General features: G+C 46.1%; 37 protein-coding genes and 2 pseudogenes (2 of these 39 cut by a window edge). 21 read left to right on the forward strand and 18 right to left on the reverse strand.

Annotation, left to right across the window (positions count from 1 at the left end):
* Positions 1 to 1,340, forward strand: partial view of an amidase gene (locus tag ACTUJZ_RS13295; protein WP_463636821.1) — the 3' portion only. Its footprint begins 292 nt before the window's first position; the window shows 1,340 of its 1,632 coding nt (coding positions 293-1,632); its start codon lies off the left edge, out of view; its stop codon occupies positions 1,338 to 1,340.
* A gap of 75 nt (positions 1,341 to 1,415) precedes the next feature.
* Here ACTUJZ_RS13295 and ACTUJZ_RS13300 read toward each other — a convergent pair whose 3' ends face one another.
* From ACTUJZ_RS13300 to ACTUJZ_RS13315, 4 genes are all read right to left on the reverse strand, one after another.
* Entirely contained in the window at positions 1,416 to 2,468 is a 1,053-nt protein-coding gene (locus ACTUJZ_RS13300; RefSeq protein ID WP_463636822.1) for an NAD(P)-dependent alcohol dehydrogenase, read from the reverse strand.
* A gap of 93 nt (positions 2,469 to 2,561) precedes the next feature.
* Complete coding sequence (locus ACTUJZ_RS13305) at positions 2,562 to 3,728, reverse strand: response regulator (RefSeq protein WP_463636823.1); 1,167 nt, start codon at positions 3,726 to 3,728, stop codon at positions 2,562 to 2,564.
* A complete protein-coding gene (locus ACTUJZ_RS13310) occupies positions 3,718 to 4,050 on the reverse strand; it encodes an Hpt domain-containing protein (RefSeq protein ID WP_463636824.1) in 333 nt (110 codons plus the stop codon). Before ACTUJZ_RS13310 ends, ACTUJZ_RS13305 begins: the two co-directional genes overlap by 11 nt.
* Positions 4,051 to 4,054: 4 nt before the next feature.
* A complete protein-coding gene (locus ACTUJZ_RS13315; protein ID WP_463636825.1) occupies positions 4,055 to 6,523 on the reverse strand; it encodes an ATP-binding protein in 2,469 nt (822 codons plus the stop codon).
* A gap of 445 nt (positions 6,524 to 6,968) precedes the next feature.
* Here ACTUJZ_RS13315 and ACTUJZ_RS13320 point away from each other — a divergent pair, with 445 nt between their 5' ends.
* The gene (locus ACTUJZ_RS13320) at positions 6,969 to 7,844 is read left to right on the forward strand and encodes an alpha/beta hydrolase (protein WP_463636826.1); all 876 of its coding nucleotides are present in this window, start codon (positions 6,969 to 6,971) and stop codon (positions 7,842 to 7,844) included.
* A 218-nt stretch (positions 7,845 to 8,062) separates the two neighbouring features.
* Positions 8,063 to 8,365, forward strand: a complete 303-nt coding sequence (locus ACTUJZ_RS13325; RefSeq protein WP_463636827.1) for an ATP-binding protein — start codon at positions 8,063 to 8,065, stop codon at positions 8,363 to 8,365.
* Positions 8,366 to 8,708: 343 nt separating this feature from the next.
* On the opposite strand, the gene ACTUJZ_RS13330 is transcribed toward ACTUJZ_RS13325, so the two are convergent.
* The gene (locus ACTUJZ_RS13330; RefSeq protein ID WP_463636828.1) at positions 8,709 to 9,515 is read right to left on the reverse strand and encodes an EAL domain-containing protein; all 807 of its coding nucleotides are present in this window, start codon (positions 9,513 to 9,515) and stop codon (positions 8,709 to 8,711) included.
* Between the two features lie 175 nt (positions 9,516 to 9,690).
* On the opposite strand from ACTUJZ_RS13330, the gene ACTUJZ_RS13335 reads away from it, so the two are divergent.
* Positions 9,691 to 10,566: an EamA family transporter gene (locus tag ACTUJZ_RS13335; RefSeq protein ID WP_463636829.1), complete on the forward strand. Its 876-nt coding sequence runs from the start codon at positions 9,691 to 9,693 to the stop codon at positions 10,564 to 10,566.
* Here the strand turns inward: ACTUJZ_RS13335 and ACTUJZ_RS13340 are convergent.
* Entirely contained in the window at positions 10,563 to 11,066 is a 504-nt protein-coding gene (locus ACTUJZ_RS13340; protein ID WP_463636830.1) for a DUF6314 family protein, read from the reverse strand. The genes ACTUJZ_RS13335 and ACTUJZ_RS13340 overlap by 4 nt on opposite strands.
* 29 nt (positions 11,067 to 11,095) lie before the next feature.
* The gene (locus ACTUJZ_RS13345; RefSeq protein ID WP_463636831.1) at positions 11,096 to 12,946 is read right to left on the reverse strand and encodes a TonB-dependent receptor plug domain-containing protein; all 1,851 of its coding nucleotides are present in this window, start codon (positions 12,944 to 12,946) and stop codon (positions 11,096 to 11,098) included.
* A 624-nt stretch (positions 12,947 to 13,570) separates the two neighbouring features.
* On the opposite strand from ACTUJZ_RS13345, the gene ACTUJZ_RS13350 reads away from it, so the two are divergent.
* From ACTUJZ_RS13350 to ACTUJZ_RS13375, 6 genes are all read left to right on the forward strand, one after another.
* Complete coding sequence (locus tag ACTUJZ_RS13350; RefSeq protein WP_463636832.1) at positions 13,571 to 15,745, forward strand: S8 family peptidase; 2,175 nt, start codon at positions 13,571 to 13,573, stop codon at positions 15,743 to 15,745.
* Between the two features lie 25 nt (positions 15,746 to 15,770).
* The gene (locus ACTUJZ_RS13355; protein ID WP_463636833.1) at positions 15,771 to 17,498 is read left to right on the forward strand and encodes a S8 family peptidase; all 1,728 of its coding nucleotides are present in this window, start codon (positions 15,771 to 15,773) and stop codon (positions 17,496 to 17,498) included.
* Between the two features lie 139 nt (positions 17,499 to 17,637).
* A complete protein-coding gene (locus tag ACTUJZ_RS13360) occupies positions 17,638 to 20,937 on the forward strand; it encodes a two-component regulator propeller domain-containing protein (protein ID WP_463636834.1) in 3,300 nt (1,099 codons plus the stop codon).
* Between the two features lie 95 nt (positions 20,938 to 21,032).
* Positions 21,033 to 25,622, forward strand: coding sequence for a two-component regulator propeller domain-containing protein (locus ACTUJZ_RS13365; RefSeq protein WP_463636835.1), 4,590 nt, complete (start codon positions 21,033 to 21,035; stop codon positions 25,620 to 25,622).
* Positions 25,615 to 27,396, forward strand: coding sequence for a two-component system response regulator (locus ACTUJZ_RS13370; RefSeq protein WP_463636836.1), 1,782 nt, complete (start codon positions 25,615 to 25,617; stop codon positions 27,394 to 27,396). Before ACTUJZ_RS13365 ends, ACTUJZ_RS13370 begins: the two co-directional genes overlap by 8 nt.
* Before the next feature lie 23 nt (positions 27,397 to 27,419).
* A complete protein-coding gene (locus ACTUJZ_RS13375) occupies positions 27,420 to 30,653 on the forward strand; it encodes a sigma 54-interacting transcriptional regulator (protein WP_463636837.1) in 3,234 nt (1,077 codons plus the stop codon).
* 346 nt (positions 30,654 to 30,999) lie between these two features.
* Here the strand turns inward: ACTUJZ_RS13375 and ACTUJZ_RS13380 are convergent, their stop codons facing one another.
* Positions 31,000 to 31,506, reverse strand: coding sequence for an NAD/FAD-utilizing enzyme (locus ACTUJZ_RS13380; RefSeq protein ID WP_463636838.1), 507 nt, complete (start codon positions 31,504 to 31,506; stop codon positions 31,000 to 31,002).
* Between the two features lie 273 nt (positions 31,507 to 31,779).
* On the opposite strand from ACTUJZ_RS13380, the gene ACTUJZ_RS13385 reads away from it, so the two are divergent.
* Positions 31,780 to 32,328 (forward strand): PepSY domain-containing protein, encoded by a 549-nt coding sequence (locus ACTUJZ_RS13385; RefSeq protein WP_463636839.1) that lies wholly within the window; start codon positions 31,780 to 31,782, stop codon positions 32,326 to 32,328.
* A gap of 26 nt (positions 32,329 to 32,354) precedes the next feature.
* Here the strand turns inward: ACTUJZ_RS13385 and ACTUJZ_RS13390 are convergent, their stop codons facing one another.
* Positions 32,355 to 34,271 carry a TonB-dependent receptor gene (locus tag ACTUJZ_RS13390; protein ID WP_463636840.1) on the reverse strand — a complete coding sequence of 639 codons (1,917 nt, stop codon included), beginning with the start codon at positions 34,269 to 34,271 and terminating at the stop codon, positions 32,355 to 32,357.
* Positions 34,272 to 34,410: 139 nt separating this feature from the next.
* Positions 34,411 to 37,680, reverse strand: coding sequence for a VPS10 domain-containing protein (locus ACTUJZ_RS13395; RefSeq protein WP_463636841.1), 3,270 nt, complete (start codon positions 37,678 to 37,680; stop codon positions 34,411 to 34,413).
* Between the two features lie 341 nt (positions 37,681 to 38,021).
* Between ACTUJZ_RS13395 and ACTUJZ_RS13400 the strand changes: the two are divergent.
* Positions 38,022 to 38,337: pseudogene (locus tag ACTUJZ_RS13400) on the forward strand (IS3-like element ISAma2 family transposase); the annotation flags it as partial.
* Positions 38,338 to 38,778: 441 nt separating this feature from the next.
* Here ACTUJZ_RS13400 and nhaA read toward each other — a convergent pair.
* Together nhaA and ACTUJZ_RS13410 are read right to left on the reverse strand one after the other, a co-directional pair.
* The gene (gene nhaA, locus ACTUJZ_RS13405) at positions 38,779 to 40,164 is read right to left on the reverse strand and encodes a Na+/H+ antiporter NhaA (protein ID WP_463636842.1); all 1,386 of its coding nucleotides are present in this window, start codon (positions 40,162 to 40,164) and stop codon (positions 38,779 to 38,781) included.
* 278 nt (positions 40,165 to 40,442) lie between these two features.
* Complete coding sequence (locus tag ACTUJZ_RS13410) at positions 40,443 to 41,150, reverse strand: Crp/Fnr family transcriptional regulator (protein WP_463636884.1); 708 nt, start codon at positions 41,148 to 41,150, stop codon at positions 40,443 to 40,445.
* A gap of 723 nt (positions 41,151 to 41,873) precedes the next feature.
* Here ACTUJZ_RS13410 and ACTUJZ_RS13415 point away from each other — a divergent pair.
* On the forward strand, positions 41,874 to 42,200 hold the full coding sequence (locus ACTUJZ_RS13415) for a PRC-barrel domain-containing protein (RefSeq protein ID WP_463636843.1): 327 nt from the start codon (positions 41,874 to 41,876) through the stop codon (positions 42,198 to 42,200).
* A 117-nt stretch (positions 42,201 to 42,317) separates the two neighbouring features.
* Here ACTUJZ_RS13415 and ACTUJZ_RS13420 read toward each other — a convergent pair whose 3' ends face one another.
* Together ACTUJZ_RS13420 and ACTUJZ_RS13425 are read right to left on the reverse strand one after the other, a co-directional pair.
* Complete coding sequence (locus tag ACTUJZ_RS13420) at positions 42,318 to 42,563, reverse strand: DUF4235 domain-containing protein (protein ID WP_463636844.1); 246 nt, start codon at positions 42,561 to 42,563, stop codon at positions 42,318 to 42,320.
* A gap of 596 nt (positions 42,564 to 43,159) precedes the next feature.
* Positions 43,160 to 44,301: pseudogene (locus tag ACTUJZ_RS13425) on the reverse strand (IS3 family transposase).
* A gap of 942 nt (positions 44,302 to 45,243) precedes the next feature.
* Here ACTUJZ_RS13425 and ACTUJZ_RS13430 point away from each other — a divergent pair.
* The 3 genes from ACTUJZ_RS13430 (at position 45,244) to ACTUJZ_RS13440 (ending at position 49,387) form a co-directional block, all read left to right on the forward strand.
* Positions 45,244 to 46,167 carry a HEAT repeat domain-containing protein gene (locus tag ACTUJZ_RS13430; RefSeq protein ID WP_463636845.1) on the forward strand — a complete coding sequence of 308 codons (924 nt, stop codon included), beginning with the start codon at positions 45,244 to 45,246 and terminating at the stop codon, positions 46,165 to 46,167.
* Position 46,168: 1 nt separating this feature from the next.
* The gene (locus tag ACTUJZ_RS13435) at positions 46,169 to 47,080 is read left to right on the forward strand and encodes a hypothetical protein (protein WP_463636846.1); all 912 of its coding nucleotides are present in this window, start codon (positions 46,169 to 46,171) and stop codon (positions 47,078 to 47,080) included.
* Positions 47,081 to 48,100: 1,020 nt separating this feature from the next.
* Complete coding sequence (locus ACTUJZ_RS13440; RefSeq protein ID WP_463636847.1) at positions 48,101 to 49,387, forward strand: tyrosine-type recombinase/integrase; 1,287 nt, start codon at positions 48,101 to 48,103, stop codon at positions 49,385 to 49,387.
* 152 nt (positions 49,388 to 49,539) lie between these two features.
* Here ACTUJZ_RS13440 and ACTUJZ_RS13445 read toward each other — a convergent pair whose 3' ends face one another.
* The 3 genes from ACTUJZ_RS13445 to ACTUJZ_RS13455 form a co-directional block, all read right to left on the reverse strand.
* The gene (locus tag ACTUJZ_RS13445; protein WP_463636848.1) at positions 49,540 to 50,298 is read right to left on the reverse strand and encodes a hypothetical protein; all 759 of its coding nucleotides are present in this window, start codon (positions 50,296 to 50,298) and stop codon (positions 49,540 to 49,542) included.
* Between the two features lie 335 nt (positions 50,299 to 50,633).
* On the reverse strand, positions 50,634 to 50,822 hold the full coding sequence (locus ACTUJZ_RS13450) for a hypothetical protein (RefSeq protein WP_463636849.1): 189 nt from the start codon (positions 50,820 to 50,822) through the stop codon (positions 50,634 to 50,636).
* Positions 50,823 to 50,950: 128 nt separating this feature from the next.
* A complete protein-coding gene (locus tag ACTUJZ_RS13455; RefSeq protein ID WP_463636850.1) occupies positions 50,951 to 52,006 on the reverse strand; it encodes a hypothetical protein in 1,056 nt (351 codons plus the stop codon).
* Positions 52,007 to 52,443: 437 nt separating this feature from the next.
* On the opposite strand from ACTUJZ_RS13455, the gene ACTUJZ_RS13460 reads away from it, so the two are divergent.
* On the forward strand, positions 52,444 to 53,001 hold the full coding sequence (locus ACTUJZ_RS13460) for a hypothetical protein (RefSeq protein ID WP_463636851.1): 558 nt from the start codon (positions 52,444 to 52,446) through the stop codon (positions 52,999 to 53,001).
* Positions 53,002 to 53,218: 217 nt separating this feature from the next.
* Here ACTUJZ_RS13460 and ACTUJZ_RS13465 read toward each other — a convergent pair whose 3' ends face one another.
* Positions 53,219 to 53,641: a hypothetical protein gene (locus tag ACTUJZ_RS13465; protein ID WP_463636852.1), complete on the reverse strand. Its 423-nt coding sequence runs from the start codon at positions 53,639 to 53,641 to the stop codon at positions 53,219 to 53,221.
* 194 nt (positions 53,642 to 53,835) lie between these two features.
* Here ACTUJZ_RS13465 and ACTUJZ_RS13470 point away from each other — a divergent pair, with 194 nt between their 5' ends.
* The 4 genes from ACTUJZ_RS13470 to ACTUJZ_RS13485 form a co-directional block, all read left to right on the forward strand.
* On the forward strand, positions 53,836 to 54,384 hold the full coding sequence (locus tag ACTUJZ_RS13470; RefSeq protein WP_463636853.1) for a hypothetical protein: 549 nt from the start codon (positions 53,836 to 53,838) through the stop codon (positions 54,382 to 54,384).
* A 151-nt stretch (positions 54,385 to 54,535) separates the two neighbouring features.
* Positions 54,536 to 55,453, forward strand: coding sequence for a tyrosine-type recombinase/integrase (locus tag ACTUJZ_RS13475; RefSeq protein WP_463636854.1), 918 nt, complete (start codon positions 54,536 to 54,538; stop codon positions 55,451 to 55,453).
* The gene (locus ACTUJZ_RS13480; RefSeq protein ID WP_463636855.1) at positions 55,446 to 57,470 is read left to right on the forward strand and encodes an AAA family ATPase; all 2,025 of its coding nucleotides are present in this window, start codon (positions 55,446 to 55,448) and stop codon (positions 57,468 to 57,470) included. Before ACTUJZ_RS13475 ends, ACTUJZ_RS13480 begins: the two co-directional genes overlap by 8 nt.
* A gap of 18 nt (positions 57,471 to 57,488) precedes the next feature.
* Positions 57,489 to 57,671: the 5' end (the start) of a DUF6641 family protein gene (locus tag ACTUJZ_RS13485; RefSeq protein ID WP_463636856.1), read on the forward strand. Its footprint extends 267 nt past the window's final position; only the first 183 of its 450 coding nucleotides appear in the window; its start codon is at positions 57,489 to 57,491; its stop codon lies off the right edge, out of view.

Raw genomic sequence — 57,671 nt, forward strand, 5'->3', positions numbered from 1 at the left:
GTGAGCTGGATGCGCTACGCGCTGCCGGTAACGTGTACGGACCGTTGCACGGTGTGCCGATTCTGCTCAAAGACAATATTGAATCCCGCGATGCGCTGCCTACTACCGCAGGCGCGCTGGCGCTGCAACATAATGTGACCGGCCGCGACAGCCCGCTGGTGGCCGGGCTGCGGGCACAAGGTGCCATCATTTTGGGTAAAACCAATTTGAGTCAGTGGGCCAATTTTCGTTCCGAGGGCTCGATGAGTGGCTGGAGCGCGCTGGGCGGCCAGGTGCGTAACCCTCACATGCTGGATCGCAACCCATGCGGTTCAAGCTCTGGTTCGGGCGCGGCCGCCGCAGCCTCGCTGGCGGCCGGTACCGTGGGTACCGAAACCAACGGGTCCATTATTTGCCCGTCTACCGTCAATGGCATTGTGGGGTTTAAACCCACCGTCGGCGTGGTGCCACAAGAGTATATTGTGCCTATCTCACATTCCCAGGATACCGCCGGGCCCATGACTAAAACGGTTAAAGGCGCGGCCATGTTGATGAATGGCATGGCTGTGGCCACCCCTGATGTGGATTACACAAAAAGCTTACATACCAACGCTTTGCAGGGCGTGCGCGTAGGGGTACTACGGTTTGCCAGCGGCAACAATCAGGCGGTCGGCAGCCTGTTCACACAAGCCTTGGAACAACTGGAAGCAGCCGGTGCGATCCTGGTAGATATTGACGAAAGACCCGCCAGTCCGCATGGCTATGGCGCCATGAGCTACGACCTGCTCAAGTTTGAGTTTAAAGCCGGTATTAATACTTATCTGGCTTCTACTGATGCACAGCAGGTTGAGCCGCGCTCGCTGGCTGAGCTTATCGCGTATAATCAGCAACATGCTGATACTGAGCTGGCCTTGTTTGATCAAAGTATCTTTGAAGCGTCAGAAGCGATGTCGGGGCTGGACAGCAAAGAATACCGCGAAAGTGTTGAGCTTGTGCAACAAACCAGCCGCGGCAATATCGACAAGCTGTTGGCAGAACATGATGTTGCGGTATTGGTAGCCCCATCCGGCGTGTTGGCGCCACGGGTTGATGCCATTAATGGTGATGTCTGGCCGGGCAGCTGGCCAGGCTATGGTTCGGCGGCGGCACATGCCGGCTATCCGCATATTACGGTGCCTATGGGTGCGGTGAATGCGTTGCCAGTGGGGCTGTCGTTTATTGCCAGTCAACATCAAGATGCCAGCTTGCTGGGCTTTGCTTATGCTTATGAGCAACGCGCCCAGCAGCGCCAGACCCCCGGTTATCTGCCCCACGCTGAAGCACTGCCACATGTGAAAAAAGCCATGAACCCTGCACGATAAGTAATGGGGATCAAAAAAAGCGGTATGGGCTATAGCCGATACCGCTTTTTCTTAACACTTATTCAAAGTTAAGTGTTAATCATCAACGCTTAGATGCGACATATCCATCACAAAGCGGTAGGCAATATCGCCTTTGGCCAGGTGCGCATAGGCATCATTGACTTCTTCCGGGCGGATCAGCTTACATTCGGGGTGAATGTTGTGCTTAGCACAAAAATCCAGCACTTCCTGGGTTTCTTTGATGCCACCAATCAATGAGCCGGCAACCCGGCGACGGCCGGTAACCAAAGGAATGGTGGAGGGCTCATCCAGTGGGCCAACCTGGCCGACAATGACCACAGTGCCATCTACATCCAGCAAGGGGGCATACTGGCTGACATCATGTTTTACCGGCACAGTGTCTAGGATAAGATCAAAGGCATTGGCCGAATCCTGCATGGCATCTTCATCGGTGGACACCAAAATGCCGGTAGCGCCCAGCGCCTTGGCTTCTTCCTGTTTCGCATCGGAACGGCTGATCACAGTGACCTCGGCACCCATTGCCACTGCCAGTTTAACTGCCATATGACCCAGCCCGCCCAGGCCAACTACACCAACCCGGCTGCCTTGCTGAATGTCCCAGGTACGCAGAGGCGAGTAGGTAGTGATACCGGCACACAAAATCGGCGCTGCCTTGGTAAGATCCAGTGCCTCAGGCACCCGCAGCACAAATTGCTCACGCACAATAATATGTTTGGAATAGCCACCCTGCGTGATGGTGCCATCAATGCGATCTGGCGATCCATAGGTGGGGGTCATACCGTTACGGCAATATTGTTCTTCGTGATTGTGACACTGATCGCAGTCCTGGCAGCTATCGACCATGCAGCCCACCGCCACATGCTGGCCCACTTCAAAGTCTTTAACATCCGGGCCCACTTCCAGCACTTTGCCGATAATTTCATGACCGGGCACCAGTGGATAGGATTGCGGGCCCCAGTCTCCGTTGACGGTATGCAGGTCAGAATGGCAGATGCCGCTGTATAAAATTTCGATGGCCACATCATTGTCGCGCAGCGCGCGGCGCTCAAAATGATAGGGCACCATGTGCGCATCGGAATCGTGCGCAGCATAACCAATTGTTTTCATGTAAATCCTTAATCAAAGTACAAAGCAGTAAGGTCTTTACGTAATGGGGCATAAAATGGCTTTCTCAAATGCCAGCGCCGATATTTGATACCATCAGGTGGCCGGTTCGACATCGCAGGTCACCTTCCGCACCGCCTGTAAGATATCTTTTTTGTTCGACGGTTTTACCAGATAAGCATCCAGGCCCAGTGATGCCCATTTACAGATGACTTCTTTTTTACGGTTACCAGTCAAGGCGATGATGGGTATTTTTTTGCCACCGCTAATCTTTTTGATTTGCTGTGTGGCGCTGACCCCATCCAGATTAGGCATAAATAAATCCATCATGATCGCATCATACTGTACCGTTTTGATGGCAGTAATTGCCTGTACCCCATCGCGGGCCTCGTCCACCTGGTAGCCTGCTTTTTGCAGCATTTTAACCAGCACATCGCGGTATACAGTATTGTCTTCCACAATCAAAATGCGTTTGGCCGGGGCTGGCTGAACTGACTTTTCATCTGCTTGTGGTCGTGCGCCCGACCCTTCACTGGCAGCTCCTTGAAGTGCAGCGCGCTGATTTAATAAGCGTTGCACAATGTCATCCAAATTAGAGCGGATTTCGGTTTCCAGTGAAGCCAGAATCGGCGTGACATGTTTGTCAGTGAGCATTTGTAACAGCTCGGCCTGGCTCTGCGGGGGCGCATCAGACGTCGCCGCCAGGGTGGTTGCGGCCTGTTTTAAGTCATCTCCACATGCGCTGATCTTGCCCAGTAAGGATTTTTTGCGCGCTACGCTATCTTCAATCAATTGCGCCAGTTCATTATCGATACTGTCAAACTGATCATCACCAATGCCGGTGTAGCTGGTGGTCAGTTGCTGATGCAGCAGAGCATTGTGGATGATCATCTTCAGACGAAATTTTTCGTATAGCGGCTGATACACAAAATAGTCATCAAACAGGCTTTTGATGGCGCTACGAAATGCCGCCCCGGATTCTTTGTTTTTGCACATCACGATACTGTAATGGGCAAACGCGATACTGTGTTCGTCCACCAGACTGGCATAATACTCAATATTTTTGGCTACCGAACTGAGTGCAAAAATCAGCACCGCCGGGCGGAACTGGCGCAACTGCGTGGCGGTATCATCGTCCACCTCCAGCGAGCGAAAATGCTCTACCTGGTCCTGGATGATGGTTACCGCACCGGCCACATCCTCTTCACATTCATACAGCAGCACCACATCCGGTGATTTGGTGGTTAATGCATCAGACTTCATTGGTAATCACTCCCTCGATATCAGCCAGAGCCTGGTAAAATTTGTCCATCAGCCGGGCCACCTGCTGCGGCTGCCCGGTCTCACAGGTTTGCTCTATTTGCTGCAGCAGCGACGCCATCTGTTCACCGCCAATGGCGGCGGCTGATGTTTTTAAAAAATGCGCGTGCTCCGCCAAGCCGGCATAATCCTGCCGGGCACAACAGGCACGCATGGTGTTGGCTTCTTGTTTGGCCTGGATTAAAAATTCAATATAAAAAGATTGAATAGTTTGTGGGTCGTCACCCAGCAACGCTGACAATGTTGTGGTATTTAGGGTCATCATGAGCTTACTTTTCCGTAACCAGCCACTTATCGAACACCGCCTGCAAGGCAGTAAGCACCACCGGTTTATTGATATAATCAGACATGCCTGCTTGCTCACACTTTTGCGCATCACTGTGCATGGCCGAGCCGGTGACTGCGACAATGGGGGTGGCGGGTGCCTGGCGAGATGCTTCGAGTGCGCGGATCTGGCGGGTCATCTCATAGCCATCCAGGTTGGGCATATGGCAATCGGTCAGGACCAGCCGATACGGCTGGCTTTTCCATTTTTCCAGCCCGCTTACGCCATCGCTGGCCACATCACACGCATAGCCGAGCCTGGCTATTTGCTGGGCGAGCAAGCGGCGATTTAACGGGTTATCCTCCACCAGCAAGATGCCTGTCTCAAGTGCTGTTACTGATTCGGTTTGCTGCTCTGTCTGCTCGGCACGATCCGCGGTATCTGCGCTGTCGGTGCGTGCCAGCGTTTTATCCGGAGAGGCCTGCAGCCGCGTGCGAAGAGACTGTAAAAAGCCGTGCCGGGAAAGCGGGTTAAATGCTGTGACGGGCAGAGCCGAAAAATACTCGTGGGTGGCACTGACCTGCTCGCGCTGGGCATACAGCCACACCTGGCAGGCAGCATACCGGCTGGCAATAAAATGCACTGCTTCGTGCTGCATAGCAGCCTGGCTGATGAGTACCAATATCAGGGTAGTCTTAGCCATATCCGGGGCTTCATCCATGGTATACAAGTTACACGCTACCGCCTCGCGGGCCAGATAACGCTGAAAGCGCTGCGCCAGGGTACGGTCGGTTAACGCCGGCTCGTAAAAAATCGCCACCGACTTGAATGGGAGGGGCACCGGCAAGCTGGTATCGCTTGGCGGCACGCTGTGCAACGGTAGCTGGACTGTGGCGACGGTACCCTGGCCGGGCGTACTGTCCAGCCTTATCTGGCCCCCCATCGCACTCACCAGCTTGTGGCAAATGCTTAAGCCCAGGCCGGAGCCGCCGAATTTGCGCGTGGTATGGCGTTCAGCCTGCGTAAAAGGGGAGAACAGCCTGTCCAGCGCCTGCGGTTCAATGCCAATGCCATTATCCCGGATCACCATATGCAAGCCCGGAATGTTAGCACCGGGCAGCGGTGCCTTATTCACCTCCAGGGTGACCCGGCCAGGACGGCCATCACAGGGCTGGGTAAACTTGATCGCATTGCTTAATAGGTTAAACAGAATTTGCCGTAGCCGGGTTTGGTCGGCGTAAATCTGCTGCGGCAAATCAGCAGATTCACATACCGTAAACACAATGTGTTTTTTGTCGGTCTCGGCCACAAGAATGTTGGCCACATCGCTGAGGATTGATGACAAACTCACCGGCGTCGGCTCCAGCTCCAGCTTGCCCGCCTCAATCTTGCTCAAATCGAGAATGTCATTGAGGATATCCACCAGTGTGATCGCCGAGGTTTTGGCAGTGCCGATCAGCGTAAGCGCTTCGCCGTCCAATACCGATTGTTGCAGTAAATCCAGTGAGGCAATTACGCCGTGCATCGGCGTACGCAATTCGTGGCTCATCATCGATAAAAAATCGGATTTGGCCTGGCTGGCCTGCTCAGCCTGCTCTTTGGCCTGCTGCAGCTCTGTGGTGCGCTGGGCAACCCGCTGCTCTAACTCATTATTGAGCTGCTTAAGCGTATTTTGTGCTTCCTGCAAGGCAGTATTATCAATCACCACACCATCAATGCGCTCAAATTTTTGATCGTGGCCCTGGCTGACTTTGCCTTTGGCCAGTAAGAATCGCTGAGAACCATCTTCCATCACCAGCCGGTAATGTTGTTCAAAGTCCTCGCCGGTATTAAGGCTATGGGCCAGGGCCTGTTGCACCCGAGGGGCATCGTCGGGGCAGATGCGTTGCTTCCAGACTTGTAACGTCGGGGTAATTTCCGGTCCGATAGCATGAATATCAGCCGCCACACTGTCCCAGTGCCAGCGCCATTCACGGACGTTTTGTGCCACAGCCCCCCAACTGCCAATGTGGCCGGCCGACATGGCCAGCCGCTGTTTGGTCTCGGCATTATTAAGGGCCAGGATGGTTTGTTTTTGCTGAGTGCAATCGGTCAGCGTACCGGCAACGGTATTTCCCTGGCCGTGTTTTTGAATGGTTTCCCCTTTAAGTGCCAGCCATTTTGGCTGGCCATTCACCAGAATATTGATCTCCAGGGTAAGCGGTATCTGATCGGTCAGGTGACGAGAAAACTGGGTGGAAAAGTCAGCTTCCTGATCTTTGCCCAGCAATTGTACAAAGGTGCCCCATGCCAGTTTTGACCATTTGGGATACCCAATCATCGATTTTAGCAAAGGAGAAAAATAGGCGGTCTGGGTATGCGCGTTATATTCCCATATACCCACCCCGGTGCCATTTATGGCCGAGGTCAGCTTTTTCAATTTATCGCTCACCGGCTCAGGATTCGGGCGATTGGCTGTGACCAGGTTGACCATCCATACAGTGTCAGTCGCGTTTACTTGCGACGTCTGTATGCTGACCTCTTGCGATGGGCCACTTTCTGAGAGTAAGCGGGCAGGCCAAGAGGGGAGATCGGGCTCCCTCGGGTAGTCGTCAAATAAAGCCTCAGCAGCCACCGGTGAAGTGACATTCAAGTTGAAGGTGCGGGCAAAAGCCGGATTGGTTTTAATGATTCGGTTGCCCTCAGCACACCAGCAAAGAGCGAAGGGAGATTGAGTGAACCAGACGGGAAAGCGCTGGCGCGACGAGCCTTGCATTGTGCATACATCCTTGTATTTACTGCGCGTCACCTAACTATAGACAAAAGGATTAGGATCGCCAGCGCAGTTAGGTAAGGCGTTGTCACGGGAGAAACAAAGCCGCGCAACTCATAAAATTTTCCTATAGTTGAAGAGAAACCCTTTTATTTAGCAGAAACAAATGCGAAGACATGTCGCGCTATTGGTTGTGATGTTGCTGTTGTCTGGCTGTCAGTCATTGTTTTTCTGGCCGTCAAAGACCATGCAGGCGCCGCATGAGGAGTTTGGCTTTGTGCCGGAGTCGGTGAAGTTTCCAAACGAGCAGGGGCTGATGCTGCACGGCTGGTTTGTGCCAGCCCGCGCCACTAAAGCCGGAACGCAAATCCCGCCGCATGGCACGGTGTATGTGTTACATGGTAATGCGCTCAACTTAAGCTATCACATCGTTAATTTTTACTGGCTGATTGATCATGGCTGGAATGTGTTTATTCTGGATTATCAGGGATTTGGTCAGTCGCAGGGATCGCCGTCGTTTGCCGGCATCATCGAGGATGCACTGGCAGGCTATCGCTGGTTACAGCAGTACAAGCCCGACGACGGGCCAGTGGTGGTACTGGGTCAAAGTCTGGGCGGCGCGGCTGCTATCGGGCTGGTGGCACAGGCCAGCCAGCCGCCGGCCGGGCTGATCGTAGACAGCACCTTTTCGTCACACCGACAAATCTTTCAGGAAACCCTGGATAAATCCTGGCTGCTACGCTTGTTTCAGTGGCCGTTGTCTATTGCTATCAGCGATGACTATGCCCCTAAAATGCTTATCAGCCAGGGCACCCCCGTGCCAACCCTGATTGTACATAGCTTAAGTGACACATTGATCTCACCTAAACATGCGCACACCTTGTATGACCATGCTGCCGGGCCCAAAATGCTGTGGGTAGATGCTAACAGCAGCCATGGCCAAATCTGGAGCAACGATGAATGGAAAGCCAGGCTGGTGTGCCAGCTCCATCGCTGGCCACAACTGCAAAGCGCCGATAGGGTATGTGATAGCCCCTTATAGCACACCACAATTCAGCCTGGCTTGATGATTTTCCTCCTATCACGCCAGCTTTTTGCCGGCACGACCGCCTCACACCAGGAGCGAACAAAACTGTTCGATTTCGGGCAGCCCGTATTATCCGTTAATCGGAAGGTTTATATAACTCATTGTAAATATTGACTAAATTAAAGTGGCACAACTTTTTCATTAGTCAGGCAAATTCATGACTGATGATTTAGATGGATATAAAACTTGCGCCCAAACCGTCTGTGGCCAACTGGAATATAGCCATTTTGCTGTTTTTGGCGGTGCTGGTGGGTGTCACCATCAGCCAATATCTGACGGTGGCTGACTCCGGCCCGGGATTTTCTAATCTGGATAATGCACTAACGCCGTTGTTTACCACCAAGACCACCGGGGCGGGCATCGGGCTGGCGTTTGTGGAAGCGGTGATGAATAAACACGGCGGTAGGGTTAAGCTGGTCAACCAAAACGGAGCCGGTGCGAAGGTTAAACTTAGCTGGCCGCTGCATGCTGCTTAGCGCTCACACTGGTCTAGAGGGCAGTATTTTCGGCAAGCCAATCAGGCTATGCTTTGATTATTCAATAAAGCAGGACGTTTTGTGAAACTTATCACAGCCAGTGCACTGGGTTGTGGCGTGTTATTGCCACTGTTGTGGTGGTTGGAAACCTTGCCGTTTTTAGTGCTGTTAGTGATATAGCTCATCCCCATCAATCTAGCGCACGGCTTGCGCAGTTTACATGATATTCATCACGACACGACCAGGTATGCGGGTATCAAACTAATGAGCTACCCGCCGCTGATTTTCGGGGTGCTGTTTTTTTGTATCAGGGTGGTCTGTTGGCGTTTATGTAAAACGCGCCTTAGCAAAATTTTTCGGCGGCTACCTCAGGAAAGCATTCAAATTGGGGCGGGTAGAAAAAATAGCCTTGCTGTTTAGTAATGTGCAGCGCGGCCAGGGTGTCGCGTTCGGCTTTGGTTTCAACCCCTTCGGCCAGCACATCAATATTCAGCTGTGTACACAACTGAGCCAGTGAGGCAACGATGGCGCGTTTTTTCGGGTTAGCATTGATGTCTCTGACCAGTGTCATATCAAGTTTGATGCTATCGGGAGCCAGCACAGCCAGCCAGTCTAAATTGGCATGCCCGGACCCAAAATCATCAATGGCCACCTTAAAGCCGATCTCTTTGTAATAATCGATAATATTTTGCAGGTGGGCGGTATCGGTGATGTGTTCTGACTCTACCACTTCAAAGGTGATTTGTTCGCGGGGAAAGCCGTAACTATCGGCGGCGGCAAGGGTAGTGCGAATACAGATATCCGGTTTGTAGATTGCGCCCGGCAAAAAATTAATATTCAGCCGCTTGGTTAGCTGGGCTTCGGCAGCCAGGGCGATGGCTTTTACCCGACAAGTTTGGTCAAATTTGTAGACATTTTTTGCAGTTACTTGCTGAATGATGGAGTACGCTGACTCATTGTTCAGGCCGCGCACCAGGCCTTCATAGCCAAACACCTCTTTGGCCGCCAGATCGACCAATGGCTGAAATGCCATGGTAAAGTCAAAGTCCAGTTCTTCACCCCTGCGACAGCCAGAACAAGGCAGCTCTTTGGCGTTTTCTTCTACCACATATATAGGTAATTCACTGGTTGTTATGCTTTTAAAATTCATTACATGTACAAAAAATCATGAATTAAACTATTTTAATTCTTTAGTATGATTGGACCAATGCTATTGGTCGCATAATGTGGCGACAAGTATCTGAAAGCAGCCTGGTTCGCACAATTTGCTAATTGCTACATTATGCAATAGGTTAGCGTTTTTGATTTGAGCAGTAGCAAGCAACGTGATTTATCTGGTAGCGGTTACCCTGTTGTGGGCATTTTCATTTTCGTTTATTGGTGAGTATCTGGCCGGGCAGGTAGACAGTTACTTTTCTGTGCTCATGCGGGTGGTGCTGGCCGCGCTGGTGTTTGCGCCCTTATTGAAGTTCAGGCTACTTACCCTAAAGCAAAAGTTAACTTTGGCTGGCCTGGGGGGCTTGCAGTTAGGCCTGATGTACATCTTTTTTTATCATGCGTTTTTGTATCTGTCGGTCCCTGAAGTGCTGCTGTTTACCATTTTTACGCCCTTGTATGTGGCGATGCTCAACGATGCCTTATTCAAACGTTTCTCGCCGTTTTACTTGCTCTGCGCGCTGATTGCCACTGCCGGCGCGGCGGTGATCCGCTTTGAAGGGATCAGCGGCAACTTTTTAACCGGCTTTGCTATCGTTCAGGGTGCCAACCTCTGCTTTGCGTTGGGCCAGGTGGGCTACCGCAAACTGGCAGCCGGGTTTACGCAAGATGTGCCGTATCACAATATTTTTGGCTGGTTTTTTATCGGTGCAGTGATCATCGCGCTGCCGGCCTTTTTTCTGTTTGGCAACATCAGCCATCTGCCACAGACTGCGACGCAATGGGCCGTACTGATTTGGCTAGGTGTAGTGGCTTCCGGCGCCGGCTATTTTTTTTGGAATTCGGGTGCATTGAAGGTATCGGCGGGTACCCTGGCCACCATGAACAATGCGCTGGTACCAGCCGGACTGGTGGTAAACCTGCTCATCTGGGACCAGCAGGCTGACTTACTACGCTTGGCAGTGGGTGGGGCCATTATTGGCTTTGCGCTGTGGCTATCGCAGCAGCGCCTCGCCGACACAATGCCTTCAAGCAGGGCACGTTAGCCACGCTTATAGCAGCTCACCATGGTGTAGTCTTTACGCGGGCCGGTTACACGCCAGGTGGATTGCCACTGCGGCCAGCGGACAAACTCGTAATCCACTACATAGTGGTCATGACCACATAAGTGTTCGGCGTGGGGCTCACGGGCACAAAAGGTGTGAAAATAACGCTGATCATCAAATAACACATCAATGCGATTGCCCGGTGCAGGTTGCCAAACATACACCCGCTCGGCCTCCAGCACCTGCCCGTTTAGCGCGCGCATTTGCCCGTTTTCCTGATACACCACCTGGTTGTTACGCCAGGTAAAGGTAGCCTGGCCGCTAAATGTAAAAGACTCACCATTAAGCTGACTGATGTGGCGGTTTAACAGCCAGGTACCGATAAAATCATCCAGGCTGGCGGGCAGGCCGGCCTGATTATTTGATGAGGAAGAGTGTGCGGCCACGGTTATTTTATTGCCATCGAATTTGCCCAGACTATACGAGCAGGTGGTAGGCAAATCAATAGCGCGCCTGACTGGACCAGCACTCACCACACGTAGGTGAGGGTCGTGGAAAGCTGATCTGAGCGCCCGGGTGTACCGGGGATCTCTTCAAACGCTTCATCCCACAGGTTGTCTACTGCCAGCACCAGGCTCAGATTGGCCAGTTGAGGCGGGGTATAAGTCACGGCCAGATGGGTAAACAATGCGGTATCATCACCCCGTCTTAGCACATTGCCTTCCTGCCGGCGCCATTCATTGTCTAGCTTCACTGTCACCGCATCTGTCAGATACCAGGTGGCACCCAGCGTCAGCCTGTGGGGTGGATAGTTCAGCGCGTAAAAGCTGGCGTCGATACTGGCATCCCGATAATCTTCGGATTTATTCAAGTAAGTGTAGCTGGCCACCAGGTCGGCACTGTCTAAGCGCGCCACCGCAATCACTTCGACCCCGAGGGTGTCGATATCAACCGGGTTGGCTGCCCGGGCAGAAGTGGTATCGAAGGTGTAGGTCCAGTCAGTGAGAGATTGATCCCAGCGATAAAACAGGGCTGAGTCCAAGCGCCAGGCAGGCTGATCTAAGGATAAGGCCAGCTCCAGGTTTTTGCTGACCTCACGCTGCAGCATATTGTTACTTCTGAATAAACCGCTGTCGGTGCTACCACCAATGGCGGTGTAACCAGCAACCTGAGTGGCTTCGGCGTATGACAATAAGATTGTACGTGTGCCATTGTTGGCGGTTTCAGAAATAAGCGCCACATCGCCAAGCACCGAGAGGCGAGATGCATCCCGGTTGGTGTCATCAAACGCAGCCCCCAAGCGCAGTGCAAGCTGGTGCGTCGAAGTCAGGTCGGTTTGATATTCAGGTACCACACTAAGCTTGAAATAATCACGCTCGGTAAAGGTATTTTCCAAGGTGGTGGAGGTGATCGAGTCGGCCATCAACTGACCGGCGTAACTGACCGCCCACTGCGGATGCCATACATGGCGACCCGACCAGGCGGCCGCGTGTACTTCAGTTTCGTGAAACGCCTGAAAGACGTCAGGGTTTTCTCTGGAAAACACATAATGGTCGGTGTTATTCCGTGAATATGCAGTCAGCTCGAACTTGCTGCTTTGGCCATAGCGCTGCTGGTGGTTAAGCATAAATAGCCGGGTATCCAGCTCTTCGGTTTCATTGACGTTAAATGGCGTGTACATATTGGGCCAGCCAAAAAACTTGTTTTGCGCGCCATAAAATACGTCGGTTTGAGACGATTCCCCAGCCAGCTGCAGGCGGGCATTTACCCGTTCAAAATCATGATCGCCGTTTGCGATAGTGCCATCGCTTTGTGAATGGGCGAGCTCGCCTTCCAGACCAAGTTGCCAGTGGCCAGCATCATCCAGCTTTGTGGCATGTCCAGCATGCAGTCGCTGCAACAAAAAGTTGTTGGTGCCGGCGCCTAACGACACACTGCCGCCCGATTGAACCGGGCGCCAGCCATAGGTGATGGTGCCTACCGAACTGTTCATACCAAACAGGGCGTTATCGACCCCGGTGAAGACCGCGGATGCGGTTAACATCTCTGGTGCGATGGGGATCTCGGCAAAATAATGGCCGGTTTGCGGGTCGAACAGGGTCGCGGCACCTACCCGAAAGCCGGTGTTTTCAAAGATCCCGCCGCGAATGGTCACATCAGCCTGTGCTTCTGCCATATTGCGTGACTGCAGGTCGACGCGTGGATCATACTCTAAATTCGAGACAGGCGAATTAAAGGTACCCACCGGTTTGTCATTGGCAGTGGCGGCGCCTTCTATCACAATTTTTTCTACTTCCTCTTCTACCAGTGCAGTCGAGGCTTGAGTACTAAAGTGAATAAATATAAGGCTTAAAACAGAGATAAGTACAGCGCGAGGCATTATCTATTCCTTTACATCAATTTTCGTTTGATTGCTTATTGGGGGGTGAATATAAGCTTCGTCAGTGCATATCTGAAGGAGGGGTGCATCACTCTTGGCAAGACGAAATTTCAAGAGGATATTGTACAAAATTGTCTTCTAAATGCCTATGCGCAAATTAGGAGGCGCATAGAGAAGGCATTAAGAAGCTAATAGCTCTAAAAAATTAGCACCTACAGGGTGTTAATATCAGTCTACTTACACCCCACCTGTCGGATTTTATAGTAGGTATGGGGTGGTGGAATTATTGAGAAAACAAGAGTACTGCCTCTGAGCGTGGCTGGCTCGCCATTTTTTTCTCGAATTTGAAAAAAACCAGATGGCTATCGCCATTTTATTCTATTTTTAAATTCATTTCGCCAATATTTTCTGTTTCGTTGAATTTTTCGTCATATTTTTCGCATTCCGCGCGAAATTGGGTCTATCTAACAATGATTTTTTGCCCACACCTGGATATCACATTTAGAAAAATAAAAAGGTCTTATTTATCATTAACCTAAGTCCACGCAAAGCCGGTTTTTAAAAATGGCACGCTTAATGCTTCTAATGAAAAGGTGTTACTTTATCGGCAATTAAGGACGAAGTATGAACAAGTTTCATGTGAATAAGGCAATGAATATGAAAAAAGTGGCGATAGCTCTGTCTGCCATTCTGTGCACGGGTACTGCGATGGCGACCTTATCTCAAACAGTGGATTTTAGGCCTTCAGCTACAGTCGGCTCACCTGTGGTAACAACCACGGATGCTTATATCTTGCAAGGAGCGACAGCGTCACAGATTGCATATCTGCAGAAAAATTTAGGCGTAGAAATAATTCATCGCTTTTCTATTATTGAGGCCGTAACGGTAAAGGCCACACCAGCACAGATTAGCAAAGCAAATGCTGTATATCCTAACCTTTCCTTATTTAAAGACGTTGATGTTGCACTGAGTGGTAAAAAGCGCGATTGCCATCCTAAATGTGAGGCAGCTTCTTCAGAAGATAGCCCGTCGGAGTTTTCGGTGACTTCCCAACCTCAACTGGTCTGGAAAGGAGAAACAGAGTTTTACTGGCAGGTTAAGAATACCAGTAATAAGCCTATTACTATTGAAAAAGTTGTAATGAGCTGGCCAGAAGAGAATGGCAAATTGTTAGAGTTTAAGGTAGGGAGTCACCACCTTATCTCTGAGTCTCGTTTGCCTGGTATGACTACGATTGATGCCAGCGTAATGAAGGACCGCGGGATTAGCCAAAATCAATATGTAGACTTTAAAGTAACTTTTGCAGCCCCCATCCTTCAGAACTCAAATGCTTATGACATCACGGTGTTTTTTAAAGAAGGTATTTCGGAAAATTTAAACTCGACTAATTATAGTTTTGATGCAAGTAAAAAACGGGATACCTACTTTCCTTCTGTTATCAATGCTGCCGAACTTCACCATAACGGGGTAACGGGCGAAGGTGTAACCGTTGCTGTTATTGACAGCGGTGTATCGAGCCATTCTAATCTAAAAAAGAATACCTATGATGCTACGCGTATCCAAACCTATTTCGATGTATTTTCCGGCAAGGAATATACGCGGGAGGAATTAGAAACTGGCGAAGAATTGGCTACTGGCGATCCGATAGAGATCGAAGACCTTAACGGTCACGGTAGTCACATCACCAGTATCATTGCCGGAAGCAGTGAGTCGTACGACTTAAATAAAATGCCTCAGGGTTCTTATAATGGCATTGCTCCTGATGTAGATTTAGTAGTGGTAAAAGCTTTTGATGAACAAGGGTTTTCTACTTACCAGGATGTTATTGCAGCCATAGAATACGTAGTAAATAACAAAAACTCCTTAAACATCAAAGTTTTAAACTTGTCATTTAGCGCTGATGCGCAATCCCATTATTGGGATGATCCTCTCAACAAAGCTGTTATGGCGGCGTGGAACGCAGGCATCGTGGTAATTGCCTCTGCAGGTAACAAAGGGCCGGATGCAATGAGTATCGGCGTACCTGGCAACAACCCTTATATCATTACTGTGGGCGCCGTATCTGATAATTACACCCGGAACAGCACTACTGACGATTTCGTTACAAAGTTTTCTGCAGCAGGCCCGACCTATGAAGGCTTTCTTAAGCCGGAAGTGGTTGCTTATGGCGGTCATGTAAGTGGGAATATGAAGTCAGATTCTTACTTAGCTAAGAACTTCCCCCAGTTTCATGACGGGCATGACTTTTTCATGATGTCGGGAACTTCTCAGGCAACTGCAATGGCTTCTGGGGTCGTCGCGCTTATGTTGCAAATGGATCCCCACTTATCTCCTGATGATGTCAAATGCCGACTTGTCGACTCTGCCATCCCCGCCATGCTCGACAGTGGAAAGCTGGCCTACAGTGTTTTTCAACAAGGTGCCGGCATGATTGATGCGATGCGGGCGGTAAACAATAAAAAATCAGGTTGTGCTAACCAAGGCTTAAATGTCGCAAAAGATTTAAAAGGTCAAGCTCACTATATGGGGCCGGCCCGTCAGGACGATAAGGGTAATTTCTATATAAAAGGCTTTGAAGGCTTTGAGTGGAATGGTGTTTACCGCGATGCCAACCTTTGGTCCGACGCCAATTTGTGGAGCGACGCAAACCTTTGGAGCGATGCGAACCTTTGGTCAGATGCCAACTTATGGTCTGACGCTAACCTTTGGTCCGACGCTAACTTATGGAGTGATGCGAATTTATGGTCTGACGCCAATTTATGGTCAGACGTGAATATGGGTTGGGTGACGCAGGAATAACAAGCTAAGTATTCATGATTTTAGTTTGAATAAAATTCCACAAAAGGATGAAAGAATGAATTTATTAAAATTCGTCATGGCTGCCATCATTACCATTATTGTCAGTACAATATTTTGGCAAACTGATGAGCAGTCTTCTTCTCAGACTGCAGCTTATGTGGTGGAGGGAGATAGCCAGAAAGCTTTAACTGCCGCGATTCGTGAGGCGGGTGGCGAGGTAACTCACACTTTTAAAGTAATAAGTGCAGTAGGCGCGACGCTGACCTCATCCCAGGTACAAGCGTTAGAAGCAAAAGGTTTTGTAACTTTTGCCGACCAGAAAGTGACTGCCGAAGGTATTTTTGGTGATTACGCCATTCCAACTCACATCAGCCGGCAAACCGGTGCAAGTCGATTACATCAACATGGCATCACAGGCCGAGGGGTGACCATCGCGGTAATTGATACAGGGATTGGTTACTCCTCAATGCCGGGGAAGTACATTCGCGTTAACCCTAATAATCAAAAGCGGGTGTTAGCTCAATATAACGCAATTAATGACCATATGTATTGGTTCGACTCAGACACGGATAAGCACGGACATGGAAGCCATATTTCAGGAATTGCTATCAGCAGTGTTCAGGATGATAACGGCGACTTTAATGGCATGGCCCCTTTTGCTGATTTAGTGGTAGTGCGCGCGTTTGACGAAAACGGGCAAGGTTCTTACCTGGATGTTATCAGAGGTTTAGACTGGGTAGTCCAACACAAAGAGGAATACGATATCAAAGTCGTAAACCTCTCGTTTGGGGCTGTACCGCAATCAAATTATTGGCATGATCCCATCAACAAGGCCGTTATGGCTGCCTGGCAAGCAGGTATCGTAGTAGTAACTTCTGCGGGAAATACCGGCCCTGATCCAATGACAGTATCTGTACCTGGTAACGTGCCTTATATCATTACTGTTGGCGCGGTGACTGACCACTACACCCCCTATGATTACACCGATGACCGCCTTACGAGCTTCTCTGCGGTGGGGCCTACCCACGAAGGTTTCATAAAGCCCGATTTGGTGGCCTGGGGTGGCCATATGCTTGGGAAAATTCATGATTCGGGCTTTCTCACGCTACTAAACTTGCACCCAGAATCAGCCATCGGACGGAGTTATTACGAAATTTCTGGTACTTCTCAAGCTGCAGCGGTGGTCACAGGGACAGTTGCGTTGATGCTGGATCATGATCCCACGTTGTCACCTGACGATGTGAAGTGCCGCCTGATTAGCACGGCTAATGCAGCGGCGGTTAATGGAAAACTGGCATACAGCCCTTTTCATCAGGGATCAGGCTTGTTAAATAGCTACGCTGCAGTGACCAGTACCAAAACAGGGTGCGCAAATTCGGGTTTAGATATTGCGGCAGATTTAGCGGGTATTCAACATTTCCAAGGCCCAGCCAGAGTGGATGCGAATAACAAGCTATATATAGTGGCCCCCGATGGTACGAGCTGGAACGAAGGTACCAGCTGGAATGAAGGCACCAGCTGGAACGAAGGTACCAGCTGGAACGAAGGTACCAGTTGGAACGAAGGCACTAGTTGGAATGAGGGTACCAGTTGGAATGAAGGTACCAGCTGGAATGAAGGTACCAGCTGGAATGAAGGGACTAGCTGGAATGAAGGGACTAGCTGGAATGAAGGTACCAGCTGGAACGAAGGTACTAGCTGGAACGAAAGCGTTGCCTCTGCAGGGGTGAACGGCTGGGTTTCCCAGGAGTAAAACTACTGGATACTAATTACTAACAAAAAGCGCCCATTCGAGGCGCTTTTTTGTTCTATTCTTAATTAAACATTTTCTATGATGATTGGCTTATCGTCACACCTGAGGTAAGTTGTTATTAAGCGTCAGGTTTTACCTAATGGACTACATCTTGAAATTTTTCTACAGCGTTGCATTTTTAGCGGCAGTGTTTGTTTCTTCATCTAGCTCAGCACATGGTTATTTCGATGTTAATGTTCGATTTAAGCATCTTGGTATAGAGCAGGGCCTCTCCCAAGAGGTCGTACAAAGTATCTATCAAGATGAGGAAGGGTATCTTTGGTTTGGCACTCAGGAGGGTTTGAATAGATACGATGGTTACACCTTTACGGTGTTTAATCAGGAATATGCAAATGACGAGTCGTTACCTGAAGACTGGATCACAGATATTCAAGAAGATAGCGAAGGGAATCTCTGGGTAGCAACAGACGGCGGCGGCGTTGCTATGTTCGATGAGCCTGAACATAGTTTTATTGCTTACCAGCATCTTCCTCAAGTTCCAGGAACATTGAGCAGCAATACAGTACGAGTATTGTATTTAGACTCCAGCCACCGGTTTTGGGTTGGAACCGAGAACGGGTTGGATCAGTATTTACCCCGGAAAAAAAACTTCGAACGCGTCAATGTTGCCCCAACACCGGCATCAGAACTGGCGGGTCCATTGAAAGTACGCGCAATAACCGAAGATCGAAATGGCTTACTTTGGGTAGGAACTGATGGCGGGGGGTTGTACAATTTTAATCCGCAAACAGGTAACGTGACCCATTACTATGTAGCCCAAAATTCCAGTCTTATTCCATCTAATAGAATATCCTCCTTGCATGTGGATAGTACTAATCGCTTATGGGTGGGAAGTTATGACAAAGGAATAGCAATAATCGATCCTACCCGCCAAAAAGCAGACTTTTTCCACGCTTCTAACGGAGACCCCACGTCCTTAAGTCATAACCAGGTCAGAGATATTTTAGAGGACTCATATGGAACTATCTGGTTAGCTACCGATAATGGATTGGATCGTTGGCTGGAGCAGGAGAAGGCCTTCGCCCATTATCGTCACGCTGTAGAAAATCCATTTTCGCTTTCTTCAAACAAAGTTAACACTTTATTCCAAGACAAGGGAAACGTTCTTTGGATTGGCAGCCATAGCGGTATCAATAAGTGGAATATGGCTACTGCGTCCTTTAAGCATATTGCAAAGGTGGCAGATGGAAAACTCAGTTTATCAAACAACGGGGTAAATGCATTCGCCCAAACTCCTGATGGTACATTATGGGTTGGAACCTATGGTGGGTTAAATGCGCTTCACGCTTCCAATCGAGAAGTAACTCACTATCAACCAGACAAAACTGCTAAAGCAGAGAACGCGCTTCGAGAAGAGAGGGTAATGTCTCTATACAGCGATAACGCTGGCCATGTGTGGATCGGTACGCGCGGGGCGGGTTTAAGTAAATTGACAATTAAAACCGGCAAGTTTAAGCATTTTTCCACTCATACTAAGGGGCCAGCAAAGCTAAGTTCCGACGCTATTACTAAAATTGTCGCCACAGATAACGGGAATTTGGTAGTGGGTACATGGGGGGGGGGGCTTAATTTAATAAACCCGGTCACCAGCGAAGTCTCCCATTATCGCCAGACAGACGACGGTGAAAAGACCCTTAGCAGTGACAAAATTATGGACATATACATCACAGATGACAAAAGGCTATGGATTGGCACCTGGGGAGGCGGTATCACCGTTTTGAACCCTGACCTGTCAGTCTATAAAATTTTTAAAACAGGTATGGAAGCAGGTCTGTTGAGCGAAGATAAGGCATGGAGCATACTCGAAGATTCTAATCACAATATCTGGGTTGGAACACAAGGTGGTGGGATCAGTCTTTTACGTGCCGAAAATAGGGAGTTGGGTGACTACAGGTTCGAGCGTATTGGCCGCAGTCACGGGCTTCCCAGTACTGTTGTGTATGGGTTACTGGAAGGCGAAGATGGGTTTGTATGGGCCAGTTCAAACCGTGGATTATCCAAAATTTCCCCCCATGATTTGGCCATCGTAAATTACGACTCCGAGGATGGGTTGCAGTCAAATGATTTTGCTTCCGGCGCGTATTTTAAAGATGACAAAGGATGGCTGTACTTTGGGGGGAACAATGGTTTTACGGCCTTTGATCCTAAAAGAATTGAGCCTAATGTTCATGTGCCGCCAGTGGTAATTACCGAGTACGCTACAATAAATAAACGTTCTCCTTTATCTGATCGCCTTGACGAAATCGACCACATAGAAGTGGAGCACGAAGATTATCTTGTTTCATTTTCATTCGCTGCGCTTGACTATGCAGAGCCGCAGAATAATCAATATGCCTATAAACTAGAAGGTTTTGATCGTGAGTGGCTCTACACAAGTGATGTACGAAAGGCGACTTATACTAACCTCCCAGCGGGAGAATATACCTTCAGGGTCAAGGCTGCCAATAACGACGGGCTGTGGAATAACGAAGGGACTGCTGTAAAAGTAAAGGTGTTACCGCCAATATGGCAAACGTGGTGGGCCTATACAATTTATAGTGTGGTTGCAATAATTTTGCTGATGCTTTTGATTATGGCTTACCGGAAAAAGTTAAATCGGGCTCGGCTGTACCAACAGGAATTGGAAAATGAAGTTAGCAAAAGGACAAAAGAACTTACTGAACTTAATGAGCAACTATACACCGCTAACACTTCCGATGCGTTGTCGGGTCTTAAAAATAGAATTTATTTATTAAGTATATTAGAAAAAGAAGTTGCAGATATACAGCGCCAAATATTTAAGGCTTCTAAAAATGAAAATCATGACTTTTCAATAGGTCCTCGAATCTTTTTTCTCATGGTGGATTTAGATAAGTTCAGAGCATTTAATGAGCGAAACAATAAAGAAACCGGCGACAATATTATTCGAGAAATGGGCAAGATCTTGTCTAATTTTTTTCGTTCCTCGGACACCGTAGTTCGCTGGGGCGACGATCAATTTCTTGTAGTGGGTCAAGTTGATGATATTCGTGAAGTGAACCGCATTGCCGATAGATTACAGCAGCGGGTTAAAAGTCACCCGTTTAAAAATAAAAATGGAACCCTCTGTAATATCACTTGCTCAATCGGCTTTTCTTTGTATCCCTTCCATCCCTCCTACCCCGATAAAATGGATTGGCAGCATGTACAAAAAATTTCTGCCGAAGCCATGCGTATCTCAAAGCGCGTAGGCAAAGATACTTGGACTGGCATAAAAGAGGGAACAGAGATGTTGTCCGAACAAGACATACCATTGATTAGCAAGGACTATAAAGCATTTGCAAAAGCAAACAAATTAACAGTGGTAGAATTCCACAGTTATGCAAAAAGATTTTCTAGCAATTTGCAGAAGAGTGGTTAGAGATAACATGTTTCAGTGACTAAAGTTAAAGAACATAATAGCTGCCGCCGATAAAGCAGTGTATACACTATCCGAGCCCACCTGTAGGTATAGCAATGTCTGAATTTACCTTTAAAAACATCTTAGTAATCTTGGCGTTCTACTTATTATTAGCATTTCGCCCAGCCAGTGCTGATATCTATGGGTCTTCCGACCAGATCCTCCACTTCACCCAATTAGATGCTGAACGAACACTATCCAACTCTGTCATCAATGATATTGCGCAAGACCAATTGGGGTTTATATGGATAGCTACACAAGACGGCCTGAATCGTTTCGACGGCAAAAATGCAAAGTTCTATAACAATGAACCTGGCAATCCTTTTAGCCTAGCATTTAACTGGATATGGAATGTACACGTAGATAGTCAAGGGCACGTGTGGGTGGCTGGGGACGGCGGTGTTAGTCGCTATGTGCCTGAGACGGATAGCTTTATCAATTATACACCGGGATCGCCAGCATTCCCTAACCTCAAAGGAAGTAAATTTCGCAGTATAGCCGAAGCTCCCGATGGAACTTTATGGTTTGGCACGCAAACTAGTGGAATTTCAGTTTACACACCTCAATCGAATTCGTTTGAACATATTGAGTACGAAGAAAATACACCGGGATCCCTAAGTAGCAATAATATCCGAGATATATTAATTGATGGTCAAGGCGAGGTATGGGTGGCGACCCAGGGTGGGGGGCTCAATTTACTTCGTGCTCAGCATACACAATTTGTTAATTTCAGCACGACGTCAGAACTATCAATACCCAGCGATAATACTCGTAGTTTATATATGGATAACAGCGGTACACTGTGGGTGGGAACGAAGGATAATGGGGTGTTTACGTTCAACGCCCATAGCGGTGTGCAATCCCATCACATGTTTGTTGAAGGCCAGAGTGGTAGCTTTTGTGATAATTGGGTAAGAGATATTTTTCAAGACAGCAAGCAACGTATGTGGTTTGCCACTACCGGGGGGCTCTGTCAGCTGGACCAAAAAAACGACAGGTTTGTAGCCCATACTCATGTTAACACTCGCGTTGATAGCTTGCTGGATAACCGTGTCTTGTCCTTATTTCAGGATAACGGTGGAGTGATATGGGTAGGCACCTATCAGGGAATTAGCCGCTGGAACGCTGAAATTGAGCCATTTGAACTTGTTAACCGCTCCTTTGGGGTGGGAACAAAGATGGACAGTGAAGTGATAACCTCGTTTGCCATGGATAATGATGGGACGTTGTATGTGGGCACTTGGGGGGGCGGTTTAAATGTATTTGATACAAAGTCATCAAACCTCACTGTTATTCGAGCAGAGCCTGGGGTAGAAGGGAAGTTGCAGGGCGATAGAGTAATGAGCCTGCTGGTCGACAACCAGAACAACTTGTGGGTTGGTACCCAGCGTAATGGATTGCATCTGCAAAAAGCAGGCTCCTCTGAGTTTATAAACTTTCGGCACGATGAAAACGATAGTACAAGCCTGAGTGCCAATGCGGTAAGTAAAATTACTCAGTTGAATGATGGCACTATTGTAGTCGGTACTTATGGCGGAGGTATCAACTTTGCCAGGAGTAACTATTCTTTCGATACTTACCGATTCGATAGCGAAAATCCACAGTCTCTTTCAAGTGACCGCGTAATAGACATTATGCAAGCCAGTAATGAAGATATTTGGGTTGCAACCAATGGTGGGGGAGTTAACCGCTTTGTCATAGCACAACAAAAGTTCGAGCATTTTACATTTGACCCGAATGATCCAGCAAGCATTGAAAGTAATGATATTTACTCAATGCTTGAAACCGATGAGCACTATTGGTTTGCTACGCACAATGCCGGTGTCGCGCGTTTGACTAAAGCGAGTCTCGCAGCTGGAAAACCTAGTTTCGAACATTTTTCAAGACCGGATGTATTACCCAGCAATGTGGTGTATGGAATGCTGGAGGACCACCTGGGTTATATCTGGCTGAGCCATTCAAAAGGATTGTCGAGAGTTTCACCTTCTACTATGGAAGTGATGAACTTCAACACTACCCACGGCTTACAAGGTAGTGATTTTAATAATGGTGCTTACTATAAATCCAAGGATGGTAGGATCTTTTTCGGTGGCCCTGGGGGGTTCAACACTTTCATGCCCGGGGATGTCCCTATCAATACGAATAAGCCACCTATTCGCCTAACCAAATACACCCGCTTAAATGAGGAAGTTCCGCTCGCCGCTGCGCTTAATGAAGAAGGCAAATTGCAATTAAGCTATCACGATGCTTTTATCGGATTTGAATTTGCTTCTTTAGATTTCACTAAACCTGAAGATAATAACTATCAATATAAACTTGAAGGGTTTACCGATAGCTGGATTGACGCTGGGCACACCAACAGTATTACCTTCTCTAATTTACTGGACGGCAGCTACATTCTGCGTGTTCGGGGCACTAATAATAACGGCATTTGGAGCGAAAACGAATTAACCATACCCATTACGGTTTCCCCACCCGTCTGGCGAAGCTGGCAAGCCTTTTTAGCATACCTATTAGTATTAACGGCTTTGGGGCTATTTATATGGCGTCACCACAATGAAAAGCGTCTTCGGCAACGGAAATACCAGCAACAATTGGAGAAGGATGTTCAGCAGAGAACGGAACAGTTGCGGGCGGCTAATGAACAGCTAGGGCAGGCATTTCAGGAAACCAGCCAAGCCAGAGAAGCTGCGGAAAAAGCGGCGTCTGCAAAAGAAGATTTTCTGGCAATTATGAGTCACGAAATCAGAACGCCGCTAAACAGTATTCTGGGTATGAGTGAGCTATTACTCAACTCGCAATTAAGCTCTGTACAACAGCGTTATGCTGGTTCAGCGCATCGGGCAGGTAGTATGCTACTTGAACTGATAAATGATATTTTAGACTTTTCTAAAATGGAGGCAGGTAAAGTCGAATTAGAGCAAAATGAATTCGATCTGCATGCTTTGATTGAGGAAACCGCATTTTTATTTTCCAATCGGGCTCAAGAAAAGGGCGTAGAGCTTACCCTCGTAATCGACACTAACTGCCCCCGACACGTTGTTGGAGATGCCCTGCGGCTAAGGCAAGTGTTGTCCAATCTATTGTCGAACGCAATTAAATTTACAGAATCAGGTTCAGTTGAAATTACCATCTATAGTGACGGAAAGAGTGCATATCTTCGTGTAGCCGACACTGGCATTGGAATGAACGAAGAACAACGAACTAAGATATTTGAAGCATTTCAACAGGCGGACACTTCCACTACCCGAAAATTTGGCGGTACCGGCCTCGGTTTATCTATAACAAAGCAAATTATTGAACTAATGGGCGGTCATATCGGTGTCGACTCCGAACCCGGCAAGGGGACTATTTTCGCCATTGCGTTCCCAATAACGTCTGCAGATAGTCAGCCTGATGACTGTGATCTGACGCTGGTTAGCCAAATGAAAGTTAATATAATCGTGGCTAATCTCGCTGTTCGCCAGATGGTGATAAACGTGGTAGAAAGACTTAACATTCGATTCAAAGATCTAAGTGAAGAATACACAGACTCTACTCGAATATCTGCCGGAGACGACGATATTTATTTGATCGATTCCACTTTGGCTAAAACAGAGCGGTGGCAGGATTTCTGGCGTCAGCATCGCTTAAAAGTCATTGTGTTGACCAGCGCCTATGAAGAGTTTGAAAATTCCATAGCGTTGCCTAATTTACAACTTCTCAGTAAGCCTGTTCGCCGCACCGCTTTGTTTGAAGCGATGCAAGCCTCTAAAGAAGGTGAAACCTCAATAAGACAAATTGATAAACCTCAGGCTTTACAAGAGTCGAGTCGATTCAGAGCTAAGGTTCTTTTGGCCGAAGACGCCCAAACCAATATTGAAGTCGCTACAGCCATGTTGGCTATGTTTGGGTGCGAGGTTGATACCGCCCCCGATGGCCGCGCGGCGGTGGAGAAAGTCACTAAATACCACTATGATTTGGTGTTTATGGATTGTCAGATGCCGGTAATGGATGGTTTCGAAGCCACTCGCCAAATTAGACATCACGAAGAGACGGTATCAGCCCCACCAGTCACGATTGTGGCTTTAACAGCAGGGGTAGGGTTGGGGTATGAAGAAGCCGCGGTAGCTGCTGGTATGAACGATTATATGAATAAGCCGTTTACTTCACAGCAATTATTTAAAATGCTAAACCGCTATCTAAGTCAATGCCGATATGAACAAACACCTAACGCTATTTCGCCGATCGAAGGTGTCAGCCAACATCAACAGTTGAATGACATTGTGACAACGTCAGATTCACCCAAAGATTTGGTTGATCATAGTGCTATTGATGCAATCAAAGAGATAGAAAAAAGTACCGGAAGAAATATCTTTTGCCGAGTGCTAGCAACTTTCGAAAAAGAAATGGAACAAAAATTAACAGAATTAACTACTCTAGTAGATAAAAGTGATGCCATAGGGGTAAATCGTGTGGCTCATGCTATGAAATCGCTTTGTGCGAATGTAGGGGCTAAATTGCTTAGGGAACTATGTAGTAAAATGGAAACTGAAGCAAAAGATCAAAACACCGATAATTTCAAGAAGTGGCTAGATGAATTTGATGCAAATTACCCATCAACTGTGCGGGCGCTAAAATTAATCGAGAGTAATGCTAATGAATAATATTTCTGGCCACGCGTTTGAAAATGCCAAAGTACTTATTTGTGATGATGATCCCACGTACTTATTAGTGATGCGCGATACGCTCGAAAGTGAAAATTTTCAGGTCATTGATGCTTCAGATGGTGATACCGCTATTTCAAAGTATCTTACCTATCAGCCAGATATTGTGCTTTTGGATGTACAAATGCCGGGCATGTCGGGGCTAGAAGTGTGCAAGCAAATACGTCAGCATAAATCAGGCAGAGATGTGCCAATTCTGATGGTAACAGGGGCCGAAGATTATGCCTCTATTCAAAGTGCTTATGATATTGGTGCAACAGATTTTCTCCCTAAGCCTATAAAGTGGCCGATTGTGGGTCATCGGGTTCGCTATATGCTACGTACGCGCAATGCCCTACGTGACTTGCAGTCCAGTGAAGAACAACTTCGATACCTTGCTTATCATGATGATTTGACCGGCCTGGCTAACCGGCAAAGCTTTCGGGAGCATCTCCAACATTTTTTAACGTTTGCCAAACGCAATAACCACCACATTGCTGTTTTGTTTATTGATTTGGATCGGTTTAAAAGGATAAATGATACTTTAGGGCACGAATTTGGCGATAAATTATTGGCTAAAGTGGCCAAAATATTGGTGAATAATTTACGAGACTGCGATCTAATTGCACGAGACGCGGGTGATGATGAGGTCAGTGAAGTTGCTAGACTGGGGGGCGACGAATTTATTGTTATGCTCACCAAAGTTACCGATCCCAGCGATATAGCTCAAGTGGCGCAGCGAATAATCGATTCGGTATCTAAACCAATAAAAATAGGTCAATATGAAGTAGTAGTAACCCCGAGCCTGGGAATTTCGGTCTATCCACATGATGGAAATAGCGGTGAAGAATTAATGAAGAATGCTGATGTAGCCATGTATTATGCAAAAGAGCGTGGCCGCAGATGTTATAAATTTTATTCAGACTCTCTTAACGCCCGGGCTTTAGAGCGGTTACAGCTGGAAGAGTCTTTGCGTACAGCCTTGGTACGCGAAGAGTTTGAATTGTATTACCAGCCCCAGGTAGACTTGAAAACAGAACAAATTTCAAGTGTGGAAGCCCTTATTCGCTGGAATCATCCTACCCTGGGAATGGTTTCGCCCGGTGAGTTTATTCCCATCGCAGAAGAAACAGGCCTGATCATCGATATTGGCGAATGGGTTATGAAAACTGCCTGCGTGCAAGCAAAAAACTGGATCGATCAAGGCTTGCCTCCTTGTCGCATGTCTATAAATCTATCGAGTGTACAGTTTAAACGCTCAGCGTTAACCGAAACTATAAAAGACATCATAGAGGAAACTGGTTTACCCCCTCAGTACCTCGAACTTGAGTTGACCGAAAGCTCTGTAATGACGGACGTAGAGCAAAATATTTTGCGCTTACGACAGCTCAAGCAAATGGGTATTAAAATAGCAATTGATGACTTTGGTACAGGCTATTCTTCTTTAAGCTATCTTAAAAAATTTCCTATTGATACTTTGAAAATAGATCGTTCATTTGTGGCTGATCTAGCTGACAACAAAGAGGACGAAGCCATTGTAAAAGCGATAATGGCATTGGCAAATACCATGAATTTAGGGGTTATAGCAGAGGGTGTAGAATCACAAAAACAGTTGGCTATACTAAAACAATATGAGTGTGAACTAATTCAGGGCTATCTGTTCAGCCGGCCTTTGAATAAAGAGGATATCAGCGTGTTGTTAAAAAACGGGCTGCCTAAACGCAATGCTAAGTAATTGCCGGCCATAAGAGTTTTTGAATGTTGAATATGCCTTCAGTTGTAAATGCTAACTTAACGCCTCGAACAAATTATGCTGCAAATACGGCTGTCGTAGTCGATAATGATTTAGCTTCAGCAAAGGACTTACCAGCGTTACTGGCTGACTGTGGGTTAGAAGTAGTCGTGTGGAAGCACTCTTTAAAGAGTTTACAGGCTGACTCTGAATCTTTTAGCTATATAGTGATAAACACCCATAGATGCGGGGATCAGTACGGATATGCCACCCAGGCATTAGCCCTGAAAGCCCCGGTTATCTATTTCGATCCCCAGCCCACTGACCCCATAGAGGACGATGCTGAACAACCTTATTACTGGCTACAACCATCGCCCAGCGTGATAGATGTTCGTGTTGCCATGGAGGTAAGTCGCTACAAATTTAAAAGCCGGAAAACAATTTTTAGTCAGCTCAATATGCTGGACAAGGCGTTTTCTTGTGTGGGTGATTACCTAATTTGTCTAGATTTTCAAGGGGATATCACTCATGTTAATGCTAAGGCTTGTGAGCTGTTCTCAGTAGATGAAAATCAGATTAAAGGTAAACCGTGGTATACCCTGATCAGAACTCGCCAGGATCTGTCCGCCCGTCATACACAGCAATTTATTTCGGCGGCGATCAATACTAGGGCGGTAACTAAAATTCAACCTATTGCCCTGCAGATATCAAAAAAAGAAAGTGTTCTGGTCGATGGTATAATTGGGCCCACTAACGAGTCGGGAAATAAGACCGGGGTAGTATGTATTTTACGTCAACTGACTTCACTAGGAGCATTACCAGATTTAGTCAGTAGTAAGGACTCTACAACTGGCATCGATATCCACCGCATTGAGGCGACCGGCACACTATTATTCAGCCCTGACCAATTAAATACCATTAATCTACGGCATGGGCGGTTGGTAGGTGATAGAGTATTAGTTGAAATAGGCGAACAGCTTAAATCAGTGCTCCGACCAACCGATCTTGCTACGCATTATGGTGGTGCAAATTTTCTAGTTCTTTTTTCTGAATCTACCAAAGCCCAAATTGACAACCTAGTCCAGATTCTAAAGAAAAAACTTGTTTCACACGGTTTCAATGACGGCCAACTAAACCTAACATTCAGCTTCGGTTTAGCTACCAATAACGAACTTGTAAATTACTCACCTGTAGAATTATTTTATTATGCAAATTATTCCCTCGCACAGGCTCAGGATCTTGGTGGAAATCAAATCCGTATCTGGAAGCAGGAAAATGCTCTCCAGCAAATAGGTAATTTCGACCGAATAAGTGGAAACTTTTCTGAAACTGGAAGTACCGATTATCAGAAAATGCTAATGTTATGGAGCATACTTAATAACCCACAAAAAATAACTAGCGAAATTGAATTTCTGAAATTCTTGCTGTCCCATCTCAACTCTGGTCTCAATTTAAAAAAATCTGCATTCTTTGCACTAAAAAATACGCAACTCAATTATAAAATTGGATTGGACGCCAGTCGTCGCTCTTTGGATGAAGATGAAGTGGTATTATCCGACAATCAGCGAGAGTATGTGTACGAAGTACAACAAGAAAAATGTGATAAAACAAGTTTTACTTCAATATTAGGCGAGAGTACAGAAGTCTGTGTAGTCATCAAGGGGCCGCTCGCTCCAATGGGAGTATTATGGTTATCCTTTGGACCAGACCAGACATTCAGCCTAAAAAATCAGCGGATGCTTAATAATATTGCCGAGTTTGCCGCCGTAAAACTGGAGCAACTGGCAAGTTCTTTAACGCAACCTAAATCTCCTACGCATACTAAAACAGAACAAGACAATATCAACTTCTGGTATACCTCCAGCGAAATGGCTGAGCAGGCAGAGTTTGTTGAGAAAGTGGCGCCCACTGATGCGACGGTATTGATTACGGGAGAATCCGGCACAGGTAAAGAGCTACTTGCTAAAAGCATTCACGCCCGTAGCCAAAGAAAAGACAAACCCTTCGTGATATTCGATTGTGGTGCTGTGGTGGAAAGTCTGATTGAAAGCGAGCTATTTGGTCACAAACGCGGGGCGTTCACCGGGGCTAATAAAGATTCAGTCGGATGTATTCAACGTGCCCACACCGGCACCTTATTTCTTGATGAAGTGGGGGAGCTGCCAATTGAAACTCAGGTTAAACTTCTCCGCTTTACCCAAGAAAAACAGTTTGCTCAGGTAGGCAGTAACACCTATAAGAAAGTGGATGTACGTCTTGTAGCCGCCACCAATGTAGATTTGATGGAGCGAATTAAAAAGGGACTTTTCCGCGAAGATTTATACTACCGCTTAAATGTATTTAATTTAAAAAGCCTACCGCTGCGTGAGCGAAAAGACGATATTTTATTCTTGGCTGAGCGGTATTTGAATGTATTTGCTACTGAGTATAGTAAATCAATTGCCGATTTTAGCGAGAATGCCAAGTGTGCTCTTTATCAATATGAATGGCCGGGTAATGTTAGGGAGCTCCGAAACCTGATTCATAAGGCTGTCATATTATGTCAGTCACGCTTATTAGATTGTACCGACCTTGGTTTATACCCATTAGAGACAGCTGGAATAAACCAAGAAGCTTCACTAAACCTACCTGCACAACCGGCTAAGTCTACGCCAATAACGCATTTCTCGGTCGGGAATATTTCAGCTACTAGCGAGGCCTGCGAGGATTTTACGAAAACAATGCACCATGATATGGATAAGGCTGCATCATCATCATCACCGCATCTGCCGGTAGACCTCTCTAATACGCCGCCACCCTCGGCTCAGTCGCAAGCTAGCATTGATCCCCAGTACCAATCTTCGCATTCTGAAGTAGCCAATACTGACCAATGGCAGAAGCTGGTCTCTTTAAGCCGCTCGGAAGGTTATCAAATAGCCCCTTGGCTGGAATATAGTTTGATGAAAAGTTGCTTACAGCAGCATAACCAGATTGTATTACGTGCAGCCACTGCGCTCGGTATTGCAGAAAGCTCGTTCCGGCGTAAATGGCAAAAGTTGATTGATACTTCTCCTCCCCCGGGGGAACAGATTAATGCAGCTAGCGAACATGCCGTAAACTTGTTGCTAGAGACTCCTCAGATTACGAATAAGGTTGAAACCATGCAGGGGCTGTTGACTAAAGCTTGTGAGCGATTGCAATTATCTGCTGCGGAAGGTGCGAAAATTCTTGCTGTCTCTCCTCCTACTTATCGCAAACTAAAGCGAATCATTGAAGAGTGAAACAAAACATATACCCATGCCGACAATGCTAATCAGCTTCCAGTAGTACGCGGTAGATCAGCATAGGCTTAATTAAAGTAAACTAAGAGAATTCAGTTTTACTATCGAGAAGCTGCATTTCTTAAGACAAATGTATCTAGTCTTTAGGCTTTAAGTTACTCGCTTAAAATATGTATACGATTAAGTTGGTAATCTCTTACCTCCCGGTTCACGAATTAATCGAAATTGTGAAAGCTACACCCATTCAACCCCTCACTATCCGCATAGATGGCAGTAAAGGTTATCAACGAGCGTCCTTAATATTTAATTAAAGGTTTAACTTTTAGCTTAAGTTAGTCTTAAGTATTTATGGTAGTGCCGCCTGGTCGGTAGGCACTTCACGCATGCGCGGGTGCCGGGCTACCACGCTGGCTAGGTTGGCTTCCTGGTCGTCTTTGGTATCAACAAAAAACACATGCTTGCCTTTTTTAAGTACTTTTTGAAAGCGTTTGAATTTTTGATTAGGCAGCTGCAAGCCAATCAGACCGCCTTCCCAGATGCAAAAACCAAGGATCACCGCCGCGCCAAAGATGACCGGCAACCAGCCCACCACAGAGTTATGCAATTCCATAAAATACGCCACGAACAGCAATACCGCCGCAACCACCAACCCGACAAACGCGCCCAGCTCGGAAGAATGGATAACATCCTTTTTCAAAAATGGCGTGATGGCGTGCAAATGATGCTGTTCCACTTCTGCATCATTTTCACTCAAAACGTGGATCTGGCTACGGGCAACACCCTGTTGCTCCAGCTCTTTTTCAACAACCTCTAAATCGTCGAGGTCGTCACAGATATAATAATGTCGTGACATATCAACTCCTGACCGTCTTTTTCACAAGCAAGACCAAACCTGATACAACGCAGGAATCCATTTGTAAGTATAGGTTACAGGGTTAGAATCGGCGGGGTAATAATATTAAATTTATCTAATGTGTTCTGTATGGTCGGGCGTTGTCAGGAACGACCGGCCAAATGAGTAATTTTCGTCTAAGTGCGTAAAGCGCACGGCAGTGTGTTTTTACAGCCTGTAGGAATTCCGTATAGTGTCAAAAGTGTTCACCTATTATTATTAAAGTGCAGTGTCATGTCGGTTTCTCTACGCAAATACAGCCGAAGTTTTCATTTGTGGCTCTCGCTGGTCATTTTTATACCAGTACTGATTGTCATCGGAAGTGGCTTATTGTTGCAGGTAAAAAAGGAATTTGACTGGATCCAGCCGCCGTCACAACAAGCTTCTAACAATACGCCGTCGCTGACCTTTGAGGCAATTTTAAATGCCCTCAAACAGGCACCGCAGGCAGATTTGCTTGAATGGCAGGATATTGACCGGCTAGATGTTCGCCCTGCCAAGGGCATTATTAAGGTGCAGGGAAAGAATCGCTGGGAGGTGCAACTTGATGCACAAAGTGGTGAGGTGCTGCAGGTGGCTTTTCGACGCAGCGATACCATCGAAGCCATCCACGATGGCAGCTGGTTTTTTGAAGGGGCAAAATTGTGGCTATTTCTGCCCGCGGCCATTTTGCTGTTTATCCTGTGGGTCACCGGATTGGTGATGTTGGTGACCACCTTAAAAAGCAAATACCGCAAAAATAAGTATCAAAAAATCGCGGCTGCTAATCAGAGCAAAACTTAGCAGCACAGAACTTAGCAGCGCAGAGCTTATAGCAGATAGGTCAGGGCAAGCTGCAGGCTTTTACCTTGCGCAAAGGCGGCTTTATCATCGGCGCTGGTGGGGTAGTGTTGATTGGTAAGATTGCTCCAGCTTGCCTGCAACTGTGTCCGTGCATTAACCTGCCAGCGGGCGCCAATGTCTAATGTAACCACATCATCCAGCGCCTGCTCCCCGGCGGCAAAGGCTGACTTGGCAGCACGATAGGCTAGCACCGTAAAAAAGCGCATGTCTTGTTGTTGCATGCCCACGTTCAGGCGCTGAGTCTGGGCAGGGATATCTGCAAGCGGGTTACCGGCATTATCTTCCCCCTGGATCCAGGTGCCACTAAGCCCTGCATCCACGGTGTTATCCTGAGATTGCCAGTTGAGCTGGTAGCTGGCGCCGGTGATGGTGGCCTGGGCCAGATTGGCATACTGCAAAACCTCTGCCGATAGCATCATACGCTCGATATAGTGGTCAACTTGCTGGTAAAACAGCTCCACCGAGCCCTGCAGCTGCCTGGCAGTATAAGCCACAGTTACCTGGGTATTGAGGGCTTGTTCTGTATCCAGCTCAGGATCGCCTAGCACGGTGCCGCGGGGCGTCTCGCCGCTAAAAAAGCGTTCAGTCAGCGACGGGTTTCTAAAGGCGCTGGAAACATACAGGCTTGTGGCCCAGCGGGGCGACAATTGATAGTTTGCCCCGGCATACCCGCTTACATTTGTTGCTATGGTCTGGTCAGCCATATCGCTGTCATCAGACTGACGTTGCCAGTCTATTCGCGCCCCCAGGGCCAGTGCTGTGCGCCCCCATTGATGTGACGCATCCATAATACCAGCAGCATTGATCTCGCTGGCATTTAATGTGTTCAGTTCATAAGTGAACTCTCCAGCCGGTAGCTGAAATTCTTGTTCGTGGGCCACCACGCCCTCACGGCCGGCCACCTGCAGCTGCCAGTTAAACAGCCAGGCTTGCCACGCGCTGTCGCTTTTTATATCAAAGCCATAATCCAGCGCTTTGTTTTGGCTGCTTGTCACGCGGTCAAATGGCCGCATTACCGAAGTGCTCAGGCTGGACTGATGCCACCAGATATCCCCAGAATAGTGGTTTGTGGCAAAACCCAGTTTCCCCAGCCAGTGGCGGTTGTCCGGGTACAGAGTGATTTTGTCATCCGGATAATCGCTGCTGGATTTACCGATGTCGTTATTATCGGAGTAAAGCGACCAGGCTTCTTTCAGTACGCTGCTTTCAGGCCGGTGTCGCACAAACAGCGCGGTTTGATCGAATTGGTCGAACAGAGCGTTGTCCTCGGCGTCTCGTCCATTATCAGCACTGCGATAGGTGATGCCCCAATCCGTATTAAGTGTGCCATCGGCGTAGCTGAGCGTGTGCATGGGCTGGTTATTGCTATAGCCCACGCGAATATGCGGTTGCGGCGATTCGGCCAGGCGCAGGTTAACCGCACCGCCTAGTGCACCTGAGCCAAAATAGGTGGACGCTGCGCCAGGCAACACAGCCACTGAGGATATAAAGTCAGGCGGCATGAATCCTACACTGGAACCTGCGCGGCGATCGCTCACAATGGGCACACCTTCTACCAGTGTCTGAATCCGCCAGCGGGAATAGCCGCGAATGCTGATACTTTGAATTTGCCCGCCTTGGCCGTTTAGTGAGACCGACGGTGACTGCAGCAGCACATCGTTGGTATGCAGCGGCGTGACCAGGTTTTTTTGATCAAACTGATACTGGGGAAAAACACGCGACAGGGTTTGGTCATAATAAGGCCGTGATGCAGTCACGGTATAATGCGCGACCTGCTTATCAGGCGGGGATTGGGCCTGGCTGGCCGGTGACAGCAACAAACTTAATGAGGTCAAAACACCCAGCGGTTGCCAGGCACACATACAAGATAAAAACAGGCTCATGGCACGGATACCACAAAAAAATCGCGGCAGTAATCACTGCCGCGTGTTCAGAATACTGGCGAAGAACGCGCGAGGGAGCAGCTAAATCAGCTTTCTAACGCTCGTGTTCCCACTCATTCCTGCCACAAGATGCTGGCCACTATAAAGCAGCGGTAACCGGTAATCCCACTGTCCATGGGCCGCCAGCATCCACCACAGCCTGTTGCAGGTCCGGCACGGTTTTGCTTTGTAGTGTGCTGACACGAGGCACCACTTTGTCCAGGCCATCCTTCGCATAGCCAAGCTGGGCTTTATGCTGTTGGGTCGGGCCGTAGGAAGAGCCTAATGCCGAACGGGCATAGTTCAGGCGGCTCATCACATTGGCCGGTTTTGTTCCCATTCTCTCGCGCGACTCAAGGCCAAACAGCACCTTGTCCACCGCATTAAGCTCATCCTGAATGGCTGCATACTGCGCCTCAAGATTGGCCACATCGCCTGGCGTACGCGCGATGGCACTGCGTAACAGCTCCATGGTTTTCTTCAGTTGCTTCAACACGGTGGTGGAGGCCATGGCGCGTTTTTGCGCGTCAGTGACCGCCTCACCGTAGGCCGCTATTTCAGCCTGGCTCGCGCCTTTAAGCGCGCCCTGATGAATAGACTCTAAGGTGAATGATGCTGGCTCTGCCAAAGCCGTGACCGTATCGCCTTCGCGTTTAAACAGGGTGGCGGTATACTCGCCCGGTAACGCCATCGGGCCACTGTTGTTGCTGTCTGTGTCACGCATTGGCGTGGTTGCGGCATAGGTCATATCCCAGGTTAAGCGGTGCAGGCCTTTTTTTGTGCTACCGGCTACGCGTTTAACCATATCACCTTCGCTGTCACGCACTTCAATGTACACCGCCGGTGCCGCTTCCTGATTTTCAGCTTCAATGGCTTCCCAGCTGGGGTACTTAGGATACTTTTTCTCTTCAACCGCTTTTTTGTCGGCTTCCTGGCGTTTTTCTTTGGCTGTGAGCAGGCTGTCTTTAAGATAGTAAGTAAAGGTGGCGCCATGCTCAGGGTTTTCTGCCATAAAGCGATCGTCACCGTCAGAATCAGAATGATTGCCATCTAACTGGAACCACTTCACCGGGCGGCTTGGGGCAAACAACATCGCCTCCTGCTGCATCGACTTTTCGGTCAGCTGGCGCAGCGGGGCATAGTCATCAAGGATGTAAATGCCACGGCCGAAGGTGCCGGCCACCAGGTCATTTTCACGACGCTGAATTTTGACATCGCGTGTGGAGATAGTGGGAATACCGCCATCCAATTCTACCCAGTCTTTGCCGCCATCGACGGAGAAAAACACGCCAAATTCAGTGCCAATGAATAACAGATCTTTATTCACATGGTCCTGAACAATCCGCCATACCAGATGTTTTTCCGGTAAGTCACCGGCCAGCGAAGTCCAGCTTTTGCCCAGGTTGGTGGACTTAAGCAGATAGGGCTTATAGTCGCCGTATTTATGGTTATCCAGCGCCACATACACGGTATTGGGATCGAATAAGTCGGCGCGAATATCGTTGATATAAGAGTTGGCCGGGATCCCCTTGATATCATCCAGCTCAATCTTCTTCCACGACTGGCCGCCATTGGTGGTCACCTGAATAATGCCATCGTCAGTGCCCGCCCATAGAATATTTTCATCCACCGGGCTTTCCGCAAAGTTGGCGATGGTATGAAATTCGGACATGGCATAGAGATCCCAACCGGCTTCCACCGACCAGGTACGGCCCATCATCGGCATGTGCATGCGATTTTCATTTTGGGTCAGATCGCCCGACAGCACGGTCCAGCTATCGCCGCGGTCATCGCTTCGCCATACCCGCTGCGAGGCAAAATAAATGCGCGCCGGGTCGTGGGCCGAAACATTGATGGGAGCGTCCCAGTTAAAGCGCTCAGCCGGGTCGCCTGGTAGCGGCTGCGGCTTGATATACACGCCTTCTTTGGTGGTCATATCCACCCGGGTCAGGTTACCTTGCTGCCACTGCGAATACATGATGTCCGGATTGCCAGGCTCAACAGCAGGCTGGTGGCCATCACCGCCCAGGGTCAAGAACCAGTCTTTGTTTTTAATGCCTTCGGATTTCATGGTGCGCGACGGCCCGCCCTGGGTAGAGTTATCCTGCGCGCCGGCATAAATCTTATAAAACGGCTTGGAGTCGTCCGGCGCCACCTTATAAAACTGGGTCAGCGGTAAGTTGGCCATATAGCGCCAGTTGGCCATTCTGTCGTGAGACATATAAATGCCACCGTCAGAGCCCATCAACACAAAATCCGGATCGGTGGGGTGGAAGGCCATGGCATGGTCATCGACATGCTTGCGCTTGGTATTGATGGGCGTCCAGGTTTTGCCGCCATCGTCAGACACCTTGCTGTAATTACTGGCAATGTAGACCCGGTCAAACTGATGCTGGTCGGCAAAAATTTCCTGATAATAGTGAGGGCCGGTACCAGCGCCGACTTCGTCAGACATCATGCTCCAGCTAGCGCCCTGGTCGGCAGAGCGATAAAAGCCGCCACCGCGATTGTCCGTTTCAATGGTGGCGTACAAAACGTCAGGATTGATGGGGGAAATGGCCATGCCGATCTTACCCATATTGCCTTCGGGCAAACCGGTTTTAAGTTCTGTCCAGGTTTCACCGCCATCGTCAGATTTGTGAATGCCAGCACCTTCGTTGGTGCCAACATAGGCGGCGATTGTGCGCTGACGCGCCCAGGTGGCAGCGTACAGTTTGTCAGGGTTGCGCGGGTCGATAAGTAAAGAGGTCACGCCGGTCCACTTGTCGGACGGCTTTAATACCTGCTTCCAGGTCTCGCCACCGTCGGTGGTTTTGTATAACCCGCGCTCGCCACCGTCACTCCACAACGGCCCCTGGGCAGATACCCACACAATGTCCGGATTGGTGGGGTGGATAATAATGTCAGAAACGTGCTCAGATTTTGAAAGGCCCATATTTTTCCAGGTCTGGCCGCCATCTGAGGATTTATACACGCCGTCACCAAAGCTGATATGACGGCCCCCGTTATTTTCACCGGTGCCTACCCAGACGATATTTGAATTGCTCGGTGCAATGGTGACATCACCAATGGAATACACCGGCTGGTCATCAAAAATCGGCGACCAGGTGGTGCCCGCGTTGGTGGTTTTCCAGACCCCGCCAGAGCCCACCGCGGTGTACCAGGTAGAAGGGTCGTTTTGGTCAATGGCGATATCCGCAATGCGCCCCGACATATAGGCCGGCCCAATGCTGCGCAGCTCCATGGCTTTGAAGGTTGAGGTACTAAAGGGCGCGTCTTTGTCGGTGTTTTTTTCGGTGTTATCTGCAAAAGCGGGCGTGCACGACAGTGCCAGCGACACAGCAACAGCTGCTTTAAGAAGCTTTCTCATTATTATTATCCAGTGTGTTGATGAGGGCACGCAGCCCTGCTGAGTGTGAAGCGGTATTTTCTATAGCATTACTTACAATTACCTGCAGTTACAATGATGTAAACGACCAACCGCCCAATACAGGCGTTGAAATTTTCAGCAGGTGGGGTGGGTGGTTGAGAGTTTATTTTGTTCGAAATAGCATAAAAACTGGGTTTCAATAATTGCTGTCACCATTAGGGGATCAAGTACGACTGGAAATTATCTAGGTTAGTAGTGGCGATTCACGGCTACTATTTTTTATTAAGCGTTGAGAGCTACTGGTCACCGCTTTTGTCATTAAACAAGGGCATTCACTCTGCCGAGTGCGCTTCAAAGAGATTGTCTTCAACCACACGCCTGATTATCGGGTATTCTATCAGGTGGGAAACATGAAGCGCAGAACACAAATATGTGTCGTTCAACCGGATAGCCCTGCGCTTGGAAGTGCTGAATCAAGTCAATCATCGGAGGGCATTGGATTTTATGCACCACACTATGTATTGCGGTAAACGCTTCAGAAAGTTGAATAAGGTGGATGAGAGACCACGAGAGTGCTTTGCCATCGAAGTTGATACATCTTTACCTGCCGAAGGCGTGGTATGCGCGCTCGGCCAACTCAAGGATCAGCACCGATTGTTCACGCAATAATTGTCTGTGTATTCATCGCGCAGATAGGGTTACACCGTAACATGGTTTTCTTCTAGATAATCAAAGGGTAACGTAACCGCGTACTCCGAAATTAGAAAGTCATGAGGTTGTTCATCATACTTCTAAATCACAGTCGTGCTGTCAATCATCAGGCGGTCAGTGAACTAAAAAAAAGTAGCAATAGCCACTGAATCGCTTTCTAGGTCCCGGTTCCCCTTGAGGGTTGCGGACGGACTAATTTACAGTGGTGATGACTCAATATGCTGATTATGATCTTCTCGCGGCTTTAATTGCAGCGTATGTGCCTGTAACTGCACTTTAATTGCAGCGTATGTGCCTGTAACTGCACTAAGAATGAGTATTCATAAATAGTTCGGTCTACAACCTTAAACCGCTTCAAACGTTGTTTTGTCTCTTTCTGTAAACTTTTTACGTTTTCTTCGTTGTCATCCTACTTTGCTCCTGCTGCGTATTTTTGTTGTTGGTGATAAAAAACAACAAGGCCATTCCTATGGTCGCTGAGAACAAGGATGCGGAAAGGATCCCTAGCTTGGCAGCGTTAATAAGGTCAGGCGTGAAAGCCAGGTTGGCAATAAATATTGCCATTGTAAAACCTATACCGGCGAAGATGCCGGATGCGCCGATTAACCCCCATGATAAGTCTGAGGGGCGCTCGGCCAGCTTGCACGTCACCGCAGCCCAACTGAATAGGCAAACCCCAACTGGCTTTCCAACGACAAAGCCAATAAATATTGCCACTGTCACTGGCGTAGGCATTTCATTAACAGTGAGTGGTATGCCAGCATTAGCGAACGCAAACAGTGGCATCACCACAAAACCCACCCAGGGATGAAGCAGCGCTTCCAGCCTTTCAACTGGAGACAGTGCTTCACGAGCCGCGGACTCGGCAGTTTTGAGCATTTTTGAATGGGCTTGCCCTGTGACGGTCTCACCCTTCGTGTGGACCCAAAGGGAATTAACGATATCATGCAACCGCTCCTCGCTAACCCATCGTATAGTTGGCGTCATTAACCCAAGCACCACCCCCGTTACGGTCGGATGGATCCCTGATGCGTCTACCAACAGCCATACCAACGCACCAATGACAAAAAACAGCAAGATACTACGAACGCCAAGTAGTGCCATGAATCTCACAGTGGCAATGCCTAGCAAAGCGGCCGCGACAAAAAACATATCAATGGCATCACCATAACCGAGCGCAATCACGAGGATAGCGCCTAAGTCATCTACAATGGCCAACGACAGCATGAATACCCGCATGCTTTTGGGGATCCGCTTTCCAAGCAATGCTAAACAGCCAATTACAAAAGCGGTATCCGTCGCCATAACGACACCCCATCCCTGTTGCCCCGGCTCGCCAAGCTGTAAGGCGAGATAGAGGCAGGCCGGGACCACCATGCCACCAACGGCTGCAGAGACAGACATCATGGCAAGCTTCGGCTTGCGTAACTCACCTAACACCAGTTCACGCTTAAGCTCTAGCGCAATAACAAAGAAAAAAAACGTCATAACGGCGTCATTTATCCAATCGTGTAAGGAATGCTCAAGTATTATTGGTCCGATCTTAAGACCAATGGGTATCTGCCAGATAGCCGCAAAGTGTTCACTGAACACTGAGTTGGCTAAGTAAAGAGCCATCAGCGTAAAAAACAACAATACTAATCCCGCAGCGGCTTCTATTTGCATGAAGCGTGATAGAGGCTGAGTTATCCAATCTATGGGCGATTGGGGTAGCTGTTCCGCATTGCCTCTTCTGTTAGCGAGTAACGATCGAATGATTTTTTTTACTTTCACTCGCCCAACTCTCCTAATTCATTGGTAGTCGCCTTGCGCAATCGTTCGTCGCCCTGTTCACTGATTCTATTCGCGCGAATCAGTACTTTTGCGCTTATTATTCATACGGCACGAGTTAATAAATCACCAAGTGTACGAGACTACCAGACGGGACCATCTGTGTATGTTCGGTATCGAACGTTGCCACTGTTGATCAATGAGAACTGCCGAGGTTTGCTGGGCGGCGTGGCGGGGTGAGCGTGCGCACGTACTCTTGACCATGTCATAGGCAGACAGTCTTAATCATAGGCATAGCTTTCCAGCCTATCCGTTTCCGACTTCACCACGGCGTAACACTCACAACAGAGCGCTTCCAGCTTTGCCCGGTTAGTTACGGTGATATGGCCGCGTTTGTAGGTGATCACGCCAAGTTTTTGTAATTTGCCTGCAGCCTCGGTAACCCCCTCGCGTCTGACACCCAGCATATTAGCGATGAGTTCCTGGGTCATGGTCAGATTGTTTGTTGACAAGCGGTCTAGTGACAATAACAGCCATCGGCAAAGTTGTTGATCTATAGAGTGATGGCGGTTGCATATCGCGGTTTGAGCCATCTGCGCAATCAGTGCCTGCGTATACCGTAGCAACAAAGTGCGAACATTCTGTTGATCATTAAATTCTCTGCGCAGTAACGTTGATGGCAATAGGTATGCTAACCCTGCACTCTGAACAATGGCGCGATTGGGCGCACTTTCTCCGCCCATAAAGACCGCAATACCGACAATCCCTTCATTACCCACAACCGATATTTCAGCTGTGGAGCCATCTGCCATGCTGGACACCAGTGAGACGATACAGTCCGTTGGGAAGTACACTGCTTCAATACCCTGGCCAGCACTGTATAAAATCTTTCCTAATGGCAACTCGCGTAACTTAAGATGCGGGAACAGTCGGTTTTTGCTCTCTTCGGGCAGCGCCTTAAGCAATTTATTTTCTGTTGGAGCTATCATGGTTTTCTGCCGCTTTATTCTCCTTTTTGTAAGGATTAACTCAATGGCCTGACGTGAATGGTTGCCGAAGAGTGTCTGCTGAGCGCATGTTAATCGCACTATTAAAAGGCGCAGTACCGACATCGCTAATACCGGGTATTCCATAGTGCCAGAGCCCGCGTAACGGCCCAGTGTCTGGTGTACGTGTCGTTATTTACTTCAAACATTATACGTTGCTTGTCGCTCTGCTTATCGCAATCAAGTGTTTGTTGGGCATTAAATTCGCTACCGTAAGTAGGAAGTTCTTTACAGTTTACGAGTGCTTTGGGCCAGTACGGATTAACCGGCGGTGCGACAGCGCTGTTGTAACTCTGCCAACTGCCGTCACATCTTCGCCGAATACAGATTATATTCATCACTAAATCGACAGTCATAAAGGCAGGCCTGTTTCAGAGTGTAGTTGACGATAAGGCTAATCGCATCCTTGACGGCTGTATGTTCGACAACAAACATAGGCAGAGCGGCAATGAGCATAGCAATTGTGTAGTCACATCGACGATATATAAATAAACACGAGTTATGCGGGCCAGCGAACAGACTGTTGCCGCCAGTGCGGTAAGATCCTAGTGTTCGCCGTGTTTGTCGCGTGGCGGGCTGAGTATCAAGAAGCAGGATACGACACCGCAGCAACCAGCCATGGCATACTGCTTTGATTGGACTGCACTACCGACACTGGAGAATTTTATGACGCTCTCTGCCACTGAAGCAAAAACAACGAGTACGGTGACTAACGCAGTTTCTGAGTTACAGTCAGTAAACGATCTGATTAAAGCTGAGGTACACAATAAAGCAGGCAAAAAACTGGGCACGGTAAAAGATCTGATGATAGATACGCTAAATGGCCAATTGAGTTACGCTTTGCTTTCATTTGGCGGCTTTTGGGGAATGAGGGAAAGCCTGTCTGCAATCCCCTGGAACGCGCTACGCTTTGACTTAGCCGCAAAGCACTATGTACTTGATATCGACATGGAGAAACTGAAAGCTTCCCCTTTGGTAAGCACCTGCCACTGATTATTTGCAGTAAGGAAAATGGACGATTATTGCCATTTTTAATCGGGAAATACCATTTACCGTTTTGATACCTTTTATAAATGACATCACTTCTAAGCGGTATCAATTATTAAAACGTTATCTTGATTTGCGTTTGTCTATTGCATATTGAACGGCCATTCGAGCAAGTCCGGCACCAATGCCTGACACTACCGCCCATGTTACTGCCTCTTTAAGGTCTGTATTTTCACTAACCTTGTCTTTTGGGGCTGGCTCATTGGTAACCTTTTCCCATGACTTTTGTAATGATTTCCGTGCTAGCATGCCCGCAGATGCAGCGGCAAGTCCAACACCTATAGTCGTAATTAGTTGTTTGTTACTCATGTTATTCTCCACTGATTAATAACTGCCAAGCTGTCCCTTTGTTACACTTAAAATTCGCAAAGGTTTAACAATAACTACCTAGCAATTTATGTTCCGATAACACCCATGCCAGCGGGTAATAATCATTTACTTAAGTGTAGTGGTCAAAAAAACGAACATCATTTCAGTGGTAAAGTCATCGCCACGCAAGAGGTGTTCAATGGCAAGAACTAGGTCGTTCGTTTTCAACAGAATCTAAATTAGAAGCTACGAACCAGGTTTTGAAACAGGGAGTACTCTACCCAAAAACCTCCAGGGCTTTGGATGTAATGAAATAGCAACTCGTCGCTAGGTAAGCCAGTTATAAGAAGAGTGAGAAAAGTAGGACAGTCATTTTTTATAGACACAAAAAAACCGACTTGCGTCGGCTTATTGTTTCTTCTTAAATGAAGATGGTACCAGTGGGCGGACTTGAACCGCCACGCCCGTGAAGGCAACGGATTTTGAAAAAATTGCGCTTAAATTTTACTTTTAAATTCAATTTGTTACAACAATTTTTGTGCAGATTTGCAAATCCTTTGCATGCTCTGGGCGATTTTTGGCAGGGCCTGATTTTCCTAGACATTTTCTATGTACTTAAAATACTGCCTGTCATATTTTATTGGTGACGTATGCCCGTTGGCAGTATGACGATGTTTTAGATTGTAGAACATTTCTATGTAATGAAACATCGCTTGTCGCGCATCATCTCTGGTCTTGTACTTGATACGACTAATTTTTTCTTTCTTCAGATTGCTAAAGAGGCTCTCCTCTACCGCATTATCTCAACAGTTGCCTCGTCGACTCATTTTGGGTTCAACATCCTTCGTATTGAGTAACTTTCTGAAGCTGCGGCTACTGTACTGAGAGCCTTGCTCGGAATGAAGTTAGACAGTATCAGACGGTTTTCGTCGCCAGTAGGCAGCGATAAGCGCGTCCATCACCAGCTCTTCTGTCATCCTGTCACTCATCGACCAATCAACGATATTCCGGGCGTACAAGTCCATTACAACAGCTAAAAACAAAAAGCCTTCATGGGTATGGACATAGGTAATGTCGCTGACCCACCACTGATTCGGCGCTGCGACGGTAAAATCGCGGTTTAGCGTATTGGCAGCAGCATTGTCTGGCTTTCTGTCATAGCCTCCCTTGGGTGCGTTGTATCCGCGCTGGGCTTAAATACTGGCTTGTTGCATCAGCCTTAAAACGCGGTCACTTCCGCACGGAATATTCGCCTCAAGTAAATCCAGATGAAGGTTGCGGTAACCATGATGGCCACCGCTTTCCAGCCAGAATCGTTTGATAGCGCCGAGCAAGCGCTTATCATCTTTATCACGCTAGCATTCAGGACGTTGTTGCCACTCATAATAGCCACTGGGATGCAGCTCAAGTGCCTCGCACAACAATCTCACCGGATAATCGGTACTACGAGATTTTAAAAACGGATACCGTTTTTTGACTCGCCGACAAAGAGCACCTCGGCTTCCTTTAGTATGCCTCTTTCTCCCTGAGCGCGCTTTAGCTCACGTTTCAGTCTGACAACGTCTGTACGTAAGTCTTCATCTACTTTACGCTGCGTGGTTGGCTTTGAGAAGGATTTTATCCTCTTGGTACTAATATCGAGCCGCGCTGCTACGTCAGCAAGACTGTAGCTATGCTCCACCACTTGATTCACTGCTTCCTGCTTAAATTCGTCTGAATGACGAATGCCTTTACCCATGATTTACCTCTTATGGTTTGAGTTACATTCTTACTATAAAAAGTGTCGAGAAATCTCAGGTCTTACCATCTCTCCTCATTGTTCAACCATGATTGGTGCACTTATTATCTGAATTCGAGCGTGGTCTGAATATATGAATATTAAGAAAATGAAAAATATTCTTGACTATTATTTGCTCACGATGATAGCTTGATTTCAACATCACAAGGGAGTGACGGTTTACATGGAAGTGAGAGATTTTCTCTATAAACACCCGCGAATAAAGATATTACTTTTTTTATTGGCAGTTGTTATAGCTTCTCCTTTTGCAATGGAATTGCTTATATTCCTTCAGTTCGGCGGTATAGAAGTTGCATTTTTGTGCATGCTCGCTACCTTCAAACCTTACTTCAATAAACTTCGTGATTTTGTACAAAGTGTTAAAGGATGCATAAAGCTTGTTAAAAGCATTTTGGCTTCTCACCAGATAACATCTGCAAAGTCAATCACGTTTAATGCTTCTTTTTCACTTGCAACAATTTTTTTTACCGGAAGTTTCACTTTCTGTTTGGTAGGATGGATTATCAGTTTGGCACTACTAAACTAGAAAATGATGAGTGAAAATCTTTCAGAAAAGTATTGTAAGTTAGTGCATAAAAACGCTGATTTATGATTTGCCTATAAAGGCAATATGGCACTTAGTGCAAGAGTGGGCAGCATTTGCCAAGCTATGTGGTGTAGACAAACAAATGCCGCCCTTTTAAAACCTAAAATGAGAAAATAACTATGTTAAATCAAATCAATAATATCAATTTAGAAACGAACTCCATTTCGAGTGAAGCAGGCGTCAAAATTGTTCATCCTGCATTTGTTCCAATTCTTCTGATTACTGCTGCGATAGCATAAAAAATAATGGGAGGTATTACCTCCCATTGTCTTCATTATCAAACAGGAGTTAAGGTAATGGATAGTATTAAAAAACTTATGAGTTATGCCAACTCACTAGATTCGGAAGAAGAATTTTTGAACAATGCTGGTGGCGCTCTAAAAAACTTCGACTTTGCTTCGATAAGTTGGAAATCTCTCATCCAGAATAAACTAGAAAGCCTTACTGAGATAGATTATAACAGCAAATCAACTAAAGAGGAATCATCTTTTTGGATTAATGTTAACAATCACAGGGTTCCTCTCGCAGGTGGGAGCTTAGACGACCAGTTCGGTTCGGATTATTCATTAGATTACATGATAGTTGGTCTACAGTCTATAGACTATACAGGAGCAGGTTTTTTTCGTTTCGATCTAAGTTCAGGTTCTGAAGTTGCATCTTCAATAAATTCGCAAGTTATGCTAGTTGTCGAAGGCGAGTGCCACTATACGGAATATAGATTGAGTACACAAGTACCATCTATAATAGATTCACCTTCAGCTATATCGAATTTAAAAATAATTGGTAGTGAGCAAAAAATTGCTAAGCGTGGTGATATTATTGTGCGAGATAGAACCTCGGCTTTAACAATAATTGATACTAGCGTGCGCTGTGTATTACTTACTCTTACCGCAATAAAGTATACATCACTATTTCAGTTTAATTTTGAAACGAAATCCGGTAACGTCAAAAAAATAATCGATAACGATATCACTTCGAGCAGAAAGCGCAAGTTACTTAATGTGCTTCAAACTTACGGTAATAGAGAATCACTACCGATAATTAAAAAGTTAATAAGCGATCCTCACCATGGAATTAGATGGCAAGCTCTAAAAGCATTGATGAATATTGACCAAAAAAATATTGAGAAGTATCTGAGGATTGGGCTTAAGGATAAAAGTAGCGAGATAAGAAATATCTGTGAACATTTTCTGAATTTGGATAATAAGGAAGTAGTCTAAAATGACAACGTTTTACGAGAAAACTACCGATCCTTCTGCTTCAGTGTTATCGGAAGTGTTAGAGTATCTTGACGAAACTGTAGATTTTTTAGATGAGGAATCTATAAAATCTGCAGCGCCGATAGCACAAAAACTTGCAAATGATCCATCGTGGTTCATAGATATTCTTAACGCAGAAATTAAAAATAATTTACTGTCAGATGGTAAGTTCAAGAATGTTTATACATCTAATTCAACTCTTCTAGGGCGCTCAAAAAAGGGGAAACCTTATTTTTTGCGAACGAATGTATGGTTGCCTGAGTCAGATCCACTTAGACAGGGGATGGATAAGCGATTTTTCGCTGAAGATCTTTTCCATGACCATAGTTTTGATTTGCTAACAGTAGGACTACTTGGTCCGGGCTATAAGACCAATATCCGTCACTATAACCATGATACGACTGTTGGTGTTGTAGGTGAGAAAGTTGAGACTTTTAATAACGTTGATTTTCAACTTGAAAGAGGCTCAGCGTTATTTATGCGCAAACATGAAACAATACATCAACAATTACCACCTGATGAAACGTCTGTTTCTTTCAATATTATGCTAGATAATTTAATGAAGCCACGTTCTCGCCAGTATGAGTTTGATATAGTTGATCAAAGTAATATGAGAATTAATTGTGTTCATTATAATGGCTATAGATTCAGTCATAGTGCAGAATATCTTATAACTATGGCAGCATCATTTGAAGATGAGAATACGATTGATTACTTATACGACTTATATTTAAAGCTTATTAAAAACCCCCTTCAATATGAACCCACAATAATAATATTGTATAAGTGGTTAGTTAAAGTTGGGGTGCAGCCAAAAGCAATCGCATTACCACATAATATTACAACTGAGTGTTTACGTTATCATATGTCGTAGTTGAAAGTTAAGTGGATGATTTAAAATAGAATAATGGGCCTTTTTATGTTGGAAGATTTATTGCAGTTTACGCATGTTTTTATCAATGACAATTTGTTGGCGTTGTTGTCAGTATACATAATAATTAATGTGTGTCTTTTGCCGATAGGATTGAAAATTTTGAGTCTTAATAGAAAAATCACTAATCATTATCACGAGATTAAAAGTCAAAATATTTCAGGTTCTATAGTTAAGCTTCTGTTTAAAAAGGTACCATTAAGAACTTCTTTAACTTACTTCCTTTTTTTTACAATTCAGATTGCAGTTTCCTTATTTGTTTTATTAGGTATTAGTGACTTGTCATTCACTGATGATATCAATTCAATGTGGTGGTTCTCATCTCTTTCACAACCCGATCCTCTAATGATATTTCCTTTGTTTCTCCTACTGGCATTGCTTTGGCATTTGAGGTTAAAAGCATCTCTTAAGTCTGAGAAAATGCATAAGTCTTCGTATGTTTCCATAGTCATTTTTACTTTAGTAATGTGCTTTTTTTCAATAAAGTTTGTTTTATATTTAAGTATTTATTTTCTTTTCAAGATTTTAGTGGTCTTGACTTACGAAAAGAGATTTATCCTAGCTAATCTCTTTAATGGTGTCCGACTAAATTCATGATATGTGATTGTGAAGACTAGACAGGCATTGTAAGCTATCCAGTCGCATATCTGGCAAGTCAAGTTTTGTCGCGCAGACTTCTACGCTCATGGGCTTATAGCGGATAAACTGAAACGAACAATTTCTTCGTGAATACATACTCATGTAGGAGCAAGGTCCGGCTGAACCCGGATTGTGATATCCAATCAATGGGGTTGAGAATGGCTAAAGAGGTTTTCATGGTACTAGATAACTAAAGAGAATATAGGTCACGTTAATGTGTATTAACGTGACCTATTATTTTCTATTGGGATACAGATAGATATTTTCATTTAGCCGTTTATACTTGTCGTAAGCGCAGTATTTTTTCTTTGCAAGCGGACGGCTATGGCAACACAAATCGCACGACATAATGTAGATGACTCTCTCTACGTATTTCTTCAAGACAACAGCAAGAAGTGGTATGCACGCTTTCAGCTATTTGGGACTTGGTATTGCAAGTCAACGAAACAGGTAGATAAAGATGAAGCTATCGCGGCAGCGCGTCTGCTGCGTATGGAATGGAAGATAAAGGTCGAAAGCGGAACGCTGACGAAGAGTAAGCGGTTTCGAGATGTCGCACACCTTGCGATTACTAATATGGAACATGCGTTGTTGCACGGCGGCGGTAAAGTTAGCTTTAAAGATTACATCGGCGCTTTAAAGCGCTACCACATCCCATTTTTCGACAGAATCTATGTCACATCGATAGACCAGCAAAAAATAAAAGAATTTGAAATCTGGCGGATCAAGAAAGCCGGTCGGCTACTCAACAAGTCAACACTGCTTAATCACAATGCCGCATTGCAGATGGTCTTCAAGGAAGCCGTTGAAAAACAATGGATGTTAGCAGTACAGGTACCGGTGCTGAGTGCCACAGGAGAGCAAGGCGCAAGAAGAGCGGCTTTCACGCGCGAAGAATACGAGCAGGTATTAGAAACAATAGAATCGATGCGTGATAACAGTCGAAAAGATAAGACTCGCCAGATCCGTGAGCTTTTACTGGATTATGCGGAAGTTGTTGTCAATACAGGTATTCGGCCTGGCACTGAGATGGAGGAACTGACCTGGGGTGACATTGAGATGACACGCCAAGGCCATCAAGTAATATTCAAAATTAAAATTCGCAAAGGCAAGACCACAAAGCATACTGGTACACGTACTGTCGTGTGTAAAGACGATATCGTGTATCCGCTCATGGAGCTTCGTGATCGTTTTCCAAACCGAAAGCCCAGTGACAAACTGTTCAGGCTTGCTGATGGAAGCACTTCACGAGAATTGGGAAGAACGTTTAGCACTGCCCTTGATGAATGCGAATTGAGAAGTAGCTCTGAAGGCCCCAGATCGCTTTATTCACTTCGACATACCTACATAACTTGGCAATTACTGAGCCGTCAACTGCGAATTGATGTGCTTGCAAGGCAATGTGGGACGAGCACAGCAATGATTGAGCAACACTATAGTCACGTGGTACCGAGCATGTTCGAAGAAGAACTGTCGGGTGTGACATTCGACAAGCAATCTACTAAGAAGAAGAATAAACGAGCACTAACACGTGAGCAAAAAACTAAAGATGTGCTAGCGAAACGTTTTTCTGAATGGGAGAAGGACTATAGGGCACGTGGCTGTATTTGAACTGCGATTATTGTCCGTTCAAATATATTAGCTGGACTAGCTCAGACCTGATCTAACAGTTACCCGTTATCCGGTGCCCGTGTCATTTTAGATTTGAGCTAAATTCTTCTCAGCTGTTCGAATAAGTTTTAGCTTCTTCTCTACAGTTAAAGTCAACCAGAATCGTCACGCCACTCGGCTAGGTAGTCTTCGTGCTTCATTTCGTTATATTCATTAGAATATTCTTCAAACGAGTCGTAATCATCATACCTTTGATTGCTGATGCCGGAAAATTCTGAACTGTTTGCATGCCACCAACCATCTCCTTTTTTTAAACCCTGTCGTCGTATAACTTCAATTTTTTCATGTACTGTTACCCCAGTTGTATTTACACTTCCTTTCGAGAGGTCTTTAATGATGTCATAGTCAGGTTTTTCATCTGCAGATATGTAAACTTTAAATCGTTTGAATGTTTTCATATCTTTATCACTTATTTTGTCAAGTCCTTTTAGGGCTGGCGTGACAGATCTTATGAAATCTTCTACCTGATAATTTGGCTCTACCACATGTTCGAATACTTTCTTTTCTATCTTTGGCGGTAACGGTGGAGCAGTGCTGCTGAATACTCTATTTTCTTTCGTTGAAACTAGTTTTCTTCTTATCTCAGGATTTACTTTTTGATGATGATTTGTTTTGCAACTATACTCACATTTTCCACAATAGTTACAAATAAGCCAGTTGCATTTGCTACACTGTTGGTTTTTCGTCGAAGACAAATGGCTTCGGCAGCCATGACATAATGCAGTTCTTACTCGGTCGTTATTGTATATTCTATTGCCTTGCCAATTATTTTGGCTGTATTGTCGTGATTCTTTCTTTCCATCCAGCCATATGAAAACACCAACCGCAACCAAAAACAAAAGTAGTGCCAACTTAAAATCCCTTTGCAGCTCTATAAATAGTAATAAGTGTAAAAATAATATAAGGTAAGATAAGACTTAATATCAAGCTTTTAGTAGGATGTGATGGCCAATAAAACCAAAACACCTTTTAGGCGATTCTTCTGCTATACTCTGCCGATACGGTGTAATCAAACGACCAGCAGTCGATCCCTACTAAAATCATCTCTTCGGAGAGGGGGGCGTTCTTTCAGTAAACTAGATTCATTTAGATAAATAGCTGCGCGGCTGTTCAACTAAGCCATGTTAAAGCTCCAAACCAAACTATCTGTTGTGAGAATTTCGTAAGCTCTACGAGGCCAGATATGCTATCTCTGCCTAAGCAAGTCCAACGCAGTTTCGAGTGTCACGACAACATCATGAAACGAGATAGTAAATTTATCCTCACCAGGATGCTTCAGTGCCAGCAAGTTAGAGAGTAAAACCTCCGCTCGCTCATTATGAACGTGTGCTGCCACTGCATTCTCGAAACAATCTTCTTCTGCAATTTGTGCCATATTCTCTCTACTCACCAAAAATGACAATAATAATAATATAAGGGTGAATGACAACTGTCTAAAAGGCTAGGTTGTGCCTGACCTGTAAGTAAAAGCCGCTCAACAGATTGAGTAATAGCTTGTTCAAATTATTTGCTGGGAATAGCTAATCCGGCATCATTGAGTAGCTCATCGACCAGGCGTTTATATTCTGATAATAATTTTTCCTTCGGAAGGACAATAGTGTCAATATCTGCTGTAATTCTATCAATACTTTTGGTCGACGCTAACTGGCATCTATCTTCGTGAGACAGCTTCCTGAAATGCTCTGGAGAGATAAGCTGTATATTAGGCATATCAAAAGGAACATCTTTGATCTTTGTTAGTGAAAAACTTTTTGCTGTGCCTGAGTCTTGATATTGATACCTAGACTCAATCCTTGCAGCAGGAACCACCGAAGTGAGCAGCTCCTCAGCTTCCTGCACGGAGTAAGGTTTATTTTTAAACACTTTGTTTAAGAAATTAGAAACAGGGCAATATGTTATGTTTCCCAACTTCATCCCTGAGCTAGATTGAACATTATAGTGTGCTTGGACAAAAAACTTACCTTTTCCGTTGTACTGCCAGTAATAGACTGAGGGCTTACTTGTTGTACAAATCGAAATGAAAGGTGAAAATATGTTATGGAGCTGCAAGCCAATATCTAGCTTTGTAATTATAGAACCTTTGATTGCCGTGTCTTTTTCATTGCCAAAGGATTTGAAAATCCAGCTAAAGAAGCTCTGTTTTTCATCACTCGTAAAGTAGCTTGGAGAAAAATCCAATCTGAAATTTCTATAGCGAGTCGAGTGGTTTTTATTGAGTATTGAAATGTGAATCTTATTTCCATTTTTAAATTTTGCTTGATAATGGGAGTTGTAATTCTTACTTATACTTGTGACTTTTTTGTGCTTCTTTAATCTTTTAAATTTCCAAGTGTCATTTACTCTGAGCTTATCTCCTAGTAAGTCTATAATTTCTCTACTCTTATGCTCACTAATATCAAAACTAACAACTAAACTATCAAAGTCTAACTTCAACCAGCGCCCATCTGTGTATCGGCACATTAAGTCGGACTGTCTCAATATAAAATCGTCATCATCAGCTATCTCGGCTAGAGCCTTCACTCGTTCAAATACAGTTGTTGAAGAATGGTAACGACGCATCTTGTCAATGTCGGATACGGGCAGTCGTAGTTGAGAGCTAACCCTACTTTTGAGTTTACAGTGTCTCTGCTTAGTCTGTATGGATGTATTAGTCATAGTGTGTATCTATATTGTTACTGATAGAGGCGCGCACCTGCGCGTATAATTACAAATTACTATTTTCATCTTAAAATCCACAAAAAACGCAAAATCAGTAAAAATGCGGTTTAGCACCTTAAATCACGCTAAAAATGTCTAATCCATCCCTATTTCCGTATTTTTTACGATGAGAAATTGCACACAAAATACTTCCGCAAGAATTGTAAGTGATTACTAACATTTTTCACATTTTCGGCTTGGCATTATGTGAAAAATCGTATGACTCACGTTTTCTTTGACAAAAATAATTCGTATGACTACGATTGTGAAAATAGTATGACTACTATAAGAGGTCCAACATGTCACGCAAAGCAGTTACCGCTGAAGTATGGAGACAGCACGGAGCTAATCTGATAGCTCACGGCAAAGCTGATGCAACGAAACGTAGCAGAGACGCGCTAACCTCAATAGCTGAGCAATTAGAAAATTTAGAAAATATTGACGAGCCATCTGGCATCAATAACACTGTCAAAAATATAAATTCTCATATTAATGATATTGACAGCGATATTTGGAATAAATGGAAAAGTAGGATAAGAAGTAAGAAAGCTTCCGAAAACTCTAAGAGAAGAGATATTACGGAAGCAGCTTTAAAATATATTGAATATTACGCTTTAAAAAAAGACAGGGCAGTAAAGGAGATATTTAACGGAATAGGTAATGGCTACGTTTTAATAGATAGAGAGGAAAGTGATAAAATAAAGAGGATTGTTAAAATGCTTAAGCAAAATGGTGGTTCTGAAATGTCTGAGATTGATATTTTAAACATGTTGCATAGCGGATTGATGAATAATAACGTTACAAATAATGAAAAACTTAAAAAATGGATAGGTACGGTTTATATTCCTAAAATTTGAAACAGTACCTGACTACAAAAGTTTAAAAAAATTATTAGGCAGTGTAGTGGTAGCTAACAATTTTAAAGGTTGGGCTTCGCTGAGGCCAACAGCACTTTCCCATCGAAGCCTGCCAGAGTTTCTTCTAGTCGCGCATAGCTATTTGTCAGGCCTAACCCAAACTACCAGTAAACTATCAGGTTTGACAAAGTCCACCAAAACTAAGCCACTTTGGTCATCATCCACTATTTTCGTCTTCTGGATAGTTGAATTCATTAAGTCGAATTATAACCTTCCAAATTTGGCCACCGCCTAAGTTGTACTTCTCTCGTTCAATACTTGTCGACTCTCGAGGATATAACTCTTCGATAAGTCCGGCCTCATGAAGCATGTTACATGCTTCACGAATACGGTTACTAGGTGGGTCCTGTTCATGTCGAATTTTCGCAAATTTGCTGTAATCTTGCGCAATTTCGTTTAGAGATTCGTATATAAGCTCAAATTTTGAGTTCTCCTTAATGACCTTGCGAGAAATGATGGAGATAAAAAACACACCTAACTCAACGGCCAATTTATTCAAACGGTAACCTTTCCCATCTTGTTTTTTTTCATTTGCCCAACTGAGTAAACATGAGAACATTGTTTGCTGTAACCTTTGCATGTTGAAAATTCCATCTAAGCCTTTGTTTTTAAATTGATTTTTTAGGGTTGTCGTCTCGAGTGCACGAGAACATTAAAATTGCTTTATTAGTATAGGGAAAATTTGTTGTTCGCGATTGCTCGTGGGCAATAAAAACTCCTGTACTTGAACTCAGTGGATATGATTTGCATTGTTTTAATCAACAGGAAAGAGCAATGAAAATACCTACAGATAAGTCAATAAATCAGTTTGACCAGTACACACTCAATAGCATGATTCTTGTATTAACAAGGCACAAGCACCCCAACCTTATAGAAAGGGAGTTAGGAGGCTCTGCAAATACTAACATAAATCCCTCCTTTGCCCTCGGAGTTGCTTTTGAGGCTATTATGGCGGTTATCAGAAATAATGTTTTCAGCCAATTGTCAGTGCCCTTATTTAACATGGAAGATATTGATGTAGACACAATCATTTCTGATACTGGTTTAGACTTATACCTAAGTAGAGAAAATGCTGAAACTCTAGTGCAACGTGCACTATGGGAGGGATGTTTATTTAGCGCTCTCGGCGTCGAGCAGGCCACCTATACCCCAGATGACCTGGTTTTGTTCGGTGCACTGGCTCATATGTATGGGTTTAAAAAAGTGAAAAAGATCTATAGACGAGCTTTGAAGGGTGAACGGGTTTCAAACTGTCCCAAAGTCCCTTCACAAGAAGCAGTGAGGAAGGCTCGGCTGCATTTTATAAAGAAAGAAAAATTATAGATAGTTTTTCTGGGGGCTTAGCCCCCCATTCTTATTATTTTGGTACAAAATCGCCGTATATTTGCTCAATACCCACTGCTATTCTAGCTAAAGCTTATTCAAGCAACCTTGTATTTCGCATTCGTTTTAACATCTCAGTCGGAATAAACACATGAATACAGCATGTCCTTACACGCTGTACTTAGGGCGACTTGCGCCCAATAGTCAGCGCTCCATTGCGTCACAACTGAATAGCATTGCAGAACTTCTGAATTGGCCTGAACAAGGTAGGGCAGGATTGTTTGCTGCTATCGACTATCAGCAAGCTAGCCATATTCAAGCATTGCTGCTCAAGAAAGGCTGGTCGGCACGCTCAATCAATAGAGCCATGGCTGCGATCCGCAATATCGTAAAAATTGCGGTTATGTCTGGCAAAGCATCTGAAATGCAGGCGCTACAACTGCAATCGATATCAAAGGTAAAACATGGTAGTCACCGTGGTACACCATTATCCGTCATTCAGGTTGAAAAACTATTCGATACGCTTTGCCGAAATGAATCGCTTATTGGCATTCGTGACAGTACCATTTTCTCGGTGCTACTCGGCACTGGACTAAGGCGTAGTGAGTTGGTTGCACTTGCTTATGCCGACTATTCACCAGAGAACAAAACGCTATTCATCCGCCAGGGTAAAGGTAACAAAAGCCGGATCGTGTATTTGCCTGACTGGGTGAAACGGTCTGTCAGTAAATGGACAACCATCAGAGGTACTGGGCGAGGCCCACTATTCGTGCGTATCGCCAGAGGCGGTCATGTTCAGCAAGAAAGCCCGCTTTCAGGCAGTTTTATCTACTCACTGGTACGAAAGACTTTGAGTTCTATTGGCGTAGAAGGTGTATCTCCGCATGATCTACGCCGTACTTATATCACCCGACTTCTCGAGCAAAATGTTGATTTGAACACTGCTCGCCAGATGGCAGGTCATGCTGATGTATCTACTACCGTGGTGTATGACAAACGGCATGAAAAAGTGATGAAGGCTGCTGCGGCCAATCTTGCATACGTCAGCAATGGTGATAAGCATGAATAGGTTTCGAGAACGGTATAAGCTCAACTATCTCGCGTGCTCATGGGCAAAAAGGCTACTCGAGTATATAGATGAGCCCGACAGCGACCTGCTGAATGCTAACACGCTTTGCGCTTTAACCGGCCAACATCGACTAAGCGGGAAGCAGCTAAAAGTGAGCTCTAAGCGCAGTGTGGTTAACTTCTTTTCTATCACTGACAAGCGTCCTGCAATCACACAGCTTTGCATCAACAATTGCCAGTTTATTGAAAGAGAATTGGCATTAGCGAAAAATGCCGCGCGTATCATTGAGTATATTGTCGTCGCGCACGCCAACCCTGCTTTTCTTCAATTTTCAGACCTATTGATTGGGCAGTTACATTACGAACAGGTTGGCACGTTACTACAGGATATATGTAAGCTTACCTCTGACGATTACGAGCGCACACTCAAGCAACTGACCAGAGCTGGCATATTACGAAAGCCTAGTCTGAACGTCCTGTATGGTGATGAATTACCGGACCATCTGTTACATAGCCTGCTCACTCAAAAAGTTGAAAACAAGCAGCAGCTCATCGCACCGTTACTACATAAAAGCCACACTGCGCAATTTAGCTTAAGTGCGTTTCCACAAGTTGATGGATTTCGCATAAGGGACTATCTCAAATCGGCCGTGAAACAAGGACTCACAGGCACCAATTTATTGCTTTATGGTGAATCCGGCACCGGCAAGACGGAGCTTGCTCGTACACTGGCCGAAGAGCTTGGTCATGTACTTTATGAGGTTAGGTCTACGGCACTGACTGAATCAAAAAGTACCGACGACTTTGAGGCAAAGTACCCAGATAAGGAGCGTTTGCGCTACCTATCAATGATCAGTAACTTGCTATCAAGCAGCTCGAGGTCACTGCTACTGATTGATGAATGCGAAACGATTTTTGAACATGCCTGCTACCAGTACAGCAAAGAGCACCTCCAGCGTTTAATCGAAGATAACGATATTCCGTGTATCTGGATAACCAATCACATCGATTATCTGGAGCCCAGCTTTATTCGGCGTTTTAAGCTTATCATTGAAGTACCACGACCAACGCCGGAAGATATCGCCGCCATTTGCCAGCCACACTTCAAAGGCTTGTCGTTGTCAGCGAAATTCAAACGAACGGTAACGCGTGTGAACAACGTTTCGCCTGCCGTAATAGCGAATGCTGCACATGTAGCGAAAACCCTGCATACAGCGCGTACCGAAGCGGAGAACGTTATATATGAAACCATTGAGGCAACACTGCGTGCAGCAGGGCAGTGGGAAAGCAAACTTCAGTTTCAACTTGCTCAGGAGTTCGACCTTTCACTGTTTAACATTGAGCAACCCAAGAGCTACCTTGATGACATCCAACAAGCGCTAGATAACGATTGGTCAGTTCGCGTGTTGCTGTCGGGGCCGCCTGGCACAGGTAAAACAGCATTTGTTCATCACCTCGCAGAGCGGCATCGACGTGAGCTTATTCATGTGAAAGCATCAGATGTGCTTAGCAAATGGGTGGGCGAGAGTGAGCAAAATATTGCCGCCATATTTGAAGAAGCGCATACCGACGAAAAGATGATTCTTTTAGACGAGGTAGATAGCTTACTTACTAACCGTGAGTCGTTGAATGCTCATCACGAGCTGCAATTGGTGAACGAATTACTCACACAGATTGAGTCGTGCGCACAACCGGTTTTCGCAGCGACCAATCTTGAAAGCCGACTAGACCATGCCGTGCTCAGGCGCTTCGACTTCAAACTGCAATGTACTTACCTATCGTTCGACCAAGTACTTCAGTTGTACAAGCAGTCACTGGGTATCAAAACGGTTAAAAAAGCTGAGCAACAGGCATTGGCTGAGCTAACCCAACTCACGCCTGGCGACTTTGCCATTCTGGCAAGACACAAACAGTTCAGCACCAGACAAAATCACAAACTTTCTGCCATCACCCTGTTGGCAGAAGAAAACAAACGCAAGCAAACTAAACCCCAAATGGGCTTTATTCGCCCGAACTAACCCAACGAGGTAAACAACATGACTACATCAGTATTGAGTTCGCTCAAGGTCACCGCTCGCCCAAAACTTGAGTCCAAGCCGCCTGTTATCGGCAAACGCATGAAGCTCGTCGAGAAGCTGGAGCAGCAGCAGGAAATGGCAACATGCATGATCGAAAGACGGCCTTTCGAAGCCTATCGCGAGAAAGTAGTAAAAGATCCA

This window comes from Alteromonas sp. WD8-37, assembly GCF_055326825.1.

Coding starts and splice junctions, on each gene's coding strand:
- ACTUJZ_RS13440 (WP_463636847.1), top strand. CDS start 48,101: ATGGCAACACAAATCGCACGACATAATGTAGATGACTCTCTCTACGTA.
- ACTUJZ_RS13360 (WP_463636834.1), top strand. CDS start 17,638: ATGGACTACATCTTGAAATTTTTCTACAGCGTTGCATTTTTAGCGGCA.
- ACTUJZ_RS13385 (WP_463636839.1), top strand. CDS start 31,780: ATGTCGGTTTCTCTACGCAAATACAGCCGAAGTTTTCATTTGTGGCTC.
- ACTUJZ_RS13415 (WP_463636843.1), top strand. CDS start 41,874: ATGACGCTCTCTGCCACTGAAGCAAAAACAACGAGTACGGTGACTAAC.
- ACTUJZ_RS13345 (WP_463636831.1), bottom strand. CDS start 12,946: ATGCCTCGCGCTGTACTTATCTCTGTTTTAAGCCTTATATTTATTCAC.
- ACTUJZ_RS13310 (WP_463636824.1), bottom strand. CDS start 4,050: ATGATGACCCTAAATACCACAACATTGTCAGCGTTGCTGGGTGACGAC.
- ACTUJZ_RS13480 (WP_463636855.1), top strand. CDS start 55,446: ATGAATAGGTTTCGAGAACGGTATAAGCTCAACTATCTCGCGTGCTCA.
- ACTUJZ_RS13410 (WP_463636884.1), bottom strand. CDS start 41,150: ATGATAGCTCCAACAGAAAATAAATTGCTTAAGGCGCTGCCCGAAGAG.
- ACTUJZ_RS13325 (WP_463636827.1), top strand. CDS start 8,063: ATGGATATAAAACTTGCGCCCAAACCGTCTGTGGCCAACTGGAATATA.
- ACTUJZ_RS13365 (WP_463636835.1), top strand. CDS start 21,033: ATGTCTGAATTTACCTTTAAAAACATCTTAGTAATCTTGGCGTTCTAC.
- ACTUJZ_RS13375 (WP_463636837.1), top strand. CDS start 27,420: ATGTTGAATATGCCTTCAGTTGTAAATGCTAACTTAACGCCTCGAACA.
- ACTUJZ_RS13475 (WP_463636854.1), top strand. CDS start 54,536: ATGAATACAGCATGTCCTTACACGCTGTACTTAGGGCGACTTGCGCCC.
- ACTUJZ_RS13395 (WP_463636841.1), bottom strand. CDS start 37,680: ATGAGAAAGCTTCTTAAAGCAGCTGTTGCTGTGTCGCTGGCACTGTCG.
- ACTUJZ_RS13315 (WP_463636825.1), bottom strand. CDS start 6,523: ATGGTCAACCTGGTCACAGCCAATCGCCCGAATCCTGAGCCGGTGAGC.
- ACTUJZ_RS13430 (WP_463636845.1), top strand. CDS start 45,244: ATGGATAGTATTAAAAAACTTATGAGTTATGCCAACTCACTAGATTCG.
- ACTUJZ_RS13300 (WP_463636822.1), bottom strand. CDS start 2,468: ATGAAAACAATTGGTTATGCTGCGCACGATTCCGATGCGCACATGGTG.
- ACTUJZ_RS13305 (WP_463636823.1), bottom strand. CDS start 3,728: ATGAAGTCTGATGCATTAACCACCAAATCACCGGATGTGGTGCTGCTG.
- ACTUJZ_RS13435 (WP_463636846.1), top strand. CDS start 46,169: ATGACAACGTTTTACGAGAAAACTACCGATCCTTCTGCTTCAGTGTTA.
- ACTUJZ_RS13370 (WP_463636836.1), top strand. CDS start 25,615: ATGAATAATATTTCTGGCCACGCGTTTGAAAATGCCAAAGTACTTATT.
- ACTUJZ_RS13390 (WP_463636840.1), bottom strand. CDS start 34,271: ATGAGCCTGTTTTTATCTTGTATGTGTGCCTGGCAACCGCTGGGTGTT.
- ACTUJZ_RS13460 (WP_463636851.1), top strand. CDS start 52,444: ATGTCACGCAAAGCAGTTACCGCTGAAGTATGGAGACAGCACGGAGCT.
- ACTUJZ_RS13380 (WP_463636838.1), bottom strand. CDS start 31,506: ATGTCACGACATTATTATATCTGTGACGACCTCGACGATTTAGAGGTT.
- ACTUJZ_RS13450 (WP_463636849.1), bottom strand. CDS start 50,822: ATGGCACAAATTGCAGAAGAAGATTGTTTCGAGAATGCAGTGGCAGCA.
- ACTUJZ_RS13420 (WP_463636844.1), bottom strand. CDS start 42,563: ATGAGTAACAAACAACTAATTACGACTATAGGTGTTGGACTTGCCGCT.
- ACTUJZ_RS13330 (WP_463636828.1), bottom strand. CDS start 9,515: ATGAATTTTAAAAGCATAACAACCAGTGAATTACCTATATATGTGGTA.
- ACTUJZ_RS13455 (WP_463636850.1), bottom strand. CDS start 52,006: ATGCGTCGTTACCATTCTTCAACAACTGTATTTGAACGAGTGAAGGCT.
- ACTUJZ_RS13350 (WP_463636832.1), top strand. CDS start 13,571: ATGAACAAGTTTCATGTGAATAAGGCAATGAATATGAAAAAAGTGGCG.
- ACTUJZ_RS13470 (WP_463636853.1), top strand. CDS start 53,836: ATGAAAATACCTACAGATAAGTCAATAAATCAGTTTGACCAGTACACA.
- ACTUJZ_RS13320 (WP_463636826.1), top strand. CDS start 6,969: ATGCGAAGACATGTCGCGCTATTGGTTGTGATGTTGCTGTTGTCTGGC.
- ACTUJZ_RS13465 (WP_463636852.1), bottom strand. CDS start 53,641: ATGCAAAGGTTACAGCAAACAATGTTCTCATGTTTACTCAGTTGGGCA.